Below are 56,222 nucleotides of genomic sequence, written 5' to 3'. Positions count from 1 at the left end.
GGAGAAAATCGATTTAAGCGCTAATAAGATCCGGGAAAGCTCTCCTCCAGAAGCAACTCGTACTAACGGTTTCATGCCTTCACCGGGGTTGGTTGTCAAATAAAACTCCACGGTATCAAATCCGCTGCTGCTTAATTGTTTTGAGCCAGATGCAAACCGTACTTCAAATTGCGCGTGCTCCATATACAGCTCTTTTAACTCTTGAACGATTTCTTTTTCTAAACGATGAGCCAATTCACGTCGTTTGACGTGCAAGGCTTCCGCCAGCTGCCAAACTGCTTCAGCTTTTTGGGCAAGCTCTTCTTCTAATTGCTCCAACTGACCTTCTGTATAGGCAGACTCGCTGATTTCTTTACTGATCTCATCATAATAAGCAAGAATCACAGGAATTGACTCCCCGTATTTGCGCTTCAATTGACGAATCGTTTCCAGCCGTGAAATGACTTCTTCCAGTCGGCCTTCATCTAATTCAAGGTTGTCGACTTGCCGCGAAATATCAGTGGCTGCATCTTGTAGCAGGTAGTACGCACTTTGGATCGCTTCACTGATTTTTTCATACGCAGGATCAAGATGGGCGATCGACTGGATCTCTGATAATGCCACACTGACTCCATCTAGGCTATTAACTTCTTCGGCGGATAGAGCGCCATAGCTTTGCCCTAGAGCATCCACGATTTTTTGATAATTGGTCAGTTTTTCTCGTTCATCGATCAGCTGCTCTTCTTCATTTTCCATCAATTCCGCTTGGGCGATCTCTTCTTGTTGAAAACGCAGCATGTCCATTCGCTGCACATAGAGCTGTTCATTTTCTTGAATGGTCCGCACATGTTTTTCTAAGGAGCGATAGGCTTGATAGGCTTGACGGTAACTTGCAAGTTCCGCTTTAAAGGCATCATCTCCAAAACCATCCATCAACGCCAAATGTTTTTCTGGCTGCAGCAGCTCTTGATGCTCATTTTGTCCTTGGATATCAACTAAAAACAAGCCGATTTGGCGCAAAACCGACAAGGTAACAGTTCGACCATTAACACGACAAATAGTTTTACCCGATTGAGAGATATCCCGTTGTACGATCAGAACTTCCTCTTCATCAATACCCAAATCTGCGGTCAGCTCTTTGAACTCCAGCTGATTCGGCCATTCAAAAATCCCTTCCAAACGGCATTTTTCTGCGCCTTGACGCAAATAGTCACTGGATCCTCTGCCACCTGCTAGTAAGCCCATCGCATCGATAATGATTGATTTCCCAGCACCTGTTTCACCTGTTAGAGCCGTCATCCCCTCATGAAAAGACAGGTGCAGGTTGGAGATAATCGCAAAATTTTGGATCGACAATTCTAAAAGCATCCCTTGCCTCCTCTTTTATACGTAACGTTGGAAATCCTTGAATAGGTTCTCGGTATCTGCTTCTGTTCTAGTGATCATCAAGACGTTGTCATCATCGTTTAGCGTGCCAAATAATTCTTTGGCATAACGCTTATCGATCAAATTCGCCAAAGCCGAAGCATTGCCAGGCAGTGTGCGCAGGATCACAAATTTGTCCATTCGATCGACAGAAACAAACGCCGTTTTTAGGATTTTATCTAGTTTACCACTCACGTCTTCTGTTGTCTCTTGTGGAATACTATAGCGATAGCCGCCTTTTTGGGAAGGAACTTTCACTAACTTCAATTCCTTGATATCCCTTGATATGGTTGCTTGTGTGACTGAGACGCCGCGATCTTTTAACAACTCGACAAAATCTTCTTGTTTCTGAATATCTTGTTCACTTAACAATCGTGTAATCAAGCGATGCCGTTCTTTTTTTCTCATCTCTTGTTCCTCCTGAATGAATTCCTACTAATTTTATCCTATTTTGCGCAAGAAAGAAAGAGAGCCGACAAGTAAAATGGGCTCTATAATTTATGGGACTGATGAATCAGAATTGATTCTTCAACCCCATTTTCATTATTGATTTTAGTCAGTTTCGTTCGCGTAGCGTACGAAACAAAAAAACGGCTCTATAATTTATGGGACTGATGAATCAGAATTGATTCTTCAGCCCCATTTTCATTTTAGGTATTAAAAAACATATCGTTCTCTAGTATGATTAAATCACCACAAAATAAACAACTGAGAGGACGATATGCTATATGAATGATTCTATCAAAAAAATGCTGAGAATAATAGAGAAAGATTTGATGATTACAGAGGTCTCTTACGAGACCCTTCAGAAGAAAAAGACGTTGGTCGTCGATGCTGTTCTCTCGCCTACTCCTCGTGCTTGTAGAAGTTGTGGTTCTACTGTGGTAGATGGAAACGGGAAAGCAATTATAGTGAAAAATGGGAAGAAGGAAATGATTGTCCGTTTTGAACAATACAATCATATGCCTTTGGTTATGCGCCTAAAAAAGCAGCGCTATACCTGTAAAAACTGCCGAACCCATTGGACGGCTCAAAGTTATTTTGTCCAACCCAGACATTCAATCGCAAATCATGTGAGATATAAAATTGCTTCTTTACTGACTGAAAAAGTATCTTTATCTTTTATTGCGAAAAGCTGTCAGGTATCTTTGACCACCGTTATTCGTACATTGAAAGAGTTTAAAAGCTATTTGCCAAAACAATCTAAGAAGATTCTCCCAAGAGTATTGATGGTTGATGAATTTCGTTCTCATGCTTCCATAGAAGATAAAATGAGCTTTATTTGCGCAGATGGCGAAACAGGAAAATTAATAGATGTTTTGCCTACGCGTAAATTACCCCGATTAACAAGCTATTTCTCAGGTTGTACCAATCCGGAAGAAGTAGAATTCTTGGTGACAGACATGAACGCCGCCTACTTCCAGCTCACCAAACGTGTTCTGCCAAATGCGAAAGTAGTGATTGATCGGTTTCATATTGTCAAACACATGAATCAAGCGTTCAATGAGTTGCGTATCCGTGAAATGAATGAACTTCGTAAAGCAGGACAGAAAAGCCAAGCAGAAAAACTGAAAAAGAACTGGCGCTTTTTGCTAAAAAATCGTGCAAACATCAACCATTATGAATACAAAACATGGAAAAGTTTCCGAGCGCCAAAATACCCATTTCTTACTGAAGCAATGATGATTGATCGATTGCTTGAGTTTTCTGCGCCCCTAAAGGAGGCGTATCGCTTTTTTCATGAATTAGTTGAAGCCTTTCGAGACAAAGACCCTGACTTATTTTTCTCCTTATTGGCAGAACTTCCCGAAACGTTAGATGACGGCTTTCGAGAAAAGCTTCAAAACCTTCTGACCTATGAAGAAGGCATCACCAACGCAATGATCTATCCTTATTCCAATGGAAAAATAGAAGCGAAGAATACCCACATAAAGACAATGAAACGAGTATCCTACGGATTTAAATCATTCGAGAACATGAGAATTAGAATCTTTTTGATCAATCAATTAATCAATGTAAGATAACAAAAAAATCTGAGCCAGAATGTGGTTCATTCTGACCCAGATTTGATTTTACACAACTCATCAGTCCTTATTGACAAAGAGCCAAAAAAACCGCGCGTTTCTACGCGTGGACGAAATAGCTTTAGCGATAAAAAACTCCTTTCGATATACTAATAGTGGCTACCAACCGTATATCAGATCGAAAGGAGTTTTTTTATGTCTAACGACGATAAAAGTTTAGCACATACCAGATGGAATTGTAAGTATCACATAGTCTTCACCCCGAAGTATCGACGAAAAGTGATTTATGGAAAGTTAAGAGTAAGTATTAATCAGATATTAAGAAAATTGTATGAGATGAAAGATGTTGAAATCATTGAAGCTCATGCCATGCCTGACCATATTCATATGTTAGTAAGAATACCACCAAAGATTAGTATTTCTAGTTTTATGGGCTACTTAAAAGGACGAAGTGCAACCTTAATCCATGAAAAACATGCGAATTTGAAATATAAGTATGGGAATAAAAGCTTTTGGTCCAAAGGATACTACGTGAGTACGGTTGGGTTAAATCAAAAAACAATTGAAAAATATATTCGAGAACAAGAAGCAGATGATCGAATAAGAGATAGTATAAGTAAACAAGAGTATGTAGATCCATTTAAATAGTTAAAGAGAGATAGGGCTGTGAGCGGTTGGTGGTCATTTAAAAAGCCCCTTTTAAGGGGCTAGCGAGTGGTGAGCCCTTCTAGGGCTGTTAAAAAGCCACCCGTTTCACGGGTGGATATTTACTTTAGGTATTAAAAAACATATCGTTCTCTAGTATGATTAAATCACCACAAAATAAACAACTGAGAGGACGATATGCTATATGAATGATTCTATCAAAAAAATGCTGAGAATAATAGAGAAAGATTTGATGATTACAGAGGTCTCTTACGAGACCCTTCAGAAGAAAAAGACGTTGGTCGTCGATGCTGTTCTCTCGCCTACTCCTCGTGCTTGTAGAAGTTGTGGTTCTACTGTGGTAGATGGAAACGGGAAAGCAATTATAGTGAAAAATGGGAAGAAGGAAACGATTGTCCGTTTTGAACAATACAATCATATGCCTTTGGTTATGCGCCTAAAAAAGCAGCGCTATACCTGTAAAAACTGTCGCACCCATTGGACTGCTCAAAGTTATTTTGTCCAACCCAGACATTCAATCGCAAATCATGTTAGATATAAAATTGCTTCTTTACTGACTGAAAAAGTATCTTTATCTTTTATTGCGAAAAGCTGTCAGGTATCTTTGACCACCGTTATTCGTACATTGAAAGAGTTTAAAAGCTATTTACCAAAGCAATCTAAGAAGATTCTCCCCAGAGTATTGATGGTTGATGAATTTCGTTCGCATGCTTCTATAGAAGATAAAATGAGCTTTATTTGTGCAGATGGCGAAACAGGAAAATTAATAGATGTTTTGCCTACGCGTAAATTACCTCGATTAACAAGCTATTTCTTAGGTTGTACCAATCCAGAAGAAGTAGAATTCTTGGTGACAGACATGAACGCCGCCTACTTCCAGCTCACCAAACGTGTTCTGCCAAATGCGAAAGTCGTGATTGATCGGTTTCATATTGTCAAACACATGAATCAAGCGTTCAATGAGTTGCGTATCCGTGAAATGAATGAACTTCGTAAAGCCGGACAGAAAAGCCAGGCAGAAAAACTGAAAAAGAACTGGCGCTTTTTGCTAAAAAATCGTGCAAACATCAACCATTATGAATACAAAACATGGAAAAGTTTCCGAGCACCAAAATACCCATTTCTTACTGAAGCAATGATGATTGATCGATTTCTTGAGTTTTCTCCGCCCCTAAAGGAGGCGTATCGCTTTTTTCATGAATTAGTTGAAGCCTTTCGAGACAAAGACCCTGACTTATTTTTCTCCTTATTGGCAGAACTTCCCGAAACGTTAGATGACGGCTTTCGGGAAAAGCTTCAAAACCTTCTGACCTATGAAGAAGGCATCACCAACGCAATGATCTATCCTTATTCCAATGGAAAAATAGAAGCGAAGAATACCCACATAAAGACAATGAAACGAGTATCCTACGGATTTAAATCATTCGAGAACATGAGAATTAGAATCTTTTTGATCAATCAATTAATCAATGTAAGATAACAAAAAATCTGAGCCAGAATGTGGTTCATTCTGACCCAGATTTGATTTTGCACAACTCATCAGTCCTTATTGACAAAGAGCCGTAAAATGTCCACTCTCTTCCATTCTTTATTTTGGTTGATGAAAGGTCTCATGTGCTGATGCAACAACTTTCGGGATGTCGATCCCTGCTGCGGTGCCTTCTTGCAGGCTTTTCTTTAAATGTACGATAAACTCGATATTCCCTTCGCCACCAGTGATTGGTGAAAAACTTAGGTTTAATACATCGAATTTTGTTTTCTTAGCGAATGCCAGTACTTCCTCCAACACTCGTTCATGGGTTTTGGGGTCACGAACGATCCCATTTTTTCCGACCGCTTCTTTGCCCGCTTCAAATTGTGGTTTGATCAGCGCCATCACTTCGCCATCCGCTACCAAAATATCGTAAAGGGGAGGTAAGATCAGTTTAAGTGAAATAAAAGAAACATCGATCGTAGCGGCTTCAGGAAGACCATCCAGGAAGTCTGTTGGTTTTGCATAACGGAAGTTGACCCGTTCCATTACGATCACTCGCTCATCTTGCCGCAGCTTCCATGCTAACTGATTGTAACCGACATCCAGTGCATAGCTTTTTTTGGCGCCATTTTGCAACGCCGCATCAGTAAAGCCACCGGTGGAAGCGCCGATATCTAACATGATTTTATCGGTTACGTCAAAATCAAAAACTTTGAGTGCTTTTTCTAACTTGAGACCACCACGAGAAACATAAGGCAGCTTCTTCCCTTTGATCTGCAACAGTGTATCTGCGGCAATTTTTTCTCCAGGCTTATCTAGGCGCTCATTGTTTTTTTCTTTGTACACCAATCCAGCCATCACTCCTCGTTTGGCTTGCTCGCGGGTCTCAAAGAGGCCTTGCTGGACTGCTAAAACATCTACTCGTTCTTTCTTCATGCGTTCCCTCGAATCTCAAATCGTTCCACAAATGCTAATAAAACATCCTGCGTAAATTGACCGTATTGGCTTAACTGTGCCAGAATTTCTTTGGCTTTGCTCAATTCTTCAGTCAAGGCTTGCTGCGCGCCTGCTAAGCCAAGTAAAGCAGGATAGGTACTTTTCGCCAACTCGTCATCTCGGCGAACAACTTTGCCTAGCTCTTCGGTCGTACTAGTGGCATCTAACAGATCGTCGCGAATTTGAAAGGCTAACCCAATATGCTGGGCAAAGCGATCCAATTCATGCAGAACCTCTTCCGTCTGGTCGGCTAAGACACCACCAGCAATCACCGCAAAGCGGATCAATTCTCCAGTCTTTCGTTCATGGATCGACACGAGCTCCTCAAGACGAAGGGCTTGGTTCTCCCCTTGAATATCAGCTGCTTGGCCGGCGACCATCCCTTGTGTGCCCGCTGCTTTACTCAACTGCTGCAGCAGCAAGACTTTTTGATTGGCTTCGATTTCCGCCATAGCGACTAATTGAAACGCAGCCGTCAAAAGACCATCTCCAGCTAAAATCGCTAAAGCTTCACCAAAAACCTTATGGTTGGTGGGTTTGCCTCGACGCAGATCATCGTTGTCCATTGCTGGCAGATCATCATGGATCAGCGAATACGTATGCACCATTTCTAGGGCTGCTGCACACTGGTACACCGCGGTATTGATGGGTTTGTGAAAAGCGGCGACTGTTGCTGCCAATAAAAGCGGGCGAATGCGTTTGCCGCCAGCTTGGATCGAATACTGCATGCTTTCAAATAGTCGTCGATCAGAGGTTTGTTCTTTGACAAAACGTTCCATAACTTCTTCGATCAATGGGGCGTGTTCTTTCGTAAATTCCTTCAAAGCACTCATTGGCTTTCCTCTTCAAAGGGGACTTCTTCATTGGATTCAGTCATCATTTTTGTTAAGGATTTTTCCGCTTTACTCAAGGTGTCCTTGCATTGCTTGCTCAAAACCATGCCTTTTTGAAAAGCATCTAACGCTTCTTCCAATGGAACATCGCCTTGTTCCAAACGGGTTACGATTTGTTCTAATTCTTGTAATGATTCTTCAAATGTTGGATTTGCCATGATTAACTCCTTCTGTACTAATAACTTCGACCAGTGCTTGGCCATCTTGGTAATGGATCGTCAGCTGATCTTCTGGCTCGATCGCATCAATCGATTTGATCACCTGCTCATTTTTCGTGGTATAGCTGTAGCCGCGTCCCATGATTTTTAGTGGGCTTAACAAATCAAGGGATTGGACTGCATTTGCAAATTGATTTTCTTTTGCCGCATAGATATCTTTCATGGCTTTCGTTAAGCGTTGAGAAAGATAGCTGACCTCTTGATTGCTGGCTTGTAATCGCGCTTTTGGTTGTTGTTGGGCCAACCGTGAAATCAATTGCTGTGCCTGGCGATCCTTGTCATAAAGCAAGGTTTGCAAGCCTTGCTGCATCCGCTGCTGCAACTGATCGAGTTTGATGGACTGTGCCTCATACAAGCGCTCTGGTTGTCGAAAAACATACGATCCAATCACTCGCTGATAGCGTTCTTGTTTGTACTGGATCTGGTGCATAAATGCTTGCTCTAATCGGGCTTGTCTTTCTTCGATCCGCAAAATCTCCTCCGACAGCACTGGCACCGCTAATTCGGCAGCGGCGGTCGGAGTTGCCGCCCGTACATCCGCCACTAAATCGGCAATCGTCGTATCGGTTTCATGCCCCACTGAAGAAATAATGGGGGTTTTTGCATCAAAAATAGCTCTTGCCACTCGTTCTTCATTGAAAGGCCAGAGGTCCTCGATCGATCCACCCCCACGTCCGATGATCATAGTATCAAAGGTCCCATCGGCTTCGACTCGTTGGATATTTTTCACCACATCATCCGCAGCTTTATTGCCTTGTACCACGGTTGGATACAAAACGATCTGAGCAATGGGATAACGCCGCTGTGTCGTCGTGATGATATCTCTGATCACCGCCCCACTAGGACTGGTCAAAACTGCGATGCGTTTCGGGTATTTCGGCAAGGACTGCTTCGGTGCAGAAAATAAACCTTCTGCTGCCAATTTCTGCTTTAATTGTTCATAGGCTTGATAAAGAGCGCCGATACCGTCTGGTTCCATATGATCGATCACCATCTGGTAATTTCCGCTTGCCTCATACAGAGTGATACGCCCAACCGCCATGACTTTCATGCCCTCTTCTGGTTGAAAGCGCAGCTTGTCAAAAGCGCCTTTGAACATGACGGTCGAAATCTTTGCACCATCATCCTTCAAACTAAAGTATTGGTGATTGGGGCGACGACGAAAATTGGAGATCTCCCCCGTCAAATAAACCCGTTCTAGATACGGATCGACGTCAAACTTACGCTTGATATATTTTGTTAATGCGGTTACCGTTAAATATTTTTGCGCCATTTAGTTTTTCATTGTCTCCTTTGCTGCCTCGATCGTTTGGGCCATCAACATCGTGATCGTCATTGGACCTACACCTCTAGGTACCGGTGTGATATAGCTAGCGATCGGTTCGACTTCATCAAATTTCACATCGCCGATCAACTTGCCGTTGGCATCACGATTCATCCCAACATCAATCACCACAGCCCCTTCTTTTACGAAGTCTTTTGTGACAAAATGACCGCGGCCGATCGCCACGACTAAAATGTCCGCTTGTTTTGCCAACTCGGGCAGATTTTTGGTTTTTGAATGAGCAATAGTCACGGTGGCATTTGCCCCCAAGAGCAAGTGTGCCATTGGTTTTCCGACAATGTTGCTGCGACCGATCACTAAGGCATTTTTCCCTTCCAATTCGATCCCATACGCAGCAAACATTTTCATGATGCCATAAGGGGTACAAGGAATTCGGTCAGGTACACCTGCGAATAATTTTCCTAAATTGATTGGATGAAAGCCGTCGACATCTTTTTCTGGTTTGATGGCTAACAGGACTTTTTCTTCATTGATATGTTTTGGCAAAGGAAGTTGAACCAAAATTCCATGAAAGGCATCATCGTTATTGAACTGTTCGATTTCTGCTAATAATTCTGCTTCAGTAATGGATTCAGGGTAGCGGGCAACACGGGAATTGATGCCGATTTTCGCCGCAGCTAGTTCTTTATTTTTCACATAAGTCTGACTCGCTTTGTCTTCTCCAACAAGCAAAACAACTAATCCCGGTGTCACACCCTGCTCTTTTAGTGCTGCTGTCTCTGAAAGAAACGCTGCTTGCATTTTTTCAGCCAATTCTTTTCCATTGATTAATGTACCCATTCTGACAACTCCTCCAACCTGATTATACGGACTTATTTTGTAAAAAGAAACGCACCAATCGTTTGTCGATATGCTTCTTCATGTTTTCTATCATAGCATTTTCTGAAAAGAAAAACACCGTCTAAGGCTCCCTTTTTTCGGAAAAAACGAGGGTAAACCGACAAAGTGCGTGCAAAAAAACCGAACGATCAAGCAGGACCGTCAAAACAAGGCGGTTGCTCATAAATCGTTCGGTTTCTGACTCGATCGAAAAAAAGCTGATCTCTTTTGATCGATCGTGTTAGGGCTGAAAATTACTCACTTACTTGGTTGGTTTTTGTTTCTAGCTCTTGATTGACTGTTGATAAAATACCGTTGACAAACTTTCTGGACTGATCGTCACTAAAGGTTTTCGCTAATTCGATCGCTTCATTCAAAGCCACACGATTCGGCACATTATCCACATAGATCATTTCATACAAAGCAATTCGTAAAATCGTCACGTCCATTTTTGATAAACGCTGGATTTTCCAACCAGCTTTTAAATGACTTTGAATGACTTCATCCAAGGCTTCTTTGTAATGACAGACACCTGCCACTAATTGATCTAAATAAACAGGCACAAAATGCTCTTGTTCTTCATCGATCAATTCATGGTGTTCCAACTCGATGGCATGCATGATGGCATCTTGTTTCGTTAAATCTTTATTAAAGTCTAGTGGAAATAAAGCTTGTAACGCCATTTTCCGTATTTCATGCCGTGATAATTCTTTACTCATTTTCTTCCTCGTCGTTTCCAAATAATTCTTCGATGTCTGGTAAATCTACTTTTTCTGGCACGACTGCCACAACATGAACATTTACTTCAGCCAGTTGCACATCTGTCATAAATAAGACTTGCTGTTTGACCCGTTCTTGGATTTCCATTGCCACTTTAGGCACTGACATCCCATAAGTGATATAGCAGTAAATGTCCACTTTGATCCCTGTTTCATCGATCGTTAAGTAGACCCCTTTGCCATGAGCTGCGCGACCCAATAATTCAGTGACACTGTTTGCCAGTGTTCCTCGCATCCCATAGACACCTTCCACTTTAGAAGCAGCGATCCCAATAATGATCTCGATCACTTCTGGCGCGATGACGATCTCGCCTAATTCAGGACTTGCATTTAATACAAGGTTTTTATCTTCATTCATACGTTTTTGCCTCCATTCTAAACAGCTGTACCGTATTGTTTGTAAAAAAATCGCTCGTTTTTTCCGTTTGAAGCAAACCAACGCTTGATTCAATCAATAACATCCATGGCACAGTGTTTCTTCTCGCTCTAAGTTTATCATTTTCTGCACTGAGAATCTATAATAACCCACTATTCTCAATGAATTTTCTGAAAAACAAGGTCGATGAATCAGAGAATGATCAATTCTTTCGGTGAATGTGTCAACACTTTATTACCAGTTTCGGTGATCAAAAGATCATCTTCGATACGAACGCCGCCAATTCCTGGAAGATAGATCCCTGGTTCATCTGTAATGACGTTTCCGACAACAAATGCTTTATCAGCGCGGAAGGATACATTTGGTCCTTCGTGGATCTCTAAACCAATCCCATGGCCTGTTGAATGACCAAAGGCATCTCCGTATCCAAAGGAAGCAATGTGATCCCGAGCGATCGCATCTAGTTCAATTCCGGTCATTCCAGGTTTTGCTGCGGCCAAGACTTTTTCTTGCGCTTCAAGTACGATTTGATAGATTTCCTTCAATTTATCGCCAGGATCTCCTACTGCAAAGGTTCTAGTCATATCAGACACATAGCCTTGATAGTAACAGCCAAAGTCTAACGTGATCAGATCGCCTTGTTCGATCACTTTTTCACTGGCAACCCCATGGGGCATTGCTGAACGCAGACCACTAGCAACGATCGTTTCAAAAGATACGCTTGTGGCACCTAATGAACGCATAAAGAAATCTAACTGATTCGCCACTTCGATTTCTGTCATTCCTGGGCGGACCATTTTCAAAATATGTTCAAATCCTTGATCGGCGATATGGCAGGCTTGTTGGATCAATGCGATCTCTTCCTCATCTTTGACTTCCCGCAAAGCCTCGATCATACCCGATACAGGGGCAAGGGATGATTCCTCGATCAAGTCTTCTAAGACGGAGTATTCGGCAAAGCTGACGAAACTTTCTTCAAAAGCTAAGACATTGATTTCTTCCTTTTGGCAGATGGTTGCAACTTCTTCAAAAATTGGTCCGCTATTTTTTACGATCTCAAAACCTTGAGCTTGGGCAGCTGCTTGCTCTGTATATCGGAAATCTGTTACAAAAAAAGCTTTGTCCAACGTAATGACTGCTAAACCAGTTGTCCCAGTAAAGTTTGTCAAGTAACGCAAATTGTATGGGCTGGTGATCAAGAACCCATCAATCGAATCTTTTCTCATTGCTTCACGTAATTTTTCAACTCTTAACATGTATCGTTCCCTACTTTCTTGTTCTATACGATAGTATTATAACAAACTTCCAGAAAAAGCGGAAAGCAAGCGAAAAGTTTTCTAAAAAATCAAGCAATATGAATAAACGATAGAGTACTTTAAAAAGACTGCCGTGTGATCTTTCGTTGTTCTCTTCTAAATGATGGCGTCCGTGCACAAAAAAAGCAATTCAATCAATGAATTGCTTTTTTGATAATTATCTTTTACGTCCCAAAAAGAACGATACGACTGCCACGAAAATGACTGCGCCGATAATCGCAGGCACGATAGCCATTCCTGCTACTTGCGGTCCCCAAGTGCCAAAAAGGCCTTGACCAATCGATGCGCCTACAAGTCCTGCAACGATATCAAAAATACAACCGCGTTTTTCGCCTGCAATGGCACCACCGATTGAACCGATGACCGCTCCTACGATCAATGTCCATAAAAAGTGCATACTAACCCCTCCTAAACTTTCTTATAAAAAGGGTACCATATTGAGAATCAATTGGAAAAATATATGCTCTCTTGTTATTTTCTGCGAGTGAAGGCTCGTTTCAATACATCAAAAAAGCCTAATGAATGCACCATATGGTCTGGATCGACGTATTCACGAATCGCTCGCAAGACTTTTTTTGGTTCTTTTGAGGAGAAGGTATACGTGCCATTCTTTTTGGTGCGGATCGCATAGCGTGGTATCCAACGACCTTTGAACATGACCGAAGCGATCACATAGTCGACATCTTCCCATGGGATCTGAATAAACTTGCGTTTGTCACGGTCATTGTAAAACTCAAAGGCTTTATCGCCGATCATGATTTTGCCGTACTCATTGATCCCTAAAAAAGACGTAGCATCGATCGTCAAATCCACTTTTGTATTAAGAGATTGTACCATTTGCGCTTACTCCATTCTATATCGTCTTATTATCTTATTATACGTGTTTGCAGCAGGTTTGGCGAATAAATAAAAAGGTACTTGGGTTGCCCCAAGCACCTTTCATTGAAAAGATTATAACAATCCGATCAAGTGTCCACCGATACCGACTAAGAATAGACCGATAATAATGATGATTGGAGAAACTTTTTTCTTCAATAACCACATACATAATAAAGTAAGCAATAGTGCAGCTAGACCAGGAATCAATTGATCCAAGTTGTTTTGCAATGTTGTTACTTTTGTATCAGTCAACGCACGGCCTTCAGCAACTTGTTGGAAGGCTTGTTGCAAACCAGCAGAGCCTGAAGGCAAGTTCGCCCAATCGACATAAGCACCTTCATCAAGCGGTACGCTTGAGACAACTGGCGCAAATGAGATCGATACCCAACGCTGAACGAGTGACCCTAATACGAACATCCCTAAAATTGAAGCACCTTTTGTCACATCTTGCAACAATCCGCCTGAAAGGTCATCAGTGATTTTTGAACCAGCACGATAGCCGAATTCTTGTGTGTACCACATAAATGCCCAACGGATGATGTTCCATGCAACGAAGAAGATGATTGGACCTAAGATGTTTCCAGCTAAAGCAAGAGAAGCACCTAGAGCACCTAACATCGGACGTACAGTAAACCAGAACACAGGGTCACCGACACCGGCTAAAGGACCCATCATCCCAACTTTTACCCCTTGGATCGCTACGTCATCAACAGGCGCGCCATTGGCACGTTCTTCTTCTAAGGCTAATGTTACCCCTAAGATTGGCGATGCGATATATGGGTGAGTGTTAAAGAATTCTAAGTGACGCTTCAATGCAGCGGCACGGTCTTCTTTTGTTTTGTATAATTTTTTGATTGCTGGAATCATTGAGAATGCCCAACCACCATTTTGCATACGTTCATAGTTCCATGAACCTTGAATGAAGGTAGAGCGCCATGCTACGGCTAAACGATCTTTTTTATTTAATTGAATTTTTTCTGCCATTTTTTTCTCCTCCTTCGATTCTAATAGTCATTCAAGATATCGCCTAGAGGGTCGCCAGTGTTGCTGCCGCCGCCTCCATTTGATGATCCGCCCATTTTAGTTAGGTTCAAGTAGATCAATGCGATTGCTACTGCCAAAGCACCGATAGCGATCAATGTCAATTGAGAAATAGCTGCGATAACGAAACCGATAATGAAGAATGGCCATACTTCACGAGTTGCCATCATGTTGATAACCATTGCATAACCAACGGCAACGACCATACCACCACCGATAGCCATACCATCAGTTAACCATGCAGGCATTGATTCTAAGAAGTTTTGAACAGTTGCAGCAGGAATTGCCAACAATGCAGCTGCAGGAATCGCAATACGAACCCCTTGCATACATACAGCGATCACATGCCACATTTCGATTTTACGAATGTTGCCTTCTTCAGCAGCAGCATCCATAAAGTGAACGATTGGCACAGCCAATGTACGAACGATCATTGTCAAGAACAAACCAGCAACAGCTAGAGGGATCGCAACGGCAATCGCTGTATCAACACCAGCAGTTCCTTGTCCACCTAAAACTAAAATAATTGCAGATGCAACAGACGCCAATGCAGCATCAGGTGCAACAGCGGCACCGATATTTGCCCATCCAAGTGCGATCATTTGTAATGATCCGCCCAAAATGATACATGCTTCCAAATTACCGGTCACTAAACCGATCAAAGTACACGCGACTAGCGGTTGATGGAATTGGAATTCATCCAAGATTCCTTCCATACCAGCTAAAAAGGCAACGAGTACTACTAATACCATAGATATAATAGTCATGATAGACCTCCTATTTAGTTGAATACGTTTCTATTTATTCGCCAATTCATTTTTGGCTTTGCGTAAGATTTCGTCCATGTTGTCTCGAGAGTCATTTGGCACTTTACGTACATCAAATTTGATGCCGCGTCCTTTTAGATCTTCAAATGTCTTCACATCGTCCGTACCCATCGACAATACTTTACTTACAACAACTTTCCCAACAGAGTGAGCCATTGAACCAACGTTCACCTCAGTGATGTCAACGCCACCTTCAACTGCACGCAACACATCTTGTGGGTTTTCAAATAATAGTAAAGCTTTCGTATTCCCGAAACGAGGGTCTTTAGAAACTTCGATCATTTTGTCCACTGGAATGACGTTCGCTTTTACTCCTGGAGGAGCTGCTTGTTCGATCAGTTTTTTACGCAAATCATCTTTTGCAACTGCATCAGAAACAACGATGATCCGAGATGGATTAACTGATTTTGTCCAAGCTGTAGCGACTTGACCATGTAGCAAACGAGAATCCACACGCGCAAGCACGATTTTGATTTTGCCATCGCCTAGAACAGTTCCCGGAGGAAGTGATCCTTTAGGTTGATCGTCTTGCACAGCTTTTGGTGCTGTCGCTTCTTCTGGTTCAAGCTCTTCTGGTTTGACCTTAACCCCTTCTTTAGCTGTTTCAACGATGTGCGCAGCGATTTCATGCGCAGTGTTCATTGAAAAACGTGAAGCATAGGCTTCGATCACCATTGGTAAATTCATACCAGCAACGATTGCCCATTTGTCTTTGTGATCTTCAAACAAGCTGTTTGCTTGGTTGAAAGGAGTACCACCCCAAAGATCAACTAAGAATAATACTTCTTCTTGATCGTCAAATGTAGCAATTGCTTCTTGCATTTTTGCCTTGATGTCATCTGGACCTTCACTTGGCATCAATGTAACAGCTTTAACATTTTCTTGTTCGCCGAAGATCATTGAACCAGATTGCAAAATGCCGTTAGCAAATTCTCCATGACTTGCTAGGATAATTCCTACCATCTTTTTACCTCCTATATCAAAATTGAAAAATGTGACACGAATACGAAAGAAAAAACAACATCGAAAAAATTAAGGGTGACTACCTTCTTTTTCCAAAATATCCTTCAAAAAGATTTTACGATCAGCTGGAACTTTGCGTATCTCTACTTCTATGCCTTGATTTTGCAAATAAAGCAGCGAAGCAAGATCTTGATCATTGACTGACACGAAATTAGTGATCATCCGTTTTCCCATTGAAAAGCTCATGCCGCCGATATTGACGGAACGAATGTCAATGCCTCCTTTGACCAGAGTCACGACATCTTGAGGGTTGGTAAATAATAACATGACTTTTTGCGAATTAAATAATGTGTTATGCGCCACCTCAAGCATTTTTGCTACTGTCACCACATTGGATTTGATTCCTGGTGGAGCAGCTTCTTTCAAGAGAAACTTCCGTAATTGATCATTTGCGACCTCATCACTGACCACGATGATTCGATTGATACCAGTCATTTTCGACCAAGCTGTGGCGACCTGACCATGAATCAACCGATCGTCGATTCGGGCAAGACGTATATCCATTCCCATTGTGCAAGCCTCCTACATCCATCGATCCGCTTTTCATATTGAGGATCTGTTCTTTTTTCAATCACCTCCTGTATCCACTTATATAGAAGCAAGAAGCGTGCCAAGTTTTTCCGATACACTATTCTTGAAAAAACCTTAAGAATCAGCATTCGGATAATACACTAAAAAAGATACACTAAAAAATACTGTATCTTTTTTAGTGTATCTGTATTATTTGCAGGATTTAAAAATACATTTCTTTTTCGTGATGGTTTTTGATCAGCTCCAGCAGGTAATACTCTTCTGTCTTCGGCACTTCGATATTCATCAAGCGCGAAAATGATTGGACATGCACATGCAATTGGCCGTAAAGAGGATTCTCCTCCATCGCTGCTAAATCAATTTCGGAAACAGTCAATGGTTGACGCAATAAGATCCGCTCCAGCATACCTGCGCCATGCATCACAAAATTGATCTGAAAGCCTTGCTGCGCCCCTACCAAATCCAAATCGTGAATGATCTCTTCGCCAAATTTCCACAACGGCTCTACCACTTTTTTCGCATTGATATAGGTAAAGTTTTCCTCTAAATACCGAACACAGATTTCCTTTGCCTGCCGATCATCTAGCTGCACTTCATCTTCAAAACTCAAATCGTTTTCCAATAAGATATCATCCAACAAAAGATCAACATCTTGGTCGATAAAACGTTCTAATGAAATAAACGGTGCATCGATATGCGGATCAATGATCCCCGTTGCGGCAATCAGCCGGTAGCGCTGTTGAATCTGATCCAAGTCCGTTCTCAGATCCGCCACCGATAAGGTCACTACGTCAACATTTTGATTTTGGCGTTTCGACAATGAGCTTTGGATCAATTCTTTGATGCGCTGCGCTGTCCCTTTTCCCGAAGCGCAGACCGCTAGAATCGCTTTAGGGTGGTGGTTTTGTGTCACTGGTTCTTCCACAGTGACCGCTCCGTATCCGCGGAACTTCCGTAATGAATCATAGAGCTGATCGAGGTCCGTGCCGATCACTGATGCTTTACGGACCGTCTCAAGGACGATGGAGGTAGTCACCATATCGACTGTTCGAACAGCCACACCCGTTTCTCGCTGGATTTCATTATTAAAGGTCGCTAAGGACCCCATATCAACTAAGAGGATCACCCCACTGCCGTCATTGACTGCTCGTACACTATCCACGATTTTTTTCAACGCCACAGCCGGTGGCATATCTAATGGCATGTCCACCGCTGTCACTTGATCGACTTCCAACAGCTGCTTGACTACTTGTACCATACTACTAGCCGTACTGTTGCCGTGAGCTGCCACAACGACACCAATTTTCCCAGAGGAATGTGTCGTACGCAGTGAAACCAATAGAACTGCCAAGTAATAGGATTCACTTTCAGGAATCGCCACGTGAAAGCTGTCGCCGATGAAGTCGCGGACTTCTTTGGCAACTTCGAACTCTTGGGGGTAATCCGCCACCATTTGACGAATGTTGTCGTTGGTTTGCCGTTCTTCTCCCAGATGGATCTTTTTCAAAAAAGAACTGATATGCAAACTCATCGCGTAAATAAAGTTTTGCTGGAAATCGTAATTTAACCGTTTCCGAACCATCTCATAAATTTGATTTGTTACACTGATCACTTTCTGATCGACAAATTCACTTAGTTTATTAACAGAATTAAAAGAGAAGCCGTGATCTTTATAAAAAGATTTCAAATGAACATTGATATCGGTTGAAATAAAATGATTGATTGCTTCTTGATCCAAACCATCTGCTTTTAATAAGGCTGCTTTATCCCCGATGATGTCGTAGAGATTGTAAGGCAATTCATAGGAATCTGATTGAATATTGTTTAAGTTTTGATTCGGTTGAATGCTGATCTTCGGTTCAAGGATTTTAGAAAGCTCCGCCAGCTCATTGCGGCGATTCCCCAAAACGATCAATCCAGAACGAATCCCTTCTGGCAAATCGATCAAATCGATCTCAATCTCATCTTGTTGCATATGATTCAAAAAGCCCCGTGCACAGACGAGCTGGACATTGGATTTCAATTGACCGATATTCCCAAAACTGACACTGCCGATCAACGCTTTGACTACATCTTCTGTCAAGGTGATCGTCCGCTGAATACGGGACGCCTCTTGCCCGACTAACACCCGAACGAGATCGACTTTTTCTGATGCGGGTCGTTTCTCAAAGAAGGGCAGTTGAATATTGATAGGAATGCGTCGGGTAAAGGTATCTAATAGCGTTGAGTTGGGGTCTTCGGTAGTCGCTCCAACGATTCGGACATTCGCTTGATGATTTTTGCCCGTCTCTCCCAGACGGCTAAAGGTTCCATGGTCCATAAAGTAAAAAATCATTTCTTGCCCTTCTGGCGGTAATCGATGGATCTCATCGAGAAACAACATACTCTCATCCGCTTGATCAATAATACCGATCTTCTCTTGATCGGCACCCGTAAATGCCCCCCGTACATAACCAAACAAATGGCTCATCAAAAGCTCTGGGTTATTTGCATAGTCGGCACAGTTAAAGACGATCAATTCTTTGTCATCGGCAATTACTTGATTGCTTTTGGCAAACTGGAACATTGCATGGGCAAAGTAGGTTTTCCCAGAACCAGTAGGCCCTGTGATCAAGCAGTTTAGCCCTTTTGGCGGATACAAGATCGCTGCTTTCGCCTGCTCAACGGCATTTTTCATACTTCCGTTGGCACCGATGATCGTCGCAAAAATATCTCGGTCAGAGGGTTTTCCTTGTACCCGTTGAGGGAAGGCTTTTTCTCTTTGCGGGCGACTTTCTTTGTAGCTTGGCACATACTTTTCCCTACTGCTGGGATCGACCCCTGCCGCCCAGTAGCGAACAGGCCGCGAGTCGCTTTTTTCGACGCGCCCTTCTTTGACAAGCTTATTTAAATCTTTACTGGCATTACTGCGCTGAATGGCTAAATGATCGGCAACTTCTGAAGTAGACAACCCTTTCTTTTCCCCTAAGCCGCTCATCGTATTTTCGACGATATATTGATAAATCCGTTCGATTCGCTTGCCCAACAGCTTCGCCTCCTTGTTTTTTCCACTTGAATACTTTACTCATTTTTCTATAAAAAAGCAACTTTTTTTCCGCACAGAAAAAGCAAAATACTTTGTTCGAAAGAGCAATAGAACGTCCTATCACATGCTACTCTCAGCATAAAGCATTTTGCCAAAAAAAGATATTCAAAAGTCAGGATGCGTTAGGCTTTTTCATTGGGAATGAACGCTGGTACCTTCTCAGGAAACCATTGCAGTTCTTTTTGCATCCAAATCACATCGTGCCATTGATTGAACTTATAGCCGACCTGCGCAAAATCAGCAACTTTCCGATACCCAAGCTTCTCATGAAAAGCCTCGCTTTGTTGATTGCCTCCTGTAATGCATGCAGTCAGATTGACTACGTTTTGCGCTTTTAATTTTTCTTCAAGCGCTTGATAAAGAGCGGTGCCGAGCCCTTTTGCTTTGGCATCCGGTGCTAAATAAACGGTTACTTCAACGGTCCAATCGTACGCAGCCCGTTCTTTATAAGCTGACGCATAGGCATAACCGACGATTTCACCAGCCTCTTCTGCAACGAGATACGGGTAGCGTTTCAAGGTCTTGGCGATGCGTTCCGCGAATTCTTGAACCGATGGCACCTCCGTTTCAAAGGTAATCGGTGTATTTTCTACATAATAAGCATAGATTGCTGTCAAGGCTTGGGCATCTGCAATCGTGGCAGAACGTATCGTCATAGAATCCCTTCTTTCAGTAAATTTTTTCCCAGTATACTCTTTCTGAACAAAAAAAACAATCCGCTTTTGACGGATCGTTTCCTAGTTATAAATGATTTAGCGGGCTTTTTCAGCTCCGCAATACACGGTAAGCTGTTGTGGCAGTACCGCTACTGTGATTGGCAATTCAGGTCCTGGATCACCATCGACATTCGTTTCGATCGTTGCCCCATCCGTCAAACGAATCGCAGCTTTATCAAGGGTTTGATAGCCAAGAACATCATTTGATTCTGTCACCCCTTTGAGAAGCTCTGGGACACTTTTGACGGTCTCCCAAAGATTCGTATCCTTCAAGTAGATCAGATGCAATTTGCCGTCATCGGTACTCGCTTTAGGCAAAAGAGATTCGAAACCGCCGATCGTATTGGATGACCCAACGATCATCGTACTGCTTTCCACAGCGATCGTCGTTTTTTCGCCATTATTTTCGGCGGTCACTTCAAACGGATGACTTTCATTTTTCCGCACTTCCCGTAGACCAGAAACAAAATAGGCCATTTTTCCTAGCTTCGTTTTTTCTTCGACCTCTACGTTGTTGATCGCTGCTGGAATCATACCGATCGCCACCACATTGGTAAAATAGGCTTGATTGACCTGACCAATATCGATTTTGCGGGTGTGATCCACTGCAAATGATTCGATGGCTTCCTTAGGATCTAGTGGAATCGCTAATGCTCTGGCTAAATCATTTACTGTTCCCAGCGGGAAGAAACCGAAATTTGGTCGTTTGTCATGAGGAGCTAAGCCATTGACCGCTTCATTGACGGTACCATCACCGCCCATTGCGAAGACACTATCAAATTCTGCTACCGCTTCAGAGGCAAAACGTGTGGCATCTCCTTCTGTTTCGGTATGTTTGACCACGACTTCTGAAAAAGCTTCCCGCAACTTTTCTTCTGCCAGCTGCTCATATTCTTGGGCCTGTTCCCCACCAGAGCTTGGATTGACGATCAATAATGCTTTCATAAAACAGCCTCCTTGTTTGGGTTCATTTTCTATGAATCCAGTATAACAAGTTTCACGAAACCTGTCTTAAACGACCTCCGCCTATCCCCCTACAAAAAAAACACAGCCTAATCAGACTGTGTTTTTTCGAGTACTCATTTCATTTTATTAAACCAATCGTTTACGCAAACGCCCAGAAATAAAATCAATGATCGTGACCGTCACCACGATCCCTAATAAAATGATCCCTACACGGCTCCATGAACGCGCATTGATGGCAAAGATCATCGGTGTACCGATCCCACCTGCCCCTACGATCCCTAAGATCGAAGCTGAACGGACAGCCAGTTCAAATCGATACAAGGTAAAAGAAAGAAATTCTGGGATCAGTTGCGGCAATGTCGCAAAGCCTAATACATCCCAGCGGCTTCCTCCCGCACTAATGACGGATTCCGAGGGACCATGGTCCATGTTTTCGATCGCTTCGCTGTAAAGCTTTGCCAGCATCCCAATGGAATGGACACTGACCGCCAAGACACCAGCAAAGGAGCCAGGACCTACCGTTTTGATAAACATGATGGCTAAGACGATTTCTGGAAACGTTCGAATCGCCGTCAGCACGATTTTCCCAAACCCCGATAACCAGCGAGGGCTGTTTTTGCTGCGCGCCGCCCAAAAAGCAAAAGGAATACTTAAAATCGATGACAAAAAGGTCCCAACAAAGGCAATCGCGACGGTTTCGATCATCAGACTGATCAAATCTTCGCCATCACCGGTATAAACATAGCCCCAATCAGGATGGATCAGGCCATAAAAGATCGAGCCGACAATTTGACCGACATTTTCTTTAACACCAGCAAAAGGCACGCCAGCAAAAGCCCAGATATAAAGGAGGATAACGACTACAGCGATCAGCCAATTCCGTATTTTTTTCTTTTTCGGTTCTGCTGGCAACATCATAATAATCGCTCCCTTAATCTATTACTAATGGTATCAATCACCAAAACAACTGCAAAAATCACTAAGACGATGATCGACGTCTGGTCATAGCGAAATTGGCTTAAAGATCGTTGTAAGAAAACACCGATTCCGCCTGCGCCGATATACCCAAGAATCGTCGATGCCCGCACATTGATCTCAAAGGCATAAAGCAAGTAACTAAGAAAATGACTCATGACTTGCGGTACGACTGCATAGCGGATGATATCAAACTTCGATCCTCCAGAAGCCGTGATCGCTTCGATCGGCCCTTCATCAATCGTTTCAATCGATTCATAAAACAATTTGGTGATCATCCCAAAAGAAAACACAGAGATGGAGATCACCCCTGCAACGGGACCAATTCCGACAATGGCAACAAATAAAGCCGCCAGCATCAAATCAGGTACCGTGCGAATGATATTCAAAACAAAACGGAAACAACCACTGATCCAATGATTGGTCATGATATTTCGTGCTGCTAAAAGTGAAAACGGAAAGGCCGCCAGTGCACCAAAGGTTGTGCCGATGATCGCCATTTGGATCGTTTGCAAAATCGGCTCAACAATGATTTTGGCATATGCCCAATCAGGATGAGCCATCTTTTGTAAGATGACATTCATTTGACTGCTATTGCTAAAGAACCGTGCCAAATCAACACCTGAAATAGAGCCGCTAACGAACAATACCACTAAAAAAATGACGAGCCAAAGAACATTTTTCCATAGTCCGCTGCGTTTCGGCAACGTATTTGTCGTCATTGTCCCGCCCCTTCCTGCTCTTCCATGATCTCGCTGCCATAAATCTGTTTCAATCGTTGATCGGTCGCTTCACTGACAGGGCCATCAAAAACCAAGCCTCCGTCTCGCAAGCCGATGATCCGCGTGCCATATTCTCTTGCCAATTGGACAGAATGTAAATTGACAACGATGGTGATCCCCAGATCTTGATTGATCCGTTTTAAGTCATTCATGACTTTTTCAGTGGTTAACGGATCCAATGAAGCAACTGGTTCATCCGCTAAAATAATCTTCGGCTCTTGCGTCAACGCCCGGGCAATCGAAACCCGCTGCTGCTGACCGCCAGACAATTCATCGGCTCGGGTATAGACTTTTTCTGCTAAATTGACCCGCTGCAGTGATTGATACGCCAACTCTTTGTCCGCTTGCGGAAACAGACCCAGCAGCATTTTGATCGTGGGATGATAAGCCACCCGCCCCGTTAAGACGTTTCGCAAGACACTCGAACGTTTCACCAAATTGAAGCTTTGGAAAATCATGCCAATGTCTCGACGAATCAAGCGCAGCTCTCTTCCTTTTGCTTTTGTGATCGACTTGTTATCGATTAAAATCTCGCCGCTTGTGATCTCGTGCAGTCGATTGATGGAGCGCAGCATCGTCGATTTACCTGCACCGGATAAGCCCACTACGATGACAAATTCCCCTTTTTTGATATCGATGTTCAAGTCCTTCAACCCCAACACCCCATTTGGGTATTGCTTGGTCACATTCTGAAATGAAATAATCGTTTCGTTCTCTAGAGCCATGATTCTCCTACTTTCTTTCCATTAGGTAAAAATTGCTGTCCATTCGAAAAGGGTACCTCAACTACCGGTACCCTCCCGATCTATTCATCTATTAATTATTGTCCGACTTGTTCCGCATACTCTCTTACGATGTCGAAATTGCTGTCTTGTGAAACAACGTATCCTTCATGAGAGTAAATATCAGAGATGATTTGTTTTCCTTCTTCATCTTTTCCGATCGCGATAAAGGCATCTTGGATTTTTTTGTCCCATTCTTCACTCATATCGCTGCGAACACTGATCGTATCGTTCGGAATCGGTTCGGTAAAGTACATTGGTTCTACCTCATCCATGATTTCTGGGTAATCATTTTTGACCGTGTTACGGGCATCTTCAAAAACGAACGCCGCATCAACGTCGCCATTCAAGACTGATAAGACCGCTTGGTCATGGCCTTTGACTTGAACAGTCGTCACATCCGTATTGATATCGATGCCTGCTTTTTTCATTTCTGCTACTGGCCAAACATAACCGGCAGAAGAAGTAACATCTTGTGTGGCAATCGTTTTGCCTTTTAAATCTTCCAACTCTTTGATGTCGCTGCCGCTTTTTACGACGATCATTGAACGATAGCTATCAACCAATTCATCCGTTGATTCGCCACCAGGCTGCTTGATGCCATAACGCTGTGCTTGCAATAACACCTTTACATTGCTTTGCTCATTTGCTAAAACATAGGCATTCGGCGGTAAAAAGCCGACATCTACTTGTTTCGAAGCCATTGCTTCGACGATTGTATTGTAGTCAGTGGAAACACTCACTGTAACTGGAATCCCCAATTCATCACTTAACAATTGCTCAAGTGGTTTTGCTTTTGCTTCTAATGTTTCTGCTGCTTGTGATGGGACAAATTGAACGGTCAACTTTTCTGGTACATATCCTGCTTCCTCAGCCGCCGAGTCAGTACTTGCTCCACCTGAGCCACATGCCGCCAGCGTAACTGCTGCCACCAAACCTAAACCAAACATTGCCGTTTTCTTCCAAACTTTCATCACTTTTTCTCCTTTTCATATAAAAAATCGAACTCATGGAATTCCGAACTTTCCTTTTTGATTATAAAAAACGACCGAATTAAAAACAATCTTTTTCGAATTACGAACGTTTTCTTTTTTGATAATGTTCGTGTTTTGACCGAAATCATTCGTGAGCACATTCTCAATAATCAACGTTTTTCGAAAGTTTCTTTCCATTTGTTCTACTTCCTCAGAGTATCAAATGAATATAAGGTTTGTGTTGTCAACGTGTAAAGATTCTGTTAACAGCAAAAGGAACTTTGTGAACAACAAAGCATGGACATACTCGTCATTCTTACCCCGAGTGCACAAATTTTCTTGAAACGTCTAACCAGAAGATGACCGCACACTTTTTTTTACGAAACAATACAAAAAAAGCAGAGGATTCCCTTAAGAACCTCTGCTTTTGACCTCATTCTCTTACTGTAAAAAGAGTCATTTACCCTTGATCCGTTGGCAGCTGCAACAAGAGTACATGCTCGTTCTCAATCATTTCACCCGTCAAAACAAAGCCATTGCGTTCGTAAAGCTTCGTTGCGATCTCGTTGCCATCCACAGCGGAGATCCTTAATTCTCGCGCTTGGATATGGGTTTTGAACCAATCTAACCCAGCAAGAAACGCCTGAGTGCCTAACCCTTGATTTTGGAATTTTTCTGCGATCATAAACCGCTCGATCCACCACGAAGCTTTTGGATAATCCTCATCCGCCTCGTAAAAACTAAATAGGATAAAGCCGACCATTTCCTCACCATTGTATAGGGCAAATGCCTGACGAGGTTCCTCATAGATCGCCTCTAACATTGAGTACCAATTGGGCGCAACAAAGCCTTCTTGCTCCTTCGTTGTCTTCAAATTCATGCACGCACGATAGTTTTCCTTCGTGATTTCTTTTAATTGAATCATTGCTTCTCTCCTTATCTAAGCCATTACAAATAACTATTTCGTTAAAACGTTTTCATTGGTGTATAAAAAAACACCCAGGTTACTTTTACGTAATCTGGATGTCATTTTCTTATGCTTCTTGCGCTACTGGATAAACAGATACTTGTTTTTTGTCGCGGCCTTTACGTTCGAAACGAACAACGCCGTCAACTTTTGCAAACAATGTATCATCTCCACCGATACCTACGTTTACCCCTGGGTAAATTTTAGTACCGCGTTGGCGATAAAGGATTGATCCGCCTGAAACGGTTTGACCGTCAGCACGTTTCGCACCTAAACGTTTTGATTGAGAGTCACGTCCGTTAGAAGTAGAACCCCCACCTTTTTTGTGAGCGAAGAATTGCAAATTCATTTTCATCAACATGAGATGCACCTCCTAGTTTTCTTTAGTAGTTTTGATTTGGATATAATCGTTGTACTCTTCTTGAACTGATTGCAAGCCGATCAACAAATTTTCTAAAAGAATTTGTGCGATATTCGACTGCTCTTGGGTCAAACGAGAAGGCAGTGTGACTAATAAGTACCCACCATTTTCGTTATCTGCTTCAACTTTTGGCGCAACGCCAGCCAAAGCATCGATCCCATTGACTGCACTGATCGCTAAAGCGGATGCTGCAGCACAGACGATGTCTTTGCCGTATTCTCCTGCTTGTGCGTGTCCAGCTAGTTCAAAAGAAACAATCCGACCAGAGTCATTTCGTTTGAATGTCCCTTTGATCATATTCGTTACCCTGCTTTTCGTAAGAATTAAGCGTTGATCGCGTCAATAACAACTTTTGTGTAAGGTTGACGGTGACCTTGTTTACGGTGTGAATGTTTTTTAGGTTTGTATTTGAAAGTTACGACTTTCTTTTGTTTGCCGTGTTTTTCAACAGTCCCTTCAACAGTTGCTCCTGCAACGATTGGGGCACCAACTTTTGTTGATTCGCCACCTACTAAGATAACTTCATCAAAAGTAACCTTTTGTCCAGCTTCAGCGTCTAATTTTTCAACGTAGATTGCTTGACCCACTTCAACTTTTACTTGTTTCCCACCAGTTTTGATAATTGCGTACATGCTCTACAGCACCTCCTTATAATATACTTAGACTCGCCATCCCAAGTGACTTTCGTACTTACTACTTGTTCTGTGCGGTTGTAGCTGTGGAGTCCACAATTACAACAGATTAACTTTATCAAAATGTTTTCCTAAAGTCAATCACTAATTAAGGAAAAGACAGAATTCTTTTGCTACTAGTCATTTCCTTTTGTGCATTTTTTATTTTCTATTACTATAGAAGAAAGAGCACAAGTGAAACAGAATTGGAGGAGTTTTCATGCAATACCCCAAAGAATTAGCCACTGCCGTTCAACAGGCGTCCCGCAGTTATCCGTTGGAAGGATTTGTTCCCGGTCAAGGACCGCTGCAGCCCAAATTGATGATCGTCGGGGAAGCCCCTGGACGAACCGAAATCGAGAATTTTATTCCTTTTAGCGGACAAGCAGGAAAAGAATTGATGAAATCGTTGGCTTTAGCCGGTTTGACCCGTGAGGATGTCTACATCACCAGCGCTGTTCGCAGCCGCCCATACTCCGTCAAAGAACGGATCAACAAGCGCAGCGGTGCCCATGAGATCGTCCATCCCAATCGGACACCTACCAAAAAAGAAGTCTTGCTACACGCACCGCTGCTTGACTACGAGTTGTCCGTTGTAGATCCGCCTGTCATTGCAACTGTTGGCAATATCGGACTGCAGCGATTATTAGGCAACGCCTATTATATCAAAGATCACCATGGCGAAGTGATCCGTTCCAAAATACAAGAAAGCAATCCAACAAAAGATGGCTATAACTGGTCGGAAAAAGAATATTTGATCGTGCCGATGTATCATCCCGCTGCGATCTTTTACAATCGAACGTTGACTCCGCAAATCGAAGCCGATTGGCGAGGGTTAAGAAACATCCTCTCACAAATACCAGCCGACGAATAACGACCAGTCCGCTAGCCCTACTGCCAATACGCTGGAATCGTCTGCTCATAGGCGGTGATTTTCGCCTCTTCCTGCAACGTGATACTGATCTCATCGAGACCGTGGATCAATTTGTGTTTCCAGGTAGCATCGATTGCAAAGAAATGCTCCTCCCCAGCAACGATCACACATTGCCTCGGCAAGTCGATGCTGATTTTTTCAGAAGCAGGCAGCGAGGCGATCCTTTGGCGAACATCCAATGGCAGCTCGATGGGCAGCAGCCCGTTTTTGGTGGCATTCATATAGAAAATATCACCGAAGCTGCCAGCAATCACGGCTTTAAAGCCGTAATCCAACAGCGCCCATGCCGCGTGCTCTCGTGAAGAGCCAGAACCAAAATTATCACCAGTGACGAGGACTTGAGCGGTCTGATATGCTGGATCATTCAAGATAAATGCTGGATTAGGCTTGCGTTGCGGCAAATAGCGCCAATCGTCAAATAAAAATTCGCCAAAGCCCGTTTTTTCAACGCGTTTCAAATAATTTTTCGGTAGGATTTGATCGGTATCGATATTGTCATTCATCAAAGGCAGCGTCGTACCTTCAAATTGCGTAAAAGCTTCCATTAACCAACACCTCCAACCACTTCTCGTACATCGACAAAGCGCCCATGAATCGCAGCTGCTGCCGCCATCGCTGGACTACAGAGGTGCGTCCGCGCGTTTTTCCCTTGCCGTCCAACAAAATTGCGGTTTGATGTGGAGGCACAGTGGACGCCTTCTGGTACTTTATCAGGATTCATTCCTAAGCACATGGAACAGCCAGGCTCCCGCCATTCAAAACCAGCGTCAATAAAGACTTTGTCTAAACCGATCGCTTCCGCTGCTTTACGAACAGGGCGTGAACCAGGAACGATAATACCAGTGACCCCTTCTTTGATGGTCTGACCTTTCAAAATCGCCGCTGCCTCTTGCAGATCAGACAAACGACCATTGGTACACGATCCAATAAAAATGTATTCAATGGGGATATCAGCAGCTGTCTGTCCAGGTTGCAGCGCCATATATTCATAGGCTTGCTGATCATTGTGATCCCGCACTTCAGGAAACGCTTCGCTGACTGGTACCCCCATTTCTGGATTGGTTCCCCAAGTGATATAGGGTTCTAAGGTTGTTGCGTCTAGGGTGATCAGGGCATCATAGTTAGCATCTTCATCGGTATAAAGGGTTTGCCAATCAGACACCGCACTGGCAAACGCTTGCGGCGCAAAGCGTCGATCCTTCACATAAGCAAAGGTCGTTTCATCAGGTGCGATCAAGCCCATTTTCGCCCCACCTTCGATCGACATATTGCAAATGGTCATGCGTTCTTCCATCGTCAGGCTACGGATCGTTTCGCCAAAGAATTCTACGGCATAGCCACCACCAAAATCAGTGCCATGGGTCGCGATCAATGCCAAAATAATATCTTTGGCGTACACTCCCGGCTGCAGGTGACCGGTAATCTCAACTCCCATGCGTTTCGGTTTTGTCTGCCAAATCGTCTGTGTCGCAAAGACATGCTCTACTTCACTCGTACCGATCCCAAACGCGATCGCACCGAAAGCACCATGGGTGGCAGTGTGGGAATCCCCGCAAACGATCGTTTTCCCTGGTTGGGTCAAGCCAACTTCTGGGCCAACCATGTGGACGATTCCTTGGTTGGCAGAGCCATTGTCACACAATTCGATCCCAAAATCTTGACAGTTTTTACGTAACGTGTCCATTTGCTTTTTTGCAACCAGATCAGTAATGGTAAAAATATCTTTGGTAGGCACGTTGTGATCCATCGTTGCGAAGGTTTTTTCGGGACAACGGACGGTCCGTCCCGCTTGCCGTAATCCTTCGAAGGCTTGCGGTGTCGTCACTTCATGGATCATATGCAGATCGACATAAAGCAGCTGCGCTTGCCCTTCTTCTCCTGTGATGACATGCCGATCCCATAGTTTATCAAACAGCGTTTTCCCCATAATTGCTCACTCCTAACTGTGCAATAACCGCTTCTGTAAAGGCAGTTGTTGTTGCTGTACCACCTAGATCACGGGTCAAGATCCCCGCATTCATTACCTCGTAACAAGCACTTTCGATGGTATCCGCCAGCTCTTCCTCTTGAAAGGACTCTCTTAGCATCATGACGACAGATAAAATCATGGAAACCGGATTGGCGCAATTTTGCCCAGCGATATCAGGTGCAGAGCCATGAATCGGTTCATATAAAGAAACCCCTTCTGCGCCATGACTTGCGCTGGGCAGCACCCCTAATGACCCTGGCAAAACCGAGGCTTCATCACTTAAAATGTCGCCAAAGAGATTTTCTGTCACGATTACATCAAAGTCTTTGGGATTTTGGATGATTTTCATAGCGGCGGAATCAACATATTGATGAGTCAACTGACAATCTGGGAATTCCTGTGCCGTTTCTTCCGCTAATCGTCGCCAAAGTCGGCTAGTCGCCAACACATTTGCTTTATCGACAGAGAGAACCCGCTTCTTCCGCGTGCGGGCGATCTCAAAGGCTTTACGCAAAATCCGTCGAATCTCTGCTTGATGATAATGATTGATGTCGTAGGCTTCTTCAGGTTTTTCTGCTTTTTCGCCAAAATAAATACCGCCAGTCAACTCACGAACGATGACAAAATCTGTCCCCCGAAGGATCGCTTCTTTAATGGGAGACAAAGCAATCACCGCATCAACTACTTTGATAGGTCGAATATTGGCGTATAGCCCTAACGCTTGACGCAAATTCAAAAGTCCTTTCTCGGGTGTTATCGGTGCGTTTCCCCAAACTGGATCACCAATGGCTCCTAAAAGGATCGCATCCGCCTGCTGGCAAGCTTGTAGTGTTTCTTGCGGCAATGGCTCTCCAGTAAGTGCCAGCGCCGCACCACCAAATGGCCGCTGGTCAAAATGAAAGCGTTGGAGATGGTCTGGACAAGCCGCTTTCAATACCGCAAGCGCACTGGCCATAATTTCTGGTCCGATGCCATCTCCTGCTAAAACCACGATCTTTTTCAAACAAGGACACCTCGATTCTTTAGAGCTGCGCTAGCCTGTACATAGGCTTTGGCTGACGCCTGCAAGACATCAAAGTCTAAGCCGATCCCGCTGATTTTTTCATTGGTTTCCTGGCATTCAATAACCACGTGCACTTCCGCTTGCGCATCTTCCCCACTGGTCAAGGCAGTGATCTCATAGTTCAACAACTTCGGCTGCTGCTGGAAAATCTGATCGATCGAGTTGTAGATAGCTTGGATACTGCCGGCACCGATAGCTGATGCCACTTGTTTTTCCTCGTCTTTGATGATAGAAACCACCGCTCCTTGATGGCCATTGGACACGTATTGCAGCTGAACTGACTCCAACTCGCAGCCATCTTCTTGGCTGCGGCCCTGGTCAGCCACCAACGCTAACAAATCTTGTTCGGTCACTTGCTTTTTCTTATCTGCCAACTCTTTGAAGCGTTTAAACAATTCATTGGTTTCTTCTTGGTCAAACTGGTACCCCAGCTGCTGCATTTTATCGACAAACGCATGGCGGCCAGAAAGTTTGCCAAGAGGCAGTGAGTTGGTTTGTACGCCTACCAATTGCGGGGTAATGATTTCGTAAGTTTCAGGATTTTTCAAGACGCCATCTTGATGAATCCCAGATTCATGAGCATAGGCATTGCCGCCGACGATCGCTTTGTTTTTCGGTACCGTGATCCCAGACAAACGTGCCACCAGATCGCTGGTGCGTTTTGTTTCGTTTAACTTGATGTTGGAGGTAGCCTGATAGAAATCATTGCGTATATGCAACGCCAGCGCCACTTCTTCTAGTGCGGTATTGCCCGCTCGTTCGCCGATCCCGTTGATCGTTCCTTCCACCCGATCAGCACCATTTTCGATAGCTGCCAGCGCATTGGCTGTCGCCATTCCCAAGTCATCATGACAATGGGAAGAAAAAATGATCGGCTGCTCACTCTTGATATTGGCGATCAAATAGGCAAAAAGCGCACCATATTCCGTAGGATTGGTAAACCCTACTGTATCGGGCACATTGATGATCGTCGCGCCGGCATCAATCGCTGTTTGAACCGCCTCAAGCAAGAAGGCCTTATCGGTGCGGGTGGCATCTTCTGGCGAAAATTGAACTTTTTCAAAGCGTTCACGGGCATAAGCCACATGTTCTTTGATGGAAGCGAGTACTTCTGCTTTCGTCATATTCAGCTTGTACTGGCGATGCACCTCACTCGTTGCTAAAAAGACATGGATCTGGGGATCGATGGCTTGATGAAGAGCTTCATAGGCACGATCAATGTCTTTTTTCTGACAACGGGCAAGTCCTGCAACGGTCATTTTCGTCACCGCCCCAGCAATCGCTTGGACTGCTTGAAAGTCTCCTTCTGATGCAATCGGAAAGCCTGCTTCGATCGTATCGATCCCCCATTTTTCTAATTGCAGCGCCAGTTGAACCTTCTCTTTTGTATTGAAGTTGACTCCCGGCGTCTGTTCACCGTCTCTCAATGTGGTGTCAAAAAACTGGATTTTTCTCATCACTATTTCCTCCTTGGCAGTAGTAGGGGCACGCTTGGCGCGACCTCATTCAAACAAATTGAAAAAATGGTATAAAAAAAGCACTCCATAAAGGGTTTCCTTCATGCAATGCGAATAGGACTCTTCAAATGATGCCTTAAAAAGGCGGGTCATAGAAAAAGAGTCCTTACGATAATAATAAAAATGCAGCTGTTTGTTTCAATCGTTTATCCATCGTCGTCACCTATCACTTTTTTTATCTTGTTATGAAGATACCAAACAGCAGGTTCCTCTGTCAACACTTTTCCCTGAATTTTCTGAATATTTCGATAAAAAGTTCGTTTTCGCCCTGATGATGGGTTGCTTTTCTTCCTTGATGAAAATTTAAGCAGAACCTGACGAGATCTTCACAGGATTTTAACCAAACCTCCACATAACACCGTTATGATAGAAATATCCCAAAAATATTTTTCACCCCTTTATCCTGCCAGTCGTATGACTGGTTTTTTTGTTGTTCCAAAGACTCGAAAAGATTGAACTTAAGGTGAGTTATTCGTATAATAAGGGGCAGCGATAAATGAGGAGGATGAAGATGCGCAACGAAATGATGCATCGTCCAGTAGTCAAACCAGAACTAGTGGCGTTTATGCGTGAAAAACAAAAACAATTACCCGGCGAACTTGGTGAAATCGAGCAAGCCGCTCATGAAAAAGAAGTGCCAATCATCCCACATGAAACTGTGGTCTTTTTGCAGTTTTTATTGGGACAGCTTCAGCCAAAAGAAATCCTTGAGATCGGCACAGCGATCGGTTTTTCTTCAAGCTTAATGGCACAATGTGTGAAAGAAGGTCATGTCACAACGATCGATCGCTTTGACGTCATGATCCGCAAAGCCAAAGAAACCTATGCTCGCTTAGGAAATGAAGACAAAATCACGCTATTAGAAGGACAAGCCGCAGATGTCCTGCCTACATTGAGTGGGCCTTATGATTTTATCTTCATGGACAGTGCCAAATCGAAATACATTGAATTTTTACCAGAATGTCTGCGTCTGTTACGCAAAGGCGGCGTGTTGATGGTGGATGACGTGTTTCAAGCTGGAACGATTCTACAACCCATCGAAGACATCCCTCGCAACCAGCGAGCGATCCATCGCAAATTGAATCTTTTCTTGGATACCGTGATGAACCATCCTCAGCTGACCTCCACCCTCGTCCCTTTAGGAGATGGCGTGATTCTCATTACGAAAGAAGCAGATAGCGTAATCCTTGAGGAACCTGAGAAAGGTTGAGGGCAGCTGCGCTTCCTTTTTTCAAAGAAAAAATAAGAAAAGGGCGAAAAGAGATTGACATTGCTGCGCCCTTTTTCTATAATGTTATTTGTTGCTGATTGATTTCAACAGCTTAGGCGAAGTGAGCATTCGCTGAAATTTATTTGTTCCAGTAGCTCAGCCGGATAGAGCATTCGCCTTCTAAGCGAACGGTCGGGGGTTCGAATCCCTCCTGGAACGTTATTTAACCGTCGAGAACCCTTGTTCTTGGCGGTTTTTGTTTGTTCTTGTGCCAAATTGATTTAGATTTTTGCCATAGCAATTTGGTGAATAATCAGCAGCCTGTTCCCTTCCTCATCAAAAGCAATCAAACGAACGCTTCCCATCCGCTTCAATCTTCAGCAAATTTCTTTCATTGGCATCATCGTTTCCGTATTTATTCTTATTGTCAGCTGTTTGACATCAATGAAGAATCTGCCACAGGTACTTCCAATGCCGCTTTGGCTTGCTTCTTGTATCAAAAGTGTTCCCTCGAAAAAGAAGAGTATCGCTTTGAACAAGGCAGCAATTTAGGTGAACCTTCTGAAATCTTTGTCAAACTAATTACGACTTCGCGAAAGGAAATCCAACGTGTTTACGTTGGGGGCAGAGGGCATTTTTGCGAGACAGTCACCATCGACACCGATACACTGGCATAATCACAACAATTTAGGTTGATCTTCCATCAGCCTTTTTTCCTCTTCACACATCGTGTTCTTTTTTCCATAGCAGCCCATCAGTATCTCGAATACTAGTTTTCTCATAAAAAAAAGAACCCAACTCGGGTTCTTTCCTTCACATTGATTTTCTATGAAATACCAACAAGTTCTGCTAACAGCTCACTGACTTTAGGCAGTGGCTCGTTCTGTAAGGCTGCTACGATTTTTGAACCGATCACTACCCCATCGCACACTCGGGCAAAGCGCTGCACGTCTGCGTGGGTCGAGACCCCGAAACCAGCTAGTACAGGAATCGGACTTTTTTCCGAAATGGCTTGCAAATGCTGATCCAGCTGTTCGTTGTATTGACGATCTTCTCCAGTGACACCGTTCACTGTCACAGCATAAACGAATCCTTCCGCTTCTTCGATCAGCGTCTGAATTCTGTCTGGAGGACTGGTCAAAGAGACCAGTGTGAGCAGCGCGAGATCCGCCGCATCAAACGTAGGCGTTACTAGCGATCGATGTTCAAAAGGCAAATCTGGAATAATCAACCCTTTCACATTTGTCGTTTTTAACTCATTTGCTAACTGTTCAATCCCATAATGAAAGAATGAATTGGCATACCCCATCAATACCAGTGGAACCTCAGAATGGATCGTTTGCAGCGCAGCAATGATCTTTTTTAAAGTGGTGCCATTGGCTAATGCCTGCATTCCAGCTGCTTGGATGACCGCTCCATCTGCGACTGGGTCTGAAAAGGGCACGCCGATTTCAATGGCGGCTGCGCCATGTGTCGTCAACAGTTCGATTTCTGCTGGCAGGCGTTCCAGTCCGTTGGCTCCCGCCATAATATAAGGTACAAACAATGGCTTGCCTCGTTTTTGGCGCTCTTTTAGTTTCATCGTCAATGTTTTGCTGGTCATTTCGCTACTCCTTTCCGATCTTTGATTTGTTGAACATCTTTGTCCCCTCGCCCAGACAAACAGATCACTAAGCGTTCTTCTGCTGTCATCGTTGGCGCTAACTTTAAAGCATAGGCAACGGCATGAGCACTTTCCAAAGCGGGAATAATGCCTTCGATTTGAGACAAGAGATAAAAGGCGTCAACAGCTTCTTCATCAGTGACCGCGAAATACTCCGCACGTGCAATTTCCTTCAAATAAGAATGCTCGGGACCGACCCCTGGATAATCCAAACCAGCTGAAATCGAATAGGGTTCAATCACTTGCCCATCATCGTCTTGCAGCAAATGCATTTTGGTACCATGTAAAATACCGATACTGCCTTTCGTTAAAGTCGCCGCATGCTCGGTAGTATCCACGCCTTTTCCAGCTGCTTCAACGCCAATCAAACGAACGGTTTGATCGTTGATGAAAGGGTAAAACATTCCCATCGCATTGCTGCCGCCGCCAACACACGCAACGACTATCGTTGGCAGTTGTCCTTCTTTTTCTAATAGTTGCCGCCGTGTCTCACTGCCAATCACACTTTGAAAATCTCGAACGATCTCTGGAAAAGGATGCGGACCGAGTACCGAACCCATCACGTAATGAGTGTCCTCGACGGTTGCGACCCAGTAGCGCAGCGCTTCATTGACAGCATCTTTCAATGTCTGATTGCCTGATGTGACTGAAACCACTTTTGCTCCCAACAATTCCATTCGAAAGACGTTTAGTGCTTGCCGCTGAACATCTACCGCGCCCATAAAAATCGTGCATTCCATACCGAATAACGCTGCCGCAGTCGCTGTGGCGACGCCATGCTGTCCAGCACCGGTCTCTGCTACCACTTTCTTTTTCCCCATCCGTTTTGCTAATAAGACTTGGCCAAGTGCATTATTGATTTTATGGGCACCCGTATGATTCAAATCTTCTCGCTTCAGATAAATTTTGGCACCGCCTAAGTGTTGTGACAAGCGCTGGGCATGATAAAGGGGGGTCTCTCTTCCTACATACTCTTGCAAATATTCCTGTAATTCAGTTTGAAAACTTGCGTCCGTTTGTGCTTCACGATAGACAGTTTCCAATTGCTTGACTGCATACATCAATGTCTCTGGCACAAACTGTCCGCCAAAAGAACCATAAAACCCTGCTTTTGTGGGATACTGAGTCATCTTTTTTTCTCCTTTACTAAATGAATAAATTGTTCGATTTTCCGACTGTCTTTCTTGCCCTGGGTTTCCACGCCTGAAGAAACATCGACAGCATAAGGCTTAAAAAGTTGGATCGCCTCTTCTACATTTTCCGCGTGCAACCCGCCAGCAATAAAAAATCGCTCAGACAACGGCAACGGTTCTCTCGCCGCTTTTTGCCAATCAAAGGACTGGCCGTTGCCGCCAGCATAAGGGTGATCTCTTACTGGAGCGTCCAATAAACCAAAATCTGCATCGCAGCTCAGGAAATCTTGCTTTAAAGTTTCTGCTTCTCCATCAAAGGCTTGGATCACTGCGATCTTTTGATGAGCAAAAACGCCCTTCTGAATGGCTGTTTGCAAAGATGGCAGAACCTTTCCATGGAGCTGAATCGCTGTCAGTTGGGCGGCTTGAATTGCCGCTTGCACTTCTTCAACACTTGGAGAAACGAAAACCCCGACTTTCCCTACATTTTCGGGTACTTGCTCCGTTATCTTGCGGACTTGGGTCGGATCGATTCTCCGACGGCTTTCGGCAAAAACAAAGCCAAGGTAATCTGCTCCTGCATTGATGGCAGTTTCGACATGCAGGCGTTCGGTGAGTCCGCAAATTTTCACTTTGGTCATCGGCGGCTCACCTGCAAATCTGCCGCTGTTTCAGCAATTCGATTGCTTCTCATCAACGTTTCTCCAACGAGGACTCCATGATAAAACGGTGCAAGCTGCAGCACATCTGCGGCAGTTCGAATACCAGATTCACTGATATAAACCGCCTCTGATGGCTGAGGTGCTAAAGCAACACTGACATCCAAGGAAACGTCAAAAGTTTTTAGGTCACGATTGTTGACGCCGATGATTTTGGCACCTAATGCTTGGGCTTGTTGAAATTCAGCCGCATTATGAGTCTCAACGAGTACTTCCAACCCTAGTGCTTCGGCTTCTTGATACAGCGCGACAAAACGGGCTGGCTCTAACGCAGCCACGATCAATAAAACGATACTGGCACCTGCATTCTTGGCGCGAATCAATTGTTTTTTGTCGATAATGAAGTCTTTGCATAGTATAGGCACCGAAACAGCCTTACTGACTGCTTCAAGATCTGCCAGCGAGCCTTTGAAAAACTGCTGGTCGGTCAAAACGGAAATCCCGCTGACACCCGCGGCTTCATAAGCTTGCGCTTGCGTGACTGGGTCGATCGCTTGATTAATGTCTCCTTTTGAAGGTGAAGCTCGCTTGATTTCAGCAATGAGGTGCATCTTTTGTGGTCGTTCCTTGACTTGCTGATAAAATGATGGGCGTTTCGCTACGACCTTTTCGGTTTCTTGTGGCATCGCGGCAACTTCTTTAACTTTTTTCTGGATGATCGTTTCTAAAAAATCCATGATTCTCCTCCTTACAGCTTTCGTAGTTATTGGCTATTTGACTGGCGGATCAACTCCTGCAGTTTGTCATAGGCGGCACCCGAAGCGATACACGCCCGTGCCATCGCAAACCCTTCTGCTAGGGTGGCGGCTTTGCCGTTAGCGTAAAAGCCTAACCCTGCATTTAAGACCACCGTTTCTAGATAAACGGAGGGTTGATTTTTCAACACCGCAGTTAAGATCGCCGCATTTTGAGCGGCATCCCCGCCGACTATCGCCTTAATCGGCGCTGGCGTAAAGCCGTACGCTTGTGGATCCAAAGAAAAATTGGCTACCTCTCCTCCTTGATAAAAGCTGATCGCAGTTTCACCTGCCAAATTGGCTTCATCCATCCCGTTGCATCCATGGATCACCATTGCTCGTTGCCGACCAAGACTGCCTAACGCCTGAGCGGTGTCGGCCAAGCTCTCGCCTGCGTATGTCCCAATCAGTTGCGTAGTCAATGGAACAGGATTGATCAAGGGACCTAATAGATTAAAAATCGTTGGCGTCGCTAATTCTTGCCGTATCTTCATCACTGCTTTCATGCCTGGATGCAACGAGGGAGCGAAGAGAAACGCGATGCCGACAGTCGCTAATAGTTCAGCGATTTTTTCTGGTGATGCTTGGATCGATACCCCCAAGCAGGCTAAGACATCGGCACTACCTGAACGACTAGAGATACTGCGATTGCCGTGTTTTGCCATCGTGATTCCCCCAGCTGCTAACACGAAAGCAGCCGTAGTGGAGACATTAAAACTATTGGAGTGGTCGCCGCCAGTACCGCAATTATCCATGGCGTCTCCTCCTTCATAAGGGATCGCAACGGCATGCTCTAACATGATTTCCGCTAAAGCGGTCAATTCGGCGGCTGTGATGCCGTTGATCTTCATCGCAACTAACGCTGCCCCCAATTGACTTTCTGAAAACATCCCGCTTAAAATTCCTTGAGCAAAGTGGCGCATCTCCTGATAACTTAAATGACTGCCATTAAAAAGCTGCTGGGTGATTTGCTGCGGCTGCTGTATTTTGACTGCTTCCATAAATGTTCCTCCATTTTCATTTGCTGCTTTTTGCTGAGTTTTCTGGAATGAGTTCAAGAAACCGTTGGATAAAAAATGCCCCTTCGTTTGTCCCCATTGATTCAGGGTGGAATTGAAGGCCTACGATCGGCTTTTGTCGATGCTGGATCGCCATGATGATCCCTTTTGTTTCAGCCAACACCTCAAATTGTGTAGGAAGGGTCGCTGGCTCAATGACCAGCGAGTGATAGCGCATGACAGTCATGTCTCCTAGGTAGGTTTTGAATACGCCTTTTTTCTGATACGTAAGGCTCGATTGCTTGCCGTGCATAATGGCTGGTGCTTGGACCACTTTGGCACCAAACGCTTCTCCAATGGCTTGATGACCTAAGCAGATCCCTAGAAGCGGCTTGCTATCATGGTGTGCTTTGATCAAAGGAATCATGAATCCTGCCTCTGCGGGACGTCCTGGTCCTGGAGAAAAAATGATAGCATCTGCTTCTTCAGCAACAAGGAAAAGGTCTGGATCATCATTTCGCAAGACGACTGTTTCTTCTGGACAGAGCTGGAGAAGATTGTAAGTAAACGAATCATAGTTATCGACGAGTAAGATCATTGGCTGACACCTCCAATAGTGCTTTGGCTTTGTGTAAGGTTTCGTGGTATTCAGATGAGGGATCAGAATCATAAACGACACCCGCCCCTGCCTGGACATAAGCGATCGCGTCTTTCAATACCATTGTCCGAATCCCGATGGCAAAATCCGCTTGATCATTTCGAGAAAAATACCCAACGGCTCCCGCATAGACCCCTCTTCGAACAGCTTCCCATTGATAGATGCGAGTCATGGCACGAATCTTTGGTGCCCCGCTGACCGTGCCTGCTGGCAGGGTTGCTTTCAAGGCATCCATTGCCGTCACACCTGCTCTGCGCTTGGCAGCCACCACCGAAACGATATGCATGACATAGCGGTATTTCTCGATCACCATGTATAAAGGAACATGAACCGTGCCATGTTCAGCGATTCGGCCCAAATCATTGCGCCCCAGATCGATCAGCATTTGGTGCTCTGCACGTTCTTTTTCATCTGCTAATAGTTCCGCCGCCAAAGCTTCGTCTTCTGCTTTGGTTGCCCCTCGTTTGCGGGTACCAGCGATTGGATTTGTGGTGATCGTTGTTCCTTGAACCCGAATCAAGCTTTCAGGTGAACTGCCGATTACTTTGAATCCGTGATCGAAATCAAGATAATAGAGGTAGGCAGACGGATTCGTCACTCGCAGTTTTCGGTAATAGTCAAAAGGATCTTGCGTAAATGCTGCTTGTAGACGTTGGGAAGGAACCACTTGAAACATATCCCCTGCCGTAATTCTGGCTTTTGCCTCACGAACGATCGTTTCATAGGCATGTTGAGTAACATTACTTGTAAAATGCAGCTTTTCATTCGATAACCCACGGGTCTCAGCTGCGACTGGTGTCCTTAATTGCTGCTGCACCGCTTGGAGTACCTGCTCCATCTCGGCGGTCCCCCTTTGGCTGTAGCAATTTTCAAGGATGATGGTCAAGGTTTCCCTTTGATGATCCAGAACGAGAAAGGTTTCAAAAAGCCAAAAGGCCATATCAGGCACCTGCAATTCATCTGCGGGCAGTTGTCCAATATCTTCATAGCAAGCTGCGATATCATAGCCCGCATACCCGATCGCCCCACTTTGCAACGGCAGATTCGGTAAAGCGGTGGTTTCTTTTTTGACTACATACCGTTCCATTTCTTTTAAAGGGTCCTGACAGGGATACTTGTTGACCGTTTTTTCCAAAAGATCCTCTACTTGAAAAACACCATCCTTAAAGGTCAGTTTCTGAACAGGATCAAAAGTGAGGATCGAATAGCGTCCCGTATCTTCTTCTCTGGGAATACTTTCCAGTAAACATTTATGCGCCCCTTGAATCCGTAAAAACACTGAGACAGGTGTCAAACAATCGCTGTTGATTCGTTCCATTCGATACATAAGCTGCTCCTTTCTTTGTAAACAAAAAGCCCTCAAGCAAACATCATAAAAACGTCTGCTTGAGGGCGAATGACCGCGGTACCACCTCAATTGAAAGTTGCCTAAAAAAACAACTTCTTCTCTATCAACCGTCTAACAACGGTCTTCCTCTATAACGGGAGTTCCCGCATTTTCCTACTGACAAAAAAGGGTTCAAAAAATGATCGGCTAAGGCCATTTCCTTGATTTCTTGGTATCGGATTCTCATCACCGCCGACTTTCTGTAACCAAAAAAGACTCAAGTACTTCTCTTAGTTTGATTTTACGTTTATTTTTTTTATTGGTTGAAGGGCAAGAAAAACAAAAAAGCCCTCATGCAAACAAACTCGTCTGCATGAGGGCGATTACTCACGGTGCCACCTCAATTGGTTCTCTAGATCGTCTATCAACGATCGTTCTCTGTAACGGGAGATCCCGAAAAAAGCCTACTGATTTCAGCCTTTCGACACAAAAGTCCATTTCTGAAGCGTCAATCTGCTGATTTACACCACCATCAGCTCTCTGCAAGACGAACGTCCTCATACTTCTCTTTTGTTTGGTCTTTACTAGTTATTGGTAGCTATATTACGTGGCTTTTGCTGATCTGTCAACAGAAAAAAGCGAATTTTATTTTTTTGACTCCTTTTGACAATACAAGAAAACAACCTACAATGGGTTGCCTTAACCAAAATAAAAAGACATTCTTTAGGATAAAAATCTCCTTCACTTCTTTCAGCGTACTTAATTATAGCTGCTACTCCATTTAAATAATATTTGTTTTTTTATAACCCTTACGTGAAGATCAAAGAGTGAAAGCTTTGCTATAATTTTGCCAAAAAATCGACATTTATCCAAAATTTTCATAACATCATGAAAAAACAGAATTGTTATTTGAAATATTCTTCTATATGATTGAACCGAATGTAAGAAAGGGTGATTAAATGCACATAGACAAATTATATTTTTCCACCTTTATTTATAAAATGAGCTGCTTAGAATTTACTTACTCTCTCATTCAATCCAATGAGAAAAAAGTCGAATTATCCGAGGAAGAACAAGCAGAAATTGAATGGATCATCAATTCTGCGCTCCATCGAAAACTCTACGCCTCTCGCAAAAAGAGTCTTTTTTCCTCAAAAATAAAATTGTCGAAAGAAAGTTATTCTATGTATTTGCGAATGAAGAAATACGAACACATGATAGACCTCTAACCGTTAAAGCACATAAAACAAACGCATTCCTTTAGACAGTTACTCAGAAGGTTGCCGATCCCATCTTTTTTAATAAAAAAAACATCATCCAGTGAATTGGAAATAGCAAAACTTGCCTTTTTCGTATAAAATCAAAAAGAACACGAAAGAGTTGTCTTTCATCAAAACAGTCAATGTGACTCTTTTGACCTTCAAGACTCGGAAAGGAAGTTTTTGTCATGGATTGGATGATGAAAAAAATCATTACGGAGAAGGATTTATTACGTCAGATCCTTCTCTTGGAACAACTGGCGAATCACAAAATGATCACTGCCAAGCAACTAGCAAAATTGATCGATACGACGGAGCGAACCGTTTTTTCCGATCTAACCTATATTCGCCAACAATTGCCTGATGGTTGGCAGATCGAAGCTGCCAGTAGTGGCTTTGCTCTGACCCATGATGGGCCATTGTTGATGAGTCAGCTCTGGGAAACGTTTTTCCCTCAATCGATCGGTGTTTCTTTGATGAAAGCATTGCTTTTTTCCAGCGAACTCCGTACGCAAGATATTCTTAGCCAAACAGGGACATCCTATGAGACCTTGCGACGACATGTGACAAAATTAAACAAAAGTCTCACTGATTTTTCGTTGCGGATTCGGATCACCAATCGCATGATCCGCTTTGAAGGAAGTGAGATCAACATCCGTGTTTTTTTTCATCGCCTGTTACTGCCATACACCCATAACAATTACTTTTTTGAAGAATATACGATTCATGAGTCCCACTATTATCATTTCTTGGATCGCTTAGCAAAAGCCAAGCTGCAGATCGAAGTGGAACAAATCTACGGTACCTGCTGGTTTTTTATCAATACGATTCGCATCAAAGCCAATTGCCGTATCGATTCCTTTGAATTTCAGGGGAACGATCCCCTTTATAGCCTTTTCCAACAGCCATTAAGCCAGCTGTATCAAAAAGAAGGCGTTTATTTAGAACGCAGCGAACACTTCTTTAGCTTCTACTACTTCTTAGAAAGTTGGAACTACAATAACGACTGGTCCGCAACGATCCAAGCAACCCTTGAATCCTACCAAACCATTTATCAGAAAACGACACATTTTGTTGGAAAACTAGACCGCTTGTTGCAGTTGTCTTTAGCTAGTGATACACAACTGATTGAGAACCTGCTGTTGCTTTTGATCAAATCGCAAGAGTCAGCCAAGCTCTCAGAATTGTTCGGGCTAGAATTTCACGAGATCCAACGGTTAAATCAACCCTATTCGCTATCGATCGAAGCGACGATCCATGACTTTTTAGAAGAGCAAACAGCCAGTCAATCGGAAATGAGTTTTCCATTATTGTCAACCACCACCTTACTGATCCAACAAGCGATTTTACAAATCAATCCCATTCGCGCAAAAGGGTATTTTGTTTTCCAAGGTGAGCCCGCCTGGAAAGCTTACCTCCTGCAAGAATTGAATGACTTCCTCGGTGCCCGCATCCTTTTATCGGCGATCGAGCCTGGTCAACTAGAAGCGTTGGCGGAAATCGAGGTTGATTTTATTCTCTCAAATTTCCCTTTAGAGGAAGTATCTGTTCCAGTTTTTTACTTATCGATGGTACCGACGAAAAATGAGCTCAATCAAGTGACTGAGCTCATCCAAACCTATTATTTAAGCTATCGTTAGAATCATCAAGCTGCCGCTACTGCTTCACTGGAGCGGCTTTTTGCCGTCCTTGCAGCTTATTCGTAATAAATTTCTCACCCTCAACGACTGCGAAAAGGAGTGCGCCGTTAGCAGCGATACTCAACTGCTGCATCAAGGTCAAAGAACCGATCCCTAAAAGCTGGTGTCCAAGAGGGGTTAGGAAAATCGCTGCCTGTAATACGATCAGCAGTGAAAGAGAAACGAATAGCGCTCGGTTGGCAAACAGTTGGCGATTCAAGGCTGGTTTGACCAGCTCTCGACAGTTCAACAAGTAGACCGCTTGGGCAAAGACGATACTTTGCAGCAGCATGCTTTGCTGAAGGACCGTTCCCTCAAATTGAACCGCTAAGACGTAAGAAGGAATCATGATCAACAGCGAGACGTAGAAGATGCGGAACAAGCTGTACCAAGATAAGATGCCTTCTTTGATTGGCCGTGGTGGTCGATTCATGACATCCGCACTTGCCTTTTCAAAACCGAGTGCGTAAGAAAGCGTGATCGTTGTCACCATATTTACCCATAAAATTTGGACAGGTGTCAGTGGCAGTGGTCGGTTCAACAAGAGTGCCGCAATAACGATCAATCCTTGGGCAACCGCAGTTGGTAAGAAGAAGTTGATGGTTTTCTTCAAATTATCGTAGATTCGACGACCCACTCGGACGGCATTGGCGATCGTATGAAAATTATCGTCTGCCAAAACCATATCGGCTGCTTGCTTGGTTACTTCACTGCCTTTGATCCCCATAGCGATCCCAATATCGGCTTTTTTCAGCGCTGGTGCATCGTTTACGCCATCACCGGTCATTCCGACGATCTCTTCATTCGCCTGCAAAGCACTAACGATCCGTAATTTATGCTCAGGGGTCGTTCGAGCAAAGATGTCTGTCTTTTGGACTGCTTGCTGCAATTCTTCCTCCGACAACAGATCGATTTCTAGCCCTTCCAACACGTGATTCGTGTGCTTCAAGCCAATTTGCTTGCCGATGGCTTGAGCGGTCTTGCCATGGTCTCCTGTGATCATTTTGACTTGGATGCCCGCTTGCAAGCACTCTTTTACTGCTTTGATGGCACTGTCTTTCGGAGGATCAATGATACCAGCGATCCCGACAAAGGTTAAATTGGTTAGCCCTTCGTGGGACAAGGACTCCTGTGCCGACAGCGTCAGATGCGCAAAGCCGATCAGCCGCTGCCCTTTCGCTGCTAATTTTGCACTTTCATCTAACCACCATTGCTTTTGATCTGAAGTCAGTTGGCTTTTCTCAAGCAACACTTCGGGCGCACCTTTGACAAAAACTACCGAGGCATTCGGCTCTTCTTGATTTTGATGGCGTGTTGCCATGTACTTGTAAGAGGAACTAAAAGGAATCTTATCGACTGTTTTACGCAATGGTTGCTGCGCTGATTCTGCGTATTGTAACAAGGCTTTTTCGGTTGGGTTCCCAACGAGATCCGCAGCCTTTTGTCCTTCGTCTTGCTTCAAGTCTTGACAATTTGCCATGATATCAAGCACCGTTGCTTTATCCACGTTTGACTCAACTAAAACATCGACGACCGTCATTTCATTTTTGGTCAAGGTTCCTGTTTTGTCTGAACAAATCACCGTCATGGCACCTAGTGTCTCCACTGATGGCATCGTTTTGATGATTGCTTGCTCCTCAGACATTTCCTTGACACCCATCGATAAAATCATGGTTAGCACGGCTGGCAAGCCCTCAGGAATCATCGCTACCACTAAGGCGATACCTGATGAGAACAAGAGATCAAGATCAAAGCCGTAGCGGAAGGTAGTAAAGAAGATCAAGAAAACCACTAATCCGATAATGCCTTTAAAGATTTGGTGATTTAATTGCTTCATTTTTTTGATCAACGGAGTTTCTTGCGCTTTCACAGACTGAATTGCTTGATTGATCTGGCCGATTTGCGTATCGTCGCCTGTCTCAACGACGATCCCGCTGGCAGTTCCGCTTTCTACATGGGTACCAGAAAACGCCATGTTCCGCTGGTCGCCAATCGTACTTTCTTGAGTAATAGGCTCGGTCATTTTTTGAACAGGCTCAGATTCGCCAGTTAAAATCGACTCTTCAATCACAAGATCATGGGTTTCGATCAAGCGCATATCTGCTGGTACAACATCTCCTGGTCCTAAAACGACTAAATCTCCATTTACTAAAGAAGAAACAGCAATTTTCTTTTTGCGGCCGTGAACATAAATCGTTGCTTCTTGCCCCATGAACTGCTTCAATCCATCCAGTGATTCTTGGGCTTTGCGCTCTTGCCAGTAGCCGACGAATCCATTGATGACGACGACCGCCATAATAATGCCGCTTTCGATATAATCACCAGAAATCCCTTTTAAGACGGCTGCGACGATCAAGACCAACATCAGTAAGTCGGTAAAGTGCTTGCCGACTTTCTTCCATGTGGGGATCTGCGCTGCCTCAGTAATTTTATTTTCACCTTGCTTTGCTAAACGCTGGTTGCGTTCTTCGGAGGAAAGGCCCTGCCGTGTTGTTTGCAACGTGTGTAATAGTTCTTCTGTTGTGTTTTTGTACCAATTCATATTTTTTTCCTCCTTGTTTATTTATTTGATCTGAACATAGTATAAGACATTGAAACCATAAAATTCTGGCGATAATTTCAGCGGAGCCTGAAAAAAATGAGTGCTTTTCTTAAAGGGGAAGAGCGGCTTGGTCGCGTGGCTTCACACAACCAACTGAAAACGTCCGTTGATTGTTTTTGCAGGTGGAATCAAGTAAACTAGGACACACCCAATCAATTTCTATCTGTCCCATCATCCAAAGCCAAGATAGACGAAAGGAGCCAAAGAAATGGCAATCTATACCGATACAAAAATCGCTCAAGGACCTTTTCTTTTCATTTCTGGTCAAACGCCGTCGCAAGACGGAGCCACACCTGAGGACCCGCAGGAGCAAACAACCATCGTTTTGAAAAAGATCGAACAGCTTCTATCAGCCAATCAACTGTCCTGGTCATCAGTGGTCAAAATGACCGTCTTTTTAACAGATGCTGCCTACTTAGCTGCTGTCCGTACGGCGTTTACAACTATTTTGGCAGAAAACAAACCAGCCATGAGTCTCGTCATCGTTGCCGCCTTGGTTGCCCCTGAATTTAAAGTAGAGATGGATGCACAAGCTACCTTGGCTTAAGCACAGAGAAAAACACCAAAAAAACTTCGTACAAAAGGCAGTAGCCAATACGAAGTTTTTTTGGTGTTATCTTCTTATTCAGTCCTATTTGAAGCGTCTGATTCAGTCTTTTTTTGCCACTGTTCCACAAAACCAGCGATGGCTTGAGCAGTCTGTTGAGCATTCACTAAGGTTCGCTTTTTCTCCATCGCTTCTGTCAACGAAATCGGACCTTGCTGGATACAAAAGACGGCAGATAGTAGTTGCGGCAGTTTTCCTAGATCGTCACTTCGGGAGCCGCAGATGGCAACAACCGGGACCTGATGTTTGTGGGCGAGCAACGCGACGCCATAGGGTACTTTTCCCCCAGCGGTTTGCCCATCGATGCGTCCTTCACCCGTGATCAACAAATCTGCTTCTTTGATTTTTTCCTCAAATCCAACCAATGAAGCGATCGTCGCAAATCCAGGAACCAATTGACCACCTGCCAAACGAACAGCACCACCAAGCCCACCTGCCGCACCAGCACCAGGGACTTCCAGATCGATCCCCGTGGTCCGCTTGATGTGCTCAGCCAAGCGCTTTGCCTGCTGATCCAACTGCTGGATCGTTTCTTGGGATGCCCCTTTTTGCGGACCAAAAACCTGCGCAAATCCCTGATTGCCAAAATAGGGATTCGTTACATCGGCCAATGCAAATAGGTCAATTTGTGCAAGCAGAGGGTTCAACTGGCTGAGCGCCAGAGATTCTGCTTGCAGCAAAGGATTGTTTTCCATTCGCTCGTTTCTTTGAATGGTTGCTCCAAGCGCAAGTAAAAAGCCTACACCCCCATCAGAAGTGCCGCTACCGCCAAGGGTCAGGTAAATTTTTTTCACACCTTGCCTGCAAGCCGCTAAGACCATTTGGCCTAAACCAAAAGAAGAGCTATTGCGGGTGGTCTCGTCACTAGGTTCCACGAGTTGCAACCCAATCACTTCTGCAGATTCAATCAGGGCAATTTTTTCTTCCTTGATTTTGGTGACCAACATACGGGCTTGCAACTTACCGCCTAATGGAGCGGTCACTGAAACCGTTTCGTAATTGCCTCCTAGCGCAGCAATGACTGCTGCCATTGACCCTTCTCCCCCATCAGCGATTGGGATACTGCGTGTTTCCCAATGGTCTGAAAACCCGCTTAAGACCGCTTGATTTAGTTCTGCGGAAGTGGCACTTCCTTTGAAGGAATCGATCGCTGCTACAACTTTCATTTTTCTACCTCTCATTTACGATCATCTCTTTCCCAAAAGTTGGAATACTTCGCCTTATAATCAACTTGTAGTTAATTAAATCAACCAAAAATTAACTAGTAATCCATTGTAAGTCATCTCTTCTCCTCTTATGATAGAAGTATACCAAACAAACCTATCGGAGGTGCACTATGGACTTACCAATTGGCGAGGAAATCGCTCGGAGAAGAAAACAACGAGGTATTACCCAGCAAGAATTAGCAGTGTTTATGAATGTGTCCAAAGCATCCGTTTCGAAATGGGAAACGGGACAGTCTTATCCAGATATCACCTCGCTGCCCTTATTAGCAGCGTATTTTGATTGCAGTGTCGATGAATTATTGATTTTGGACTCGCAGCTATCTCCTAAAGAGATCCAGCGAATCTATCAATTACTAAAAGACGCCTTTCAAACAAAAAACCCAAGCGAAGTCCTCGCGCTGGCACAAAGTTTTACCAAACGGTATTACTCTTGTTACCCGTTCTTGTTACAGATGGGCTCCTTTTACTTAAATCATTGGGATCTTTTGCCAGATGTCCCTGTAGCAGATAGCACAGAAGGGCACCCCTCTGAAGAAGCCTTGATGGAAGCGAAGAAAACTACCTATTTGAAAGAAGCAGAAATCCTTTATCAACGGATCATTGCGCATGGTGACAATGCGTTGGCACAACAAGCGCAACAAATCGAAGCCTATTGTCTGTTGATGAGAAACAAGCCCGATGAGGTCTTGGCGATCCTTGGCACGAAAACTCTCTCTTTTTTACCTAGCGAACCGTTGATTGCCGCCGCATTTCAGCAAAAAAATCAGTTGCAGCAAGCTGAGATTGTGACGCAAAGTGCGATTTACCAATACTTGATTCTTTTTATGAGCTTACTGACAAATTATTTGGCAATGCTCACACAAGACGAGGAGCAGCTGGAAAAAACCTTTGCACGTGGGCTGGCACTCAGCGAGAGCTTCCAACTGGCCCAGCTGCATCCCCTCTCTTTACTGAATTTTCTAGCCGCTGGGATGGTTTCGTTTGCGGCTTTAGGAAAAGAAAGCTTATTGCTGCAAGCATTAACACTGTATGTCAAAACATTAGCAGACACGCCTGAAGAAATCGTTTTGAAAGGAGACGATTATTTCAACAGCATCGATGAGTGGATCAGCGAATTAGAATTAGGCAGTCAGATCCCGCGGAACTCAGACAATGTCAAAAAGCAATTTCTCGAAATCGCGCAGTTCACACCATTATTTGAACCTTATCTGAAGCAACCACTATTTGAAGAATTATTTCAGCAGCTGCAAAAACTGTCCGAACAAGAAAATGAGCCACAAAGGAGAGCTTCACATGAATAGTGTTTCACTAAATATACCAAAAAATATGTCTGATTATTTGCCCGTACTGATCCCCTTGATTGTTTTGCAAATGGTCTTAATCGTCTTGGCGGTTCGCGATATTTTAAAACAAGAACAGTTTAAATTCGGCTCCCGCATTCTTTGGCTTTTCATCGCCTGTTTTGTTAGCCTGATCGGTCCTATCCTTTATTTTGCTTTCGGAAAAGAGGACCAACAATGAAGATGATCGAGATCAACCATTTATCCAAGCGTTTTGGGCGCAAGCAAGTGCTGCAAGACCTAACCTTTTCGGTTCCAAAGGGCAGCGTCGTAGGGTTTGTCGGGGAAAACGGCGCTGGCAAAACAACAACCATGAAGGCGATTTTAGGATTGCTCCCCATTGATGAAGGAGAAATCACCGTTTGCGGCGAAGTGGTACTATTCGGCTCAGCCAAGACCAATCGCTGGATCGGCTATTTACCAGATGTACCGCAGTTTTACTCGTTTATGATAGCTGTAGAATATTTGACTTTTTGCGGAAAGATCCAGCCCAATCAAGAACCTTTTCAGCCTCAGCGGGTGATGGAAGTTTTAGCGTTGGTAGGCCTGAAAGCTTCGAAACAAAAAATCGCTGGCTTTTCTCGAGGCATGAAGCAGCGTCTTGGATTAGCTCAAGCATTGATCAACCGACCAGCTATCTTGATTTGTGATGAGCCGACCTCTGCACTCGATCCTTTAGGTCGCAAGGCCTTTCTTGATGTATTGGCTAAAATCAAAGAAGAAACGACAGTTCTTTTTTCATCCCATATTCTCGCAGATGTCGAGCAGCTGTCAGATTACATTGCGATTTTGCACAAAGGCCAGATCCAGGCGTTTGAACCGATGGATTCCTTAAAAAAACGTTATCGAAAAACCGCCTTTGGGATTGTCTTTACCAACGAAGGTGACCATTCGAAATTTGCCAATCTGTTAGCATCCCACGGCATTGCGGCGGAAAGAAAGAACAATCAATTACTGATCGACGAAACTGCCGACACGAATGTTGGAAAGCAGTTGCTGCGATTGCTCAATGAACAACAGATAGTACCTGAATCCTTTCAACGGATCGAACCGACTTTAGAGGCGATTTATTTGGAGGTGATCAAATGAAGGTGTTTCTTGTTTTCTTAAAGAAAGAATTTCTCGGTGGTCTTCGCAGCAAAAAACTGCTGATTTGTTTGATTCTGTTTGCGCTGATTGGTATGCTCTCTCCCTTTACCGCGAAAATCATGCCCGATTTGATGGCCAGCATGATGCCAGAATCGATTGAGGTCACGATTGCTGATCCGACTGCGATCGATGCATGGCTGCAATTTTACAACAATATTGGAACGATTGGTCTGTTGGTATTTGTAGTTCTTTTTACCGATACGCTCTCTGCCGAAATAGCCCAAGGGACCTTTATTCAGCTGATTACGAAAGGATTACCGAAAACGACGATCGTCTGTGCCAAAGCTGGCTATTTAACGATTCTGTGGTCTTTGAGTTACCTCCTAAGTGCCAGTGTCAGTGCTTTTTATACGATGATTTATTTCGATGATTCCAGCGCTGCTCAAGTCCCTAGCGCATTGTTCAGCTATTGGCTGTTTGGTTTACTAGCAATCAGCATCCTGCTGCTAGGTTCCAGCTTTGCTAAAAGCATCTATCAAGGACTGTTGTTTATTGGCGCCTGTTATCTGATCGGACTGTTAGGTAGTTTGTGGAGCCAATTAACAAATTGGAACCCTTATTCCCTTTCCAGCCAATTTCCTAACTACTTAACCAACCAAATCAAACTAGGAGAACTGCTGCCAGCGCTGCTGCTGAGTTGCTTATTGATCATCAGCTGCCTAGCGGGGGCTATTGCTGTTTTGAGAAAAAGAAACTATTAAAAAACCATCGGTGCAAATGTTGTACTGACCTCCTATAGGTAAACGTTTCGTCTAACTCTTGGGGGTCACTACCTGTTGCACCGATGGTTTGCTTCTGCTAGTTTATTCTAGTTCTGCTGTTTCTTGAACGTTCACTGCTTTTTTTGCCTGTGTTTTTTGCTCGATCCGCATAAAGAAGCGCATGAAAAAGGCAATCAAATAGATAGAGAAAGCGGAAATGAGGGCTTCTTGCCAAGAAAAAATCAGGAGATTCAACAAGATGATGATCAGATTGGTTAAGAAGACACCACTAGACTTTCGAATGCCATAGTATTTTTCCAAAATCAGCGGCGGAATCGTGACCCCACCATTGGAAGCACCGATTTTATAAAGTGAAAAAATACCGAAGCTAAAGAAGAAACTACCTAAAATCAAGGAAACAGAATAAAAACGCAAGAGCATGATCTCTGGTAAAAGCGCCAGAAGAACGGGAAATGCCAGACTGCCGATAACCGTATTGACAAAGACCTCTCGCTTTAAAAGCAAAAATGCCAACGCCAGCATCAATAAATTAATCCCCCAGACAACGATATGACGATTGATCGACCAGCCGGTTTCGATCAGGTAGCCGATCGACCCAACACCAGCAGAAGCAATACTGTGAGGCAAAAGGAAAAAGTTTAATGCGATGCAGATCCACAGCACCCCAAGCAATAAAGCAAGATTTTTTTTGATAAGTGATTCCATCAACGTTCTCCTTTCAATCTGGCAACTAATTTTATGGATAAAAGCTTCTGTCTATTCTATCAAAAAAAGCTCAAAAGAAAGAACCATTTTTTTCATGAAAACATGAAAAAAATGATTCTGAACTTCAAGAAAGCATGTTGGTTTTCATCACAAATGCACAGGCTTTAGGCTGTATAGCAGTGATACATCGCAAGCATTTCTTCTGCGACTGCTTCTTGCCATCCCCCTGGCTGTAACATGCATTCTTCCATTGATGGCAAATGAACAAAGCGAACAGCCAACTCTGAGCCTACAATCAATTGGTAGGACATTAAGCGATTTTTTTGCTGCAAGAGCAGCTGATGCTTTTCAGGGGCAAGAAAAGGCGCTGTTAAGTCTGCCAATTGCTTCAATGCCGCCGATGTACAAATTCTTTTTTCGGGTGCGACACTGATCAATTGGTTGACCTGTGCTAATTTCATTGCCTCGATCACCCGCAGCGTTGCCCGAGGATCATGGATATCCGTCAAAAAAACCGACTGGCAGCCTTGCAATGCCCGAACGAGCCGTCCTAAATCGAGAAAGTCACCATCAATGATCGTCTCACGCGCAGCATCGATCTCATGCAAACGCTCCGTTGCACGGCGGGCATAGAGTACGAGTGGTCGATTGGTTCTTTCCAAAAGTTTTTGCCGTGATCGCTGACCGATCGTGCCAGCAGCACCTAAAATCGCAAGTCGTTTCATAAGCTCCCTTTCATTTTTGAAAAATTCAAGCCTCGTTCTTTGAGTAGAAAAAATGGCTTGTCATAAAGTCTGGTTGACGAGATTGGCTTTGCGTTGACGCAGTCGTTCTTCAGTCGGCAGAACATGCTCGTCGTAATGTTCCAATTTGTATTCTAAACGTTCAACAGCTTCCGTCATATCTGAGATTTTCTCCCGCAAAACTGCAATTTGTTCGGCTAACAGCTGCTTGCGCTCAGGAACCGTCCCTCGCCCTTCTTCAAATAAAGCCAGGTAATGACTCAGGCCATCAATCGATAGTCCAGCGTTGCGCATTTGCCTGGTAAAGGTGATCCATTTTAAGTCGTCATCATCAAATTCACGAACACCGTTTTTATTGCGTTTGACCGCCGGAATCAGCCCAATCTTTTCATAGTAACGGATGGTATCAGCTGAGACGCCGCTCACTTCACTGACTTTTTTGATATTCATGGCTTCACTTCCTTGTTTTGCATTTTTTCCTAGATCGTTTTGTATGCTACGAGCCGGAAGCCCTTTTGTTACTCGTTATTCCGCTCCTACCACTGCATGAGGCAAGTATGGCTCTTCCAAATACGCAATCTCTTCGGCAGTCAGCTTTAGATCAAGGGCAGGTAAAGCATCCAATAAATGGCTTTCTTTTGTTGCGCCGATAATTGGTGCGACCACTTGTTCTTTTTGTAATAACCAAGCCAAGGCGATTTGCGCCCGTTTGCTTTGGTGTTTGTCAGCGATCTGTGCGACCCGCGCCACGATCTCTCGGTCTTGTTCCATCGTTTTGTCGTACTTTTGATTGGCGGTTTTATCCGTTAAGTACCGTTTGGTCTCTGCACCCCAATCTCTTGTTAACCGTCCGGCAGCCAATGGGCTATATGGCGTCACGGCAATTTTTTGATCGGCACACAAGGGCATCATTTCTCGCTCTTCTTCTCGATAAAGCAAGTTCAAGTGATTTTGCATCGAAACAAATTTGGTCCAGCCATTTTTTTCAGCGACTGCTTGTGCTTTGGCAAATTGCCAAGCGTACATCGCAGATGCGCCGATATAGCGTACTTTTCCTGAAACTACCAAATCATGTAATGCCTTCATGGTTTCTTCAATTGGCGTGTGGTAATCCCAACGATGGATGATATACAAATCAATGTAGTCCATTTGCAGGCGTTTTAAGCTTTGTTCAACTTGATAAAAAATCGCTTTTCGGGATAAGCCTCCACTGTTAGGTCGCTGTTTCATTTTTGAATACAGTTTTGTGGCAACCACGATCTCATCTCGTGGTGCAAAATCATTCAATGCTCGACCGACGATTTCTTCGCTCGCTCCATAAGAATAGACATTTGCCGTATCAAAAAAGTTGATGCCCAGATCCAAGGCTTTTTTGATGACTTCACGACTGTCGTCTTCTTCTAACACCCACTCATGAAACCCGCTGTTGGGATCGCCAAATCCCATTGTCCCTAAACACAAAGGTGACACATCAAGTCCTGTATTGCCAAATTTTACATAGTCCATTTGTACGTCCTCCTGTTTTTTTAAGTTACACTAAGCATACAGGTTGAAGTGCACTCTAAGTCAAGCGAATCTATAAACTTTTTTTTATTTTACTGTCAATTGACTCAAAAGGACATGCTTTTTGTCGTGCGTTTCATTTCAAATCAGCTTTTGGTACACTAAAGATAAGTATTGATACGCTATCAAGCCAAGAAAAAGGAGCGAAAGATTTTGACTTGTATTTTTTGTACTGCCTCAAAACATGCGATCATTGAAAACGAACGCTTTTATGCGATCGCTGATAAGTACCCCGTCACCCCTGGACACTTGCTATTGATCCCCAAAGCGCATCGCAGGGATTATTTTGCTCTCACCCAAGAGGAATTACAAGACTTGCAGGCTTTGTTGCAGGAAGGCAAAGCTTATTTATTGGAAACCTATCGACCAGACGGCTTCAACATCGGCTTCAATTGCGGGGAGGCTGCTGGACAGACGGTCTTTCATTGCCATTGTCATTTGATCCCACGCTACCAAGGCGACGTGGAGCAGCCAAAAGGCGGCGTTCGAGGCGTGATTCCTAACAAGCAAGCCTACTAAACACAAACAAGCCGTTTCTCCAGCAAAGGGAAACGGCTTGTTTATGTTTGTTAAAATGAGGACGCTTAGGAATTGATCGCTGAATGATTCATCAATCGATTGATATGAACGCCTAGATAGACGATTTCATTGACAGGGATCTTCGTTTGGTATTCTTTATCGATATAGGCTTTGACTTTTGTCGCAATCTCCATAGCATTCGGATAAAGAGCCCACATTTGACGGTATAGTCCTTCATCTTCTTCTTGCAGCAGCCCATCCAAAAAGAATCGGTCAACGAAGAAACGCACGTGGGTGATAAAGCGATTGTAATGGATCGAATTGGTGTTGACGTCTTGCTGGATCGAGTAGCGCACCATATTGACGATCAACCCGATCAATTTGGCCTTTTTCAACCCATCTTGATTTTCCTCGGTGTTCGACTGGGCATTGATCAAATGAAACGCGATATTGGAGGCTTCTTCTTCTGGCAGCTCAATATGATACTTCTCTTTCAACAAACGTAGTGCCCGTTCGGCGGCTCGAAATTCATCTGTATAGTAATTCTTGATTTCCCAATAGAGCCGATTCGTCACACTCAAGCCTTTTTGCTGACGTTCTACAGCAAAGTGCAAGTGATCCGATAAGGTGAGGTAAATCGTTGAATTTAGCGGATATGGCAGCATTTTTTGCGCCAGCTGGACGATTTCTTTGGTCATTTCAAAATAGTACAACGGAATCTCATCCACTAAATCGGCAAACTGACCTGATTTTTTTTCATCGATTGGCAGAAAAACTTGATCGATCTGGGTATCGGCTATGCTGTCGCCGACTTTCTTTCCATAGCCGATGCCTTTCCCAAGTGCAATCATTTCTTGGCCTTCCTTATCAACAAGTACGACACTTGAATTTAAGACTTTCTTGATGTAAATCATGCACTCTCGCTCCTCACTGTTTATTCTGCCAAACTTGCGCCATTGGTGGCGATCACTTCTTTGTACCAGTCGAAGGAATCTTTTTTCAAACGGTCATAACTGCCGTTTCCTTCATCATCGGCATCCACATAAATGAAGCCATAGCGTTTCGTCACTTGTGACGTACCAGCACTGACCAGATCGATCGGTGCCCAAGAAGTATAACCAATCAAATCGACCCCTTCATCGATGGCTTCCTTCATTTGTTTGAAGTGTGCCTTGAAATAATCGACCCGATACGGATCATGCACTTGGCCGTCTTCAAGGACATCAACGG

58 protein-coding genes, 1 tRNA gene, 1 pseudogene and 3 other annotated features (2 of these 63 only partly in view) are annotated in these 56,222 nt (G+C 43.9%); of the genes and pseudogenes, 14 read left to right on the top strand and 46 right to left on the bottom strand.

The genetic code is table 11. From position 1 onward, the window contains the following. Both recN and argR read right to left on the bottom strand, forming a co-directional pair. Positions 1-1,347, bottom strand: partial view of a DNA repair protein RecN gene (gene recN, locus IGJ25_RS07615; RefSeq protein ID WP_010747998.1) — the 5' portion only. 327 nt of this gene lie to the left of the window's left edge; the window shows 1,347 of its 1,674 coding nt (coding positions 1-1,347); it begins with the start codon at positions 1,345-1,347; its stop codon lies off the left edge, out of view. A gap of 15 nt (positions 1,348-1,362) precedes the next feature. Beyond that, a complete protein-coding gene (gene argR, locus IGJ25_RS07610) occupies positions 1,363-1,812 on the bottom strand; it encodes an arginine repressor (protein ID WP_005225777.1) in 450 nt (149 codons plus the stop codon). 320 nt (positions 1,813-2,132) lie between these two features. Between argR and IGJ25_RS07605 the strand changes: the two genes are divergently transcribed. The 3 genes from IGJ25_RS07605 (at position 2,133) to IGJ25_RS07595 (ending at position 5,574) form a co-directional block, all read left to right on the top strand. Beyond that, complete coding sequence (locus IGJ25_RS07605; protein ID WP_225001138.1) at positions 2,133-3,428, top strand: ISL3-like element ISEfa11 family transposase; 1,296 nt, start codon at positions 2,133-2,135, stop codon at positions 3,426-3,428. A gap of 195 nt (positions 3,429-3,623) precedes the next feature. Then, positions 3,624-4,076: an IS200/IS605 family transposase gene (gene tnpA, locus IGJ25_RS07600; protein ID WP_010750015.1), complete on the top strand. Its 453-nt coding sequence runs from the start codon at positions 3,624-3,626 to the stop codon at positions 4,074-4,076. A 202-nt stretch (positions 4,077-4,278) separates the two neighbouring features. Beyond that, entirely contained in the window at positions 4,279-5,574 is a 1,296-nt protein-coding gene (locus IGJ25_RS07595; RefSeq protein WP_225000768.1) for an ISL3-like element ISEfa11 family transposase, read from the top strand. Positions 5,575-5,682: 108 nt separating this feature from the next. Here IGJ25_RS07595 and IGJ25_RS07590 read toward each other — a convergent pair whose 3' ends face one another. The 25 genes from IGJ25_RS07590 to rplU form a co-directional block, all read right to left on the bottom strand. Further along, entirely contained in the window at positions 5,683-6,504 is an 822-nt protein-coding gene (locus IGJ25_RS07590) for a TlyA family RNA methyltransferase (protein ID WP_005225776.1), read from the bottom strand. Next, positions 6,501-7,397 carry a polyprenyl synthetase family protein gene (locus tag IGJ25_RS07585; protein WP_438779230.1) on the bottom strand — a complete coding sequence of 299 codons (897 nt, stop codon included), beginning with the start codon at positions 7,395-7,397 and terminating at the stop codon, positions 6,501-6,503. The genes IGJ25_RS07590 and IGJ25_RS07585 overlap by 4 nt, the downstream gene beginning before the upstream one ends. Then, positions 7,394-7,615, bottom strand: a complete 222-nt coding sequence (locus IGJ25_RS07580) for an exodeoxyribonuclease VII small subunit (RefSeq protein WP_005225774.1) — start codon at positions 7,613-7,615, stop codon at positions 7,394-7,396. The genes IGJ25_RS07585 and IGJ25_RS07580 overlap by 4 nt, the downstream gene beginning before the upstream one ends. After that, complete coding sequence (gene xseA / locus IGJ25_RS07575) at positions 7,596-8,948, bottom strand: exodeoxyribonuclease VII large subunit (protein ID WP_225000766.1); 1,353 nt, start codon at positions 8,946-8,948, stop codon at positions 7,596-7,598. The genes IGJ25_RS07580 and xseA overlap by 20 nt, the downstream gene beginning before the upstream one ends. Beyond that, positions 8,949-9,800, bottom strand: coding sequence for a bifunctional methylenetetrahydrofolate dehydrogenase/methenyltetrahydrofolate cyclohydrolase (locus IGJ25_RS07570; RefSeq protein ID WP_225000765.1), 852 nt, complete (start codon positions 9,798-9,800; stop codon positions 8,949-8,951). A gap of 293 nt (positions 9,801-10,093) precedes the next feature. Beyond that, positions 10,094-10,558 carry a transcription antitermination factor NusB gene (gene nusB, locus IGJ25_RS07565; protein ID WP_081116530.1) on the bottom strand — a complete coding sequence of 155 codons (465 nt, stop codon included), beginning with the start codon at positions 10,556-10,558 and terminating at the stop codon, positions 10,094-10,096. Next, entirely contained in the window at positions 10,551-10,976 is a 426-nt protein-coding gene (locus IGJ25_RS07560; RefSeq protein ID WP_005225770.1) for an Asp23/Gls24 family envelope stress response protein, read from the bottom strand. Before IGJ25_RS07560 ends, nusB begins: the two co-directional genes overlap by 8 nt. A gap of 209 nt (positions 10,977-11,185) precedes the next feature. Next, entirely contained in the window at positions 11,186-12,250 is a 1,065-nt protein-coding gene (locus IGJ25_RS07555; protein ID WP_005225769.1) for a M24 family metallopeptidase, read from the bottom strand. Between the two features lie 217 nt (positions 12,251-12,467). After that, entirely contained in the window at positions 12,468-12,707 is a 240-nt protein-coding gene (locus IGJ25_RS07550; protein ID WP_005225767.1) for a GlsB/YeaQ/YmgE family stress response membrane protein, read from the bottom strand. Between the two features lie 74 nt (positions 12,708-12,781). Beyond that, positions 12,782-13,147: a DUF956 family protein gene (locus tag IGJ25_RS07545; protein WP_005225766.1), complete on the bottom strand. Its 366-nt coding sequence runs from the start codon at positions 13,145-13,147 to the stop codon at positions 12,782-12,784. A 114-nt stretch (positions 13,148-13,261) separates the two neighbouring features. Continuing rightward, positions 13,262-14,173: a PTS system mannose/fructose/sorbose family transporter subunit IID gene (locus IGJ25_RS07540; protein WP_005225765.1), complete on the bottom strand. Its 912-nt coding sequence runs from the start codon at positions 14,171-14,173 to the stop codon at positions 13,262-13,264. A gap of 20 nt (positions 14,174-14,193) precedes the next feature. After that, entirely contained in the window at positions 14,194-14,997 is an 804-nt protein-coding gene (locus tag IGJ25_RS07535; RefSeq protein WP_005225764.1) for a PTS mannose/fructose/sorbose transporter subunit IIC, read from the bottom strand. Positions 14,998-15,027: 30 nt separating this feature from the next. Further along, complete coding sequence (locus IGJ25_RS07530) at positions 15,028-16,020, bottom strand: mannose/fructose/sorbose PTS transporter subunit IIA (RefSeq protein ID WP_005225763.1); 993 nt, start codon at positions 16,018-16,020, stop codon at positions 15,028-15,030. A gap of 69 nt (positions 16,021-16,089) precedes the next feature. Continuing rightward, positions 16,090-16,584, bottom strand: coding sequence for a PTS system mannose/fructose/N-acetylgalactosamine-transporter subunit IIB (locus tag IGJ25_RS07525; RefSeq protein WP_225000789.1), 495 nt, complete (start codon positions 16,582-16,584; stop codon positions 16,090-16,092). A 229-nt stretch (positions 16,585-16,813) separates the two neighbouring features. After that, positions 16,814-19,588: a sigma-54-dependent transcriptional regulator gene (locus IGJ25_RS07520; protein WP_060792504.1), complete on the bottom strand. Its 2,775-nt coding sequence runs from the start codon at positions 19,586-19,588 to the stop codon at positions 16,814-16,816. 230 nt (positions 19,589-19,818) lie between these two features. Further along, a complete protein-coding gene (locus IGJ25_RS07515; RefSeq protein WP_005225759.1) occupies positions 19,819-20,352 on the bottom strand; it encodes a GNAT family N-acetyltransferase in 534 nt (177 codons plus the stop codon). Between the two features lie 96 nt (positions 20,353-20,448). Further along, entirely contained in the window at positions 20,449-21,357 is a 909-nt protein-coding gene (locus IGJ25_RS07510) for a diacylglycerol/lipid kinase family protein (protein ID WP_438779229.1), read from the bottom strand. Between the two features lie 147 nt (positions 21,358-21,504). Next, entirely contained in the window at positions 21,505-22,296 is a 792-nt protein-coding gene (gene phnE / locus IGJ25_RS07505) for a phosphonate ABC transporter, permease protein PhnE (protein ID WP_010747988.1), read from the bottom strand. Next, the gene (gene phnE / locus IGJ25_RS07500; protein ID WP_005235330.1) at positions 22,293-23,075 is read right to left on the bottom strand and encodes a phosphonate ABC transporter, permease protein PhnE; all 783 of its coding nucleotides are present in this window, start codon (positions 23,073-23,075) and stop codon (positions 22,293-22,295) included. The genes phnE (IGJ25_RS07505) and phnE (IGJ25_RS07500) overlap by 4 nt, the downstream gene beginning before the upstream one ends. Then, positions 23,072-23,860 carry a phosphonate ABC transporter ATP-binding protein gene (phnC, locus tag IGJ25_RS07495; RefSeq protein WP_016610305.1) on the bottom strand — a complete coding sequence of 263 codons (789 nt, stop codon included), beginning with the start codon at positions 23,858-23,860 and terminating at the stop codon, positions 23,072-23,074. The genes phnE (IGJ25_RS07500) and phnC overlap by 4 nt, the downstream gene beginning before the upstream one ends. A 95-nt stretch (positions 23,861-23,955) precedes the next feature. Further along, positions 23,956-24,891, bottom strand: a complete 936-nt coding sequence (gene phnD, locus IGJ25_RS07490; RefSeq protein WP_005235326.1) for a phosphate/phosphite/phosphonate ABC transporter substrate-binding protein — start codon at positions 24,889-24,891, stop codon at positions 23,956-23,958. A 460-nt stretch (positions 24,892-25,351) separates the two neighbouring features. Further along, on the bottom strand, positions 25,352-25,816 hold the full coding sequence (locus tag IGJ25_RS07485) for a GNAT family N-acetyltransferase (RefSeq protein WP_438779228.1): 465 nt from the start codon (positions 25,814-25,816) through the stop codon (positions 25,352-25,354). Between the two features lie 109 nt (positions 25,817-25,925). Continuing rightward, positions 25,926-26,219 (bottom strand): 50S ribosomal protein L27, encoded by a 294-nt coding sequence (gene rpmA / locus IGJ25_RS07480; protein ID WP_003126181.1) that lies wholly within the window; start codon positions 26,217-26,219, stop codon positions 25,926-25,928. A gap of 12 nt (positions 26,220-26,231) precedes the next feature. Beyond that, positions 26,232-26,576: a ribosomal-processing cysteine protease Prp gene (locus IGJ25_RS07475; RefSeq protein ID WP_005225752.1), complete on the bottom strand. Its 345-nt coding sequence runs from the start codon at positions 26,574-26,576 to the stop codon at positions 26,232-26,234. Positions 26,577-26,602: 26 nt separating this feature from the next. Next, positions 26,603-26,911, bottom strand: coding sequence for a 50S ribosomal protein L21 (gene rplU, locus IGJ25_RS07470; protein ID WP_225000761.1), 309 nt, complete (start codon positions 26,909-26,911; stop codon positions 26,603-26,605). 19 nt (positions 26,912-26,930) lie between these two features. Next, positions 26,931-27,001, bottom strand: a sequence feature (ribosomal protein L21 leader region). Between the two features lie 169 nt (positions 27,002-27,170). Between rplU and IGJ25_RS07465 the strand changes: the two genes are divergently transcribed. Beyond that, positions 27,171-27,824, top strand: coding sequence for a uracil-DNA glycosylase (locus IGJ25_RS07465; protein WP_225000760.1), 654 nt, complete (start codon positions 27,171-27,173; stop codon positions 27,822-27,824). 17 nt (positions 27,825-27,841) lie between these two features. Here IGJ25_RS07465 and leuD read toward each other — a convergent pair whose 3' ends face one another. The 4 genes from leuD to IGJ25_RS07445 are packed head-to-tail and all read right to left on the bottom strand — an operon-like array spanning position 27,842 to position 32,373. Beyond that, on the bottom strand, positions 27,842-28,429 hold the full coding sequence (gene leuD / locus IGJ25_RS07460) for a 3-isopropylmalate dehydratase small subunit (protein WP_016610311.1): 588 nt from the start codon (positions 28,427-28,429) through the stop codon (positions 27,842-27,844). Beyond that, entirely contained in the window at positions 28,429-29,811 is a 1,383-nt protein-coding gene (leuC, locus tag IGJ25_RS07455; protein ID WP_413118849.1) for a 3-isopropylmalate dehydratase large subunit, read from the bottom strand. The genes leuD and leuC overlap by 1 nt, the downstream gene beginning before the upstream one ends. Beyond that, positions 29,792-30,856 (bottom strand): 3-isopropylmalate dehydrogenase, encoded by a 1,065-nt coding sequence (gene leuB / locus IGJ25_RS07450; protein ID WP_225000758.1) that lies wholly within the window; start codon positions 30,854-30,856, stop codon positions 29,792-29,794. Before leuB ends, leuC begins: the two co-directional genes overlap by 20 nt. After that, positions 30,853-32,373 carry a 2-isopropylmalate synthase gene (locus tag IGJ25_RS07445; protein WP_086338358.1) on the bottom strand — a complete coding sequence of 507 codons (1,521 nt, stop codon included), beginning with the start codon at positions 32,371-32,373 and terminating at the stop codon, positions 30,853-30,855. Before IGJ25_RS07445 ends, leuB begins: the two co-directional genes overlap by 4 nt. Positions 32,374-32,944: 571 nt before the next feature. On the opposite strand from IGJ25_RS07445, the gene IGJ25_RS07440 reads away from it, so the two are divergent. From IGJ25_RS07440 to IGJ25_RS07430, 3 genes and pseudogenes are all read left to right on the top strand, one after another. Next, the gene (locus IGJ25_RS07440; protein ID WP_005225745.1) at positions 32,945-33,643 is read left to right on the top strand and encodes an O-methyltransferase; all 699 of its coding nucleotides are present in this window, start codon (positions 32,945-32,947) and stop codon (positions 33,641-33,643) included. 145 nt (positions 33,644-33,788) lie between these two features. Further along, positions 33,789-33,862: transfer RNA gene (locus tag IGJ25_RS07435), tRNA-Arg, on the top strand. 200 nt (positions 33,863-34,062) lie between these two features. Continuing rightward, positions 34,063-34,320 (top strand): annotated as a pseudogene (locus IGJ25_RS07430) (PhzF family phenazine biosynthesis protein); the annotation flags it as partial. 149 nt (positions 34,321-34,469) lie between these two features. Here the strand turns inward: IGJ25_RS07430 and trpA are convergent. The 7 genes from trpA to trpE are packed head-to-tail and all read right to left on the bottom strand — an operon-like array spanning position 34,470 to position 40,878. After that, positions 34,470-35,246: a tryptophan synthase subunit alpha gene (gene trpA, locus IGJ25_RS07425; protein WP_332282595.1), complete on the bottom strand. Its 777-nt coding sequence runs from the start codon at positions 35,244-35,246 to the stop codon at positions 34,470-34,472. Beyond that, entirely contained in the window at positions 35,243-36,436 is a 1,194-nt protein-coding gene (gene trpB / locus IGJ25_RS07420; protein ID WP_225000754.1) for a tryptophan synthase subunit beta, read from the bottom strand. The genes trpA and trpB overlap by 4 nt, the downstream gene beginning before the upstream one ends. Continuing rightward, a complete protein-coding gene (locus tag IGJ25_RS07415; protein ID WP_225000753.1) occupies positions 36,433-37,080 on the bottom strand; it encodes a phosphoribosylanthranilate isomerase in 648 nt (215 codons plus the stop codon). Before IGJ25_RS07415 ends, trpB begins: the two co-directional genes overlap by 4 nt. After that, positions 37,077-37,835: an indole-3-glycerol phosphate synthase TrpC gene (gene trpC / locus IGJ25_RS07410; RefSeq protein WP_156235623.1), complete on the bottom strand. Its 759-nt coding sequence runs from the start codon at positions 37,833-37,835 to the stop codon at positions 37,077-37,079. Before trpC ends, IGJ25_RS07415 begins: the two co-directional genes overlap by 4 nt. 26 nt (positions 37,836-37,861) lie before the next feature. Continuing rightward, positions 37,862-38,896: an anthranilate phosphoribosyltransferase gene (gene trpD, locus IGJ25_RS07405; protein ID WP_225000752.1), complete on the bottom strand. Its 1,035-nt coding sequence runs from the start codon at positions 38,894-38,896 to the stop codon at positions 37,862-37,864. A 16-nt stretch (positions 38,897-38,912) separates the two neighbouring features. Beyond that, entirely contained in the window at positions 38,913-39,491 is a 579-nt protein-coding gene (locus IGJ25_RS07400; protein ID WP_225000751.1) for an aminodeoxychorismate/anthranilate synthase component II, read from the bottom strand. Continuing rightward, positions 39,472-40,878 (bottom strand): anthranilate synthase component I, encoded by a 1,407-nt coding sequence (trpE, locus tag IGJ25_RS07395; RefSeq protein WP_225000750.1) that lies wholly within the window; start codon positions 40,876-40,878, stop codon positions 39,472-39,474. The genes IGJ25_RS07400 and trpE overlap by 20 nt, the downstream gene beginning before the upstream one ends. A 58-nt stretch (positions 40,879-40,936) precedes the next feature. Continuing rightward, positions 40,937-41,183 (bottom strand) — a binding site (T-box leader). Positions 41,184-41,250: 67 nt separating this feature from the next. Beyond that, positions 41,251-41,463: a binding site (T-box leader), on the bottom strand. An 862-nt stretch (positions 41,464-42,325) separates the two neighbouring features. Here trpE and IGJ25_RS07390 point away from each other — a divergent pair. Then, on the top strand, positions 42,326-43,777 hold the full coding sequence (locus IGJ25_RS07390; RefSeq protein WP_438779227.1) for a helix-turn-helix domain-containing protein: 1,452 nt from the start codon (positions 42,326-42,328) through the stop codon (positions 43,775-43,777). Positions 43,778-43,793: 16 nt separating this feature from the next. On the opposite strand, the gene IGJ25_RS07385 is transcribed toward IGJ25_RS07390, so the two are convergent. Then, entirely contained in the window at positions 43,794-46,358 is a 2,565-nt protein-coding gene (locus IGJ25_RS07385; protein ID WP_123833876.1) for an HAD-IC family P-type ATPase, read from the bottom strand. Positions 46,359-46,626: 268 nt separating this feature from the next. Here IGJ25_RS07385 and IGJ25_RS07380 point away from each other — a divergent pair, with 268 nt between their 5' ends. Next, positions 46,627-46,965 carry a RidA family protein gene (locus IGJ25_RS07380; protein WP_225000747.1) on the top strand — a complete coding sequence of 113 codons (339 nt, stop codon included), beginning with the start codon at positions 46,627-46,629 and terminating at the stop codon, positions 46,963-46,965. 74 nt (positions 46,966-47,039) lie between these two features. On the opposite strand, the gene IGJ25_RS07375 is transcribed toward IGJ25_RS07380, so the two are convergent. After that, complete coding sequence (locus IGJ25_RS07375; RefSeq protein WP_225000746.1) at positions 47,040-48,191, bottom strand: glycerate kinase family protein; 1,152 nt, start codon at positions 48,189-48,191, stop codon at positions 47,040-47,042. 170 nt (positions 48,192-48,361) lie between these two features. Here IGJ25_RS07375 and IGJ25_RS07370 point away from each other — a divergent pair, with 170 nt between their 5' ends. From IGJ25_RS07370 to IGJ25_RS07355, 4 genes are read left to right on the top strand one after another with little or no spacing between them, the layout of a single operon-like run. Further along, entirely contained in the window at positions 48,362-49,552 is a 1,191-nt protein-coding gene (locus IGJ25_RS07370; protein WP_225000745.1) for a helix-turn-helix domain-containing protein, read from the top strand. Next, positions 49,545-49,772: a PLDc N-terminal domain-containing protein gene (locus IGJ25_RS07365; RefSeq protein WP_225000744.1), complete on the top strand. Its 228-nt coding sequence runs from the start codon at positions 49,545-49,547 to the stop codon at positions 49,770-49,772. The genes IGJ25_RS07370 and IGJ25_RS07365 overlap by 8 nt, the downstream gene beginning before the upstream one ends. After that, positions 49,769-50,680, top strand: coding sequence for an ATP-binding cassette domain-containing protein (locus IGJ25_RS07360; protein WP_438779226.1), 912 nt, complete (start codon positions 49,769-49,771; stop codon positions 50,678-50,680). Before IGJ25_RS07365 ends, IGJ25_RS07360 begins: the two co-directional genes overlap by 4 nt. Continuing rightward, a complete protein-coding gene (locus IGJ25_RS07355; RefSeq protein WP_225000742.1) occupies positions 50,677-51,441 on the top strand; it encodes an ABC transporter permease subunit in 765 nt (254 codons plus the stop codon). The genes IGJ25_RS07360 and IGJ25_RS07355 overlap by 4 nt, the downstream gene beginning before the upstream one ends. 102 nt (positions 51,442-51,543) lie before the next feature. Here the strand turns inward: IGJ25_RS07355 and IGJ25_RS07350 are convergent, their stop codons facing one another. The 4 genes from IGJ25_RS07350 to IGJ25_RS07335 form a co-directional block, all read right to left on the bottom strand. After that, positions 51,544-52,167 carry a YitT family protein gene (locus IGJ25_RS07350; protein WP_016610336.1) on the bottom strand — a complete coding sequence of 208 codons (624 nt, stop codon included), beginning with the start codon at positions 52,165-52,167 and terminating at the stop codon, positions 51,544-51,546. Between the two features lie 164 nt (positions 52,168-52,331). After that, entirely contained in the window at positions 52,332-52,892 is a 561-nt protein-coding gene (locus IGJ25_RS07345; RefSeq protein ID WP_225000741.1) for an NAD(P)H-binding protein, read from the bottom strand. Positions 52,893-52,952: 60 nt separating this feature from the next. Beyond that, positions 52,953-53,360: a MerR family transcriptional regulator gene (locus IGJ25_RS07340; protein WP_225000740.1), complete on the bottom strand. Its 408-nt coding sequence runs from the start codon at positions 53,358-53,360 to the stop codon at positions 52,953-52,955. 75 nt (positions 53,361-53,435) lie between these two features. Beyond that, positions 53,436-54,416 (bottom strand): aldo/keto reductase, encoded by a 981-nt coding sequence (locus IGJ25_RS07335; RefSeq protein WP_005225721.1) that lies wholly within the window; start codon positions 54,414-54,416, stop codon positions 53,436-53,438. Positions 54,417-54,587: 171 nt separating this feature from the next. On the opposite strand from IGJ25_RS07335, the gene IGJ25_RS07330 reads away from it, so the two are divergent. Next, complete coding sequence (locus IGJ25_RS07330) at positions 54,588-54,992, top strand: HIT family protein (protein ID WP_144055301.1); 405 nt, start codon at positions 54,588-54,590, stop codon at positions 54,990-54,992. A 65-nt stretch (positions 54,993-55,057) separates the two neighbouring features. Here IGJ25_RS07330 and IGJ25_RS07325 read toward each other — a convergent pair whose 3' ends face one another. Together IGJ25_RS07325 and IGJ25_RS07320 are read right to left on the bottom strand one after the other, a co-directional pair. Further along, on the bottom strand, positions 55,058-55,906 hold the full coding sequence (locus IGJ25_RS07325; protein ID WP_438779225.1) for a PRD domain-containing protein: 849 nt from the start codon (positions 55,904-55,906) through the stop codon (positions 55,058-55,060). A 20-nt stretch (positions 55,907-55,926) separates the two neighbouring features. Further along, positions 55,927-56,222: the end of a glycoside hydrolase family 1 protein gene (locus IGJ25_RS07320; RefSeq protein WP_015509472.1), read on the bottom strand. Its footprint extends 1,168 nt past the window's final position; only the last 296 of its 1,464 coding nucleotides appear in the window; its start codon lies off the right edge, out of view; its stop codon occupies positions 55,927-55,929.

Origin of the sequence: Enterococcus sp. DIV0240d, assembly GCF_051711245.1 — a bacterium.
Taxonomy (GTDB): Bacteria; Bacillota; Bacilli; order Lactobacillales; family Enterococcaceae; genus Enterococcus_D; species Enterococcus_D casseliflavus.
This window is presented reverse-complemented; position numbering and strand designations above follow the sequence as displayed.

Bases quoted from the DNA above. Each gene is read 5' to 3' on its own strand.
- argR (WP_005225777.1), bottom strand. From the start codon at position 1,812: ATGAGAAAAAAAGAACGGCATCGCTTGATTACACGATTGTTAAGTGAA.
- IGJ25_RS07605 (WP_225001138.1), top strand. From the start codon at position 2,133: ATGAATGATTCTATCAAAAAAATGCTGAGAATAATAGAGAAAGATTTG.
- tnpA (WP_010750015.1), top strand. From the start codon at position 3,624: ATGTCTAACGACGATAAAAGTTTAGCACATACCAGATGGAATTGTAAG.
- IGJ25_RS07595 (WP_225000768.1), top strand. From the start codon at position 4,279: ATGAATGATTCTATCAAAAAAATGCTGAGAATAATAGAGAAAGATTTG.
- IGJ25_RS07590 (WP_005225776.1), bottom strand. From the start codon at position 6,504: ATGAAGAAAGAACGAGTAGATGTTTTAGCAGTCCAGCAAGGCCTCTTT.
- IGJ25_RS07585 (WP_438779230.1), bottom strand. From the start codon at position 7,397: ATGAGTGCTTTGAAGGAATTTACGAAAGAACACGCCCCATTGATCGAA.
- IGJ25_RS07580 (WP_005225774.1), bottom strand. From the start codon at position 7,615: ATGGCAAATCCAACATTTGAAGAATCATTACAAGAATTAGAACAAATC.
- xseA (WP_225000766.1), bottom strand. From the start codon at position 8,948: ATGGCGCAAAAATATTTAACGGTAACCGCATTAACAAAATATATCAAG.
- IGJ25_RS07570 (WP_225000765.1), bottom strand. From the start codon at position 9,800: ATGGGTACATTAATCAATGGAAAAGAATTGGCTGAAAAAATGCAAGCA.
- nusB (WP_081116530.1), bottom strand. From the start codon at position 10,558: ATGAGTAAAGAATTATCACGGCATGAAATACGGAAAATGGCGTTACAA.
- IGJ25_RS07560 (WP_005225770.1), bottom strand. From the start codon at position 10,976: ATGAATGAAGATAAAAACCTTGTATTAAATGCAAGTCCTGAATTAGGC.
- IGJ25_RS07555 (WP_005225769.1), bottom strand. From the start codon at position 12,250: ATGTTAAGAGTTGAAAAATTACGTGAAGCAATGAGAAAAGATTCGATT.
- IGJ25_RS07550 (WP_005225767.1), bottom strand. From the start codon at position 12,707: ATGCACTTTTTATGGACATTGATCGTAGGAGCGGTCATCGGTTCAATC.
- IGJ25_RS07545 (WP_005225766.1), bottom strand. From the start codon at position 13,147: ATGGTACAATCTCTTAATACAAAAGTGGATTTGACGATCGATGCTACG.
- IGJ25_RS07540 (WP_005225765.1), bottom strand. From the start codon at position 14,173: ATGGCAGAAAAAATTCAATTAAATAAAAAAGATCGTTTAGCCGTAGCA.
- IGJ25_RS07535 (WP_005225764.1), bottom strand. From the start codon at position 14,997: ATGACTATTATATCTATGGTATTAGTAGTACTCGTTGCCTTTTTAGCT.
- IGJ25_RS07530 (WP_005225763.1), bottom strand. From the start codon at position 16,020: ATGGTAGGAATTATCCTAGCAAGTCATGGAGAATTTGCTAACGGCATT.
- IGJ25_RS07525 (WP_225000789.1), bottom strand. From the start codon at position 16,584: ATGGATATACGTCTTGCCCGAATCGACGATCGGTTGATTCATGGTCAG.
- IGJ25_RS07520 (WP_060792504.1), bottom strand. From the start codon at position 19,588: ATGAGCGGCTTAGGGGAAAAGAAAGGGTTGTCTACTTCAGAAGTTGCC.
- IGJ25_RS07515 (WP_005225759.1), bottom strand. From the start codon at position 20,352: ATGACGATACGTTCTGCCACGATTGCAGATGCCCAAGCCTTGACAGCA.
- IGJ25_RS07510 (WP_438779229.1), bottom strand. From the start codon at position 21,357: ATGAAAGCATTATTGATCGTCAATCCAAGCTCTGGTGGGGAACAGGCC.
- phnE (WP_010747988.1), bottom strand. From the start codon at position 22,296: ATGATGTTGCCAGCAGAACCGAAAAAGAAAAAAATACGGAATTGGCTG.
- phnE (WP_005235330.1), bottom strand. From the start codon at position 23,075: ATGACGACAAATACGTTGCCGAAACGCAGCGGACTATGGAAAAATGTT.
- phnC (WP_016610305.1), bottom strand. From the start codon at position 23,860: ATGGCTCTAGAGAACGAAACGATTATTTCATTTCAGAATGTGACCAAG.
- phnD (WP_005235326.1), bottom strand. From the start codon at position 24,891: ATGAAAGTTTGGAAGAAAACGGCAATGTTTGGTTTAGGTTTGGTGGCA.
- IGJ25_RS07485 (WP_438779228.1), bottom strand. From the start codon at position 25,816: ATGATTCAATTAAAAGAAATCACGAAGGAAAACTATCGTGCGTGCATG.
- rpmA (WP_003126181.1), bottom strand. From the start codon at position 26,219: ATGTTGATGAAAATGAATTTGCAATTCTTCGCTCACAAAAAAGGTGGG.
- IGJ25_RS07475 (WP_005225752.1), bottom strand. From the start codon at position 26,576: ATGATCAAAGGGACATTCAAACGAAATGACTCTGGTCGGATTGTTTCT.
- rplU (WP_225000761.1), bottom strand. From the start codon at position 26,911: ATGTACGCAATTATCAAAACTGGTGGGAAACAAGTAAAAGTTGAAGTG.
- IGJ25_RS07465 (WP_225000760.1), top strand. From the start codon at position 27,171: ATGCAATACCCCAAAGAATTAGCCACTGCCGTTCAACAGGCGTCCCGC.
- leuD (WP_016610311.1), bottom strand. From the start codon at position 28,429: ATGGAAGCTTTTACGCAATTTGAAGGTACGACGCTGCCTTTGATGAAT.
- leuC (WP_413118849.1), bottom strand. From the start codon at position 29,811: ATGGGGAAAACGCTGTTTGATAAACTATGGGATCGGCATGTCATCACA.
- IGJ25_RS07445 (WP_086338358.1), bottom strand. From the start codon at position 32,373: ATGAGAAAAATCCAGTTTTTTGACACCACATTGAGAGACGGTGAACAG.
- IGJ25_RS07440 (WP_005225745.1), top strand. From the start codon at position 32,945: ATGCGCAACGAAATGATGCATCGTCCAGTAGTCAAACCAGAACTAGTG.
- trpA (WP_332282595.1), bottom strand. From the start codon at position 35,246: ATGACCAGCAAAACATTGACGATGAAACTAAAAGAGCGCCAAAAACGA.
- trpB (WP_225000754.1), bottom strand. From the start codon at position 36,436: ATGACTCAGTATCCCACAAAAGCAGGGTTTTATGGTTCTTTTGGCGGA.
- IGJ25_RS07415 (WP_225000753.1), bottom strand. From the start codon at position 37,080: ATGACCAAAGTGAAAATTTGCGGACTCACCGAACGCCTGCATGTCGAA.
- trpC (WP_156235623.1), bottom strand. From the start codon at position 37,835: ATGGATTTTTTAGAAACGATCATCCAGAAAAAAGTTAAAGAAGTTGCC.
- trpD (WP_225000752.1), bottom strand. From the start codon at position 38,896: ATGGAAGCAGTCAAAATACAGCAGCCGCAGCAAATCACCCAGCAGCTT.
- IGJ25_RS07400 (WP_225000751.1), bottom strand. From the start codon at position 39,491: ATGATCTTACTCGTCGATAACTATGATTCGTTTACTTACAATCTTCTC.
- trpE (WP_225000750.1), bottom strand. From the start codon at position 40,878: ATGTATCGAATGGAACGAATCAACAGCGATTGTTTGACACCTGTCTCA.
- IGJ25_RS07390 (WP_438779227.1), top strand. From the start codon at position 42,326: ATGGATTGGATGATGAAAAAAATCATTACGGAGAAGGATTTATTACGT.
- IGJ25_RS07385 (WP_123833876.1), bottom strand. From the start codon at position 46,358: ATGAATTGGTACAAAAACACAACAGAAGAACTATTACACACGTTGCAA.
- IGJ25_RS07380 (WP_225000747.1), top strand. From the start codon at position 46,627: ATGGCAATCTATACCGATACAAAAATCGCTCAAGGACCTTTTCTTTTC.
- IGJ25_RS07375 (WP_225000746.1), bottom strand. From the start codon at position 48,191: ATGAAAGTTGTAGCAGCGATCGATTCCTTCAAAGGAAGTGCCACTTCC.
- IGJ25_RS07370 (WP_225000745.1), top strand. From the start codon at position 48,362: ATGGACTTACCAATTGGCGAGGAAATCGCTCGGAGAAGAAAACAACGA.
- IGJ25_RS07365 (WP_225000744.1), top strand. From the start codon at position 49,545: ATGAATAGTGTTTCACTAAATATACCAAAAAATATGTCTGATTATTTG.
- IGJ25_RS07360 (WP_438779226.1), top strand. From the start codon at position 49,769: ATGAAGATGATCGAGATCAACCATTTATCCAAGCGTTTTGGGCGCAAG.
- IGJ25_RS07355 (WP_225000742.1), top strand. From the start codon at position 50,677: ATGAAGGTGTTTCTTGTTTTCTTAAAGAAAGAATTTCTCGGTGGTCTT.
- IGJ25_RS07350 (WP_016610336.1), bottom strand. From the start codon at position 52,167: ATGGAATCACTTATCAAAAAAAATCTTGCTTTATTGCTTGGGGTGCTG.
- IGJ25_RS07345 (WP_225000741.1), bottom strand. From the start codon at position 52,892: ATGAAACGACTTGCGATTTTAGGTGCTGCTGGCACGATCGGTCAGCGA.
- IGJ25_RS07340 (WP_225000740.1), bottom strand. From the start codon at position 53,360: ATGAATATCAAAAAAGTCAGTGAAGTGAGCGGCGTCTCAGCTGATACC.
- IGJ25_RS07335 (WP_005225721.1), bottom strand. From the start codon at position 54,416: ATGGACTATGTAAAATTTGGCAATACAGGACTTGATGTGTCACCTTTG.
- IGJ25_RS07325 (WP_438779225.1), bottom strand. From the start codon at position 55,906: ATGATTTACATCAAGAAAGTCTTAAATTCAAGTGTCGTACTTGTTGAT.